53 protein-coding genes, 1 tRNA gene, 1 rRNA gene and 1 riboswitch (1 of these 56 running past the window's edge) are annotated in these 57671 nt (G+C 62.3%); of the genes, 37 read left to right on the forward strand and 18 right to left on the reverse strand.

Annotated features, from left to right (window positions below; all coding sequences use genetic code 11):
- The 19 genes from rrf to AC2ETI_RS00095 form a co-directional block, all read left to right on the forward strand.
- A 5S ribosomal RNA gene (rrf, locus tag AC2ETI_RS00005) occupies nucleotides 1-75 on the forward strand; the annotation flags it as partial.
- 61 nt (nucleotides 76-136) lie between these two features.
- Nucleotides 137-1054, forward strand: a complete 918-nt coding sequence (locus AC2ETI_RS00010) for a hypothetical protein (protein WP_483633426.1) — start codon at nucleotides 137-139, stop codon at nucleotides 1052-1054.
- Nucleotides 1051-2034: an HAD-IIA family hydrolase gene (locus tag AC2ETI_RS00015; RefSeq protein WP_483633427.1), complete on the forward strand. Its 984-nt coding sequence runs from the start codon at nucleotides 1051-1053 to the stop codon at nucleotides 2032-2034. The genes AC2ETI_RS00010 and AC2ETI_RS00015 overlap by 4 nt, the downstream gene beginning before the upstream one ends.
- A 76-nt stretch (nucleotides 2035-2110) precedes the next feature.
- Nucleotides 2111-2353 (forward strand): hypothetical protein, encoded by a 243-nt coding sequence (locus tag AC2ETI_RS00020; protein WP_019748595.1) that lies wholly within the window; start codon nucleotides 2111-2113, stop codon nucleotides 2351-2353.
- Between the two features lies 1 nt (nucleotide 2354).
- Entirely contained in the window at nucleotides 2355-3212 is an 858-nt protein-coding gene (locus tag AC2ETI_RS00025) for a TlyA family RNA methyltransferase (protein ID WP_019748594.1), read from the forward strand.
- Entirely contained in the window at nucleotides 3209-4156 is a 948-nt protein-coding gene (locus AC2ETI_RS00030; protein ID WP_019748593.1) for an NAD kinase, read from the forward strand. The genes AC2ETI_RS00025 and AC2ETI_RS00030 overlap by 4 nt, the downstream gene beginning before the upstream one ends.
- Nucleotides 4157-4158: 2 nt before the next feature.
- Nucleotides 4159-5937: a DNA repair protein RecN gene (gene recN, locus AC2ETI_RS00035; RefSeq protein WP_003946143.1), complete on the forward strand. Its 1779-nt coding sequence runs from the start codon at nucleotides 4159-4161 to the stop codon at nucleotides 5935-5937.
- Between the two features lie 86 nt (nucleotides 5938-6023).
- On the forward strand, nucleotides 6024-7208 hold the full coding sequence (gene steA / locus AC2ETI_RS00040; protein ID WP_019748591.1) for a putative cytokinetic ring protein SteA: 1185 nt from the start codon (nucleotides 6024-6026) through the stop codon (nucleotides 7206-7208).
- Entirely contained in the window at nucleotides 7205-8158 is a 954-nt protein-coding gene (locus AC2ETI_RS00045) for a copper transporter (RefSeq protein ID WP_019748590.1), read from the forward strand. Before steA ends, AC2ETI_RS00045 begins: the two co-directional genes overlap by 4 nt.
- 156 nt (nucleotides 8159-8314) lie before the next feature.
- Entirely contained in the window at nucleotides 8315-10075 is a 1761-nt protein-coding gene (locus tag AC2ETI_RS00050; protein ID WP_483633428.1) for a CTP synthase, read from the forward strand.
- A gap of 6 nt (nucleotides 10076-10081) precedes the next feature.
- The gene (locus tag AC2ETI_RS00055) at nucleotides 10082-10714 is read left to right on the forward strand and encodes an NUDIX domain-containing protein (protein ID WP_483633429.1); all 633 of its coding nucleotides are present in this window, start codon (nucleotides 10082-10084) and stop codon (nucleotides 10712-10714) included.
- A 1-nt stretch (nucleotide 10715) separates the two neighbouring features.
- Complete coding sequence (gene xerD, locus AC2ETI_RS00060) at nucleotides 10716-11639, forward strand: site-specific tyrosine recombinase XerD (RefSeq protein WP_019748588.1); 924 nt, start codon at nucleotides 10716-10718, stop codon at nucleotides 11637-11639.
- A 143-nt stretch (nucleotides 11640-11782) separates the two neighbouring features.
- On the forward strand, nucleotides 11783-12796 hold the full coding sequence (locus AC2ETI_RS00065; RefSeq protein ID WP_020969711.1) for a ParA family protein: 1014 nt from the start codon (nucleotides 11783-11785) through the stop codon (nucleotides 12794-12796).
- Nucleotides 12796-13668, forward strand: a complete 873-nt coding sequence (locus AC2ETI_RS00070) for a segregation and condensation protein A (RefSeq protein WP_483633430.1) — start codon at nucleotides 12796-12798, stop codon at nucleotides 13666-13668. The genes AC2ETI_RS00065 and AC2ETI_RS00070 overlap by 1 nt, the downstream gene beginning before the upstream one ends.
- Nucleotides 13665-14393, forward strand: a complete 729-nt coding sequence (gene scpB / locus AC2ETI_RS00075; protein ID WP_229757153.1) for an SMC-Scp complex subunit ScpB — start codon at nucleotides 13665-13667, stop codon at nucleotides 14391-14393. Before AC2ETI_RS00070 ends, scpB begins: the two co-directional genes overlap by 4 nt.
- Before the next feature lie 77 nt (nucleotides 14394-14470).
- On the forward strand, nucleotides 14471-15892 hold the full coding sequence (locus AC2ETI_RS00080; RefSeq protein ID WP_308370691.1) for a pseudouridine synthase: 1422 nt from the start codon (nucleotides 14471-14473) through the stop codon (nucleotides 15890-15892).
- An 11-nt stretch (nucleotides 15893-15903) separates the two neighbouring features.
- Nucleotides 15904-16584 (forward strand): (d)CMP kinase, encoded by a 681-nt coding sequence (gene cmk, locus AC2ETI_RS00085; RefSeq protein ID WP_029255443.1) that lies wholly within the window; start codon nucleotides 15904-15906, stop codon nucleotides 16582-16584.
- Nucleotides 16581-18008, forward strand: coding sequence for a ribosome biogenesis GTPase Der (gene der / locus AC2ETI_RS00090; RefSeq protein ID WP_019748583.1), 1428 nt, complete (start codon nucleotides 16581-16583; stop codon nucleotides 18006-18008). Before cmk ends, der begins: the two co-directional genes overlap by 4 nt.
- Nucleotides 18009-18110: 102 nt before the next feature.
- A tRNA-Pro gene (locus AC2ETI_RS00095) sits at nucleotides 18111-18184 on the forward strand.
- Between the two features lie 61 nt (nucleotides 18185-18245).
- Here AC2ETI_RS00095 and AC2ETI_RS00100 read toward each other — a convergent pair.
- Complete coding sequence (locus tag AC2ETI_RS00100; RefSeq protein ID WP_020969707.1) at nucleotides 18246-18611, reverse strand: hypothetical protein; 366 nt, start codon at nucleotides 18609-18611, stop codon at nucleotides 18246-18248.
- Between the two features lie 15 nt (nucleotides 18612-18626).
- Entirely contained in the window at nucleotides 18627-19052 is a 426-nt protein-coding gene (locus tag AC2ETI_RS00105; RefSeq protein ID WP_020969706.1) for a hypothetical protein, read from the reverse strand.
- A 466-nt stretch (nucleotides 19053-19518) separates the two neighbouring features.
- On the opposite strand from AC2ETI_RS00105, the gene AC2ETI_RS00110 reads away from it, so the two are divergent.
- Entirely contained in the window at nucleotides 19519-19953 is a 435-nt protein-coding gene (locus AC2ETI_RS00110) for a hypothetical protein (protein WP_020907859.1), read from the forward strand.
- Between the two features lie 265 nt (nucleotides 19954-20218).
- Here AC2ETI_RS00110 and AC2ETI_RS00115 read toward each other — a convergent pair whose 3' ends face one another.
- The 9 genes from AC2ETI_RS00115 to AC2ETI_RS00155 form a co-directional block, all read right to left on the reverse strand.
- Nucleotides 20219-21397, reverse strand: coding sequence for an SHOCT domain-containing protein (locus AC2ETI_RS00115; RefSeq protein WP_483633431.1), 1179 nt, complete (start codon nucleotides 21395-21397; stop codon nucleotides 20219-20221).
- A gap of 551 nt (nucleotides 21398-21948) precedes the next feature.
- The gene (locus tag AC2ETI_RS00120; protein ID WP_020907856.1) at nucleotides 21949-22290 is read right to left on the reverse strand and encodes a hypothetical protein; all 342 of its coding nucleotides are present in this window, start codon (nucleotides 22288-22290) and stop codon (nucleotides 21949-21951) included.
- 35 nt (nucleotides 22291-22325) lie between these two features.
- Nucleotides 22326-23006 carry a hypothetical protein gene (locus AC2ETI_RS00125; protein ID WP_041686197.1) on the reverse strand — a complete coding sequence of 227 codons (681 nt, stop codon included), beginning with the start codon at nucleotides 23004-23006 and terminating at the stop codon, nucleotides 22326-22328.
- A gap of 166 nt (nucleotides 23007-23172) precedes the next feature.
- Nucleotides 23173-24057, reverse strand: a complete 885-nt coding sequence (locus tag AC2ETI_RS00130) for an SCO6745 family protein (protein WP_020907854.1) — start codon at nucleotides 24055-24057, stop codon at nucleotides 23173-23175.
- Between the two features lie 65 nt (nucleotides 24058-24122).
- Nucleotides 24123-24983: an ABC transporter permease gene (locus AC2ETI_RS00135; protein WP_041815005.1), complete on the reverse strand. Its 861-nt coding sequence runs from the start codon at nucleotides 24981-24983 to the stop codon at nucleotides 24123-24125.
- Nucleotides 24980-25942: an ABC transporter permease gene (locus tag AC2ETI_RS00140; RefSeq protein WP_157920617.1), complete on the reverse strand. Its 963-nt coding sequence runs from the start codon at nucleotides 25940-25942 to the stop codon at nucleotides 24980-24982. The genes AC2ETI_RS00135 and AC2ETI_RS00140 overlap by 4 nt, the downstream gene beginning before the upstream one ends.
- Before the next feature lie 80 nt (nucleotides 25943-26022).
- Nucleotides 26023-27549 carry an ABC transporter substrate-binding protein gene (locus AC2ETI_RS00145; RefSeq protein ID WP_041686151.1) on the reverse strand — a complete coding sequence of 509 codons (1527 nt, stop codon included), beginning with the start codon at nucleotides 27547-27549 and terminating at the stop codon, nucleotides 26023-26025.
- Nucleotides 27550-27685: 136 nt separating this feature from the next.
- Nucleotides 27686-28660 carry an oligopeptide/dipeptide ABC transporter ATP-binding protein gene (locus tag AC2ETI_RS00150; RefSeq protein ID WP_020907850.1) on the reverse strand — a complete coding sequence of 325 codons (975 nt, stop codon included), beginning with the start codon at nucleotides 28658-28660 and terminating at the stop codon, nucleotides 27686-27688.
- Nucleotides 28660-29571 carry an ABC transporter ATP-binding protein gene (locus AC2ETI_RS00155; protein ID WP_241841158.1) on the reverse strand — a complete coding sequence of 304 codons (912 nt, stop codon included), beginning with the start codon at nucleotides 29569-29571 and terminating at the stop codon, nucleotides 28660-28662. Before AC2ETI_RS00155 ends, AC2ETI_RS00150 begins: the two co-directional genes overlap by 1 nt.
- 275 nt (nucleotides 29572-29846) lie before the next feature.
- On the opposite strand from AC2ETI_RS00155, the gene AC2ETI_RS00160 reads away from it, so the two are divergent.
- On the forward strand, nucleotides 29847-30404 hold the full coding sequence (locus AC2ETI_RS00160; protein WP_092763941.1) for a QsdR family transcriptional regulator: 558 nt from the start codon (nucleotides 29847-29849) through the stop codon (nucleotides 30402-30404).
- 84 nt (nucleotides 30405-30488) lie between these two features.
- On the opposite strand, the gene AC2ETI_RS00165 is transcribed toward AC2ETI_RS00160, so the two are convergent.
- Nucleotides 30489-31310: a class II glutamine amidotransferase gene (locus tag AC2ETI_RS00165; RefSeq protein WP_483633432.1), complete on the reverse strand. Its 822-nt coding sequence runs from the start codon at nucleotides 31308-31310 to the stop codon at nucleotides 30489-30491.
- 21 nt (nucleotides 31311-31331) lie between these two features.
- On the reverse strand, nucleotides 31332-31775 hold the full coding sequence (locus AC2ETI_RS00170; protein ID WP_020969697.1) for a DUF7144 family membrane protein: 444 nt from the start codon (nucleotides 31773-31775) through the stop codon (nucleotides 31332-31334).
- Nucleotides 31776-32112: 337 nt separating this feature from the next.
- Between AC2ETI_RS00170 and AC2ETI_RS00175 the strand changes: the two genes are divergently transcribed.
- The 5 genes from AC2ETI_RS00175 to AC2ETI_RS00195 all read left to right on the forward strand — a co-directional run bounded on the left by AC2ETI_RS00175 (nucleotide 32113) and on the right by AC2ETI_RS00195 (nucleotide 38233).
- Entirely contained in the window at nucleotides 32113-32841 is a 729-nt protein-coding gene (locus AC2ETI_RS00175) for a hypothetical protein (RefSeq protein WP_092763945.1), read from the forward strand.
- On the forward strand, nucleotides 32838-33452 hold the full coding sequence (locus AC2ETI_RS00180; RefSeq protein WP_258955530.1) for a class F sortase: 615 nt from the start codon (nucleotides 32838-32840) through the stop codon (nucleotides 33450-33452). Before AC2ETI_RS00175 ends, AC2ETI_RS00180 begins: the two co-directional genes overlap by 4 nt.
- A 93-nt stretch (nucleotides 33453-33545) precedes the next feature.
- On the forward strand, nucleotides 33546-34346 hold the full coding sequence (thiD, locus tag AC2ETI_RS00185; RefSeq protein ID WP_020907843.1) for a bifunctional hydroxymethylpyrimidine kinase/phosphomethylpyrimidine kinase: 801 nt from the start codon (nucleotides 33546-33548) through the stop codon (nucleotides 34344-34346).
- Between the two features lie 48 nt (nucleotides 34347-34394).
- On the forward strand, nucleotides 34395-36878 hold the full coding sequence (pepN, locus tag AC2ETI_RS00190) for an aminopeptidase N (protein ID WP_084324768.1): 2484 nt from the start codon (nucleotides 34395-34397) through the stop codon (nucleotides 36876-36878).
- 65 nt (nucleotides 36879-36943) lie between these two features.
- Nucleotides 36944-38233 (forward strand): alpha/beta hydrolase, encoded by a 1290-nt coding sequence (locus AC2ETI_RS00195; RefSeq protein WP_084324767.1) that lies wholly within the window; start codon nucleotides 36944-36946, stop codon nucleotides 38231-38233.
- Here the strand turns inward: AC2ETI_RS00195 and AC2ETI_RS00200 are convergent.
- Both AC2ETI_RS00200 and AC2ETI_RS00205 read right to left on the reverse strand, forming a co-directional pair.
- On the reverse strand, nucleotides 38195-40462 hold the full coding sequence (locus AC2ETI_RS00200) for a DUF2254 family protein (protein ID WP_046378597.1): 2268 nt from the start codon (nucleotides 40460-40462) through the stop codon (nucleotides 38195-38197). The genes AC2ETI_RS00195 and AC2ETI_RS00200 overlap by 39 nt on opposite strands.
- Nucleotides 40463-40466: 4 nt before the next feature.
- Complete coding sequence (locus AC2ETI_RS00205; RefSeq protein WP_483633433.1) at nucleotides 40467-42602, reverse strand: bifunctional lysylphosphatidylglycerol flippase/synthetase MprF; 2136 nt, start codon at nucleotides 42600-42602, stop codon at nucleotides 40467-40469.
- Nucleotides 42603-42741: 139 nt separating this feature from the next.
- On the opposite strand from AC2ETI_RS00205, the gene AC2ETI_RS00210 reads away from it, so the two are divergent.
- The 11 genes from AC2ETI_RS00210 (at nucleotide 42742) to gcvP (ending at nucleotide 52686) form a co-directional block, all read left to right on the forward strand.
- A complete protein-coding gene (locus tag AC2ETI_RS00210) occupies nucleotides 42742-43356 on the forward strand; it encodes an NUDIX hydrolase (protein ID WP_020969692.1) in 615 nt (204 codons plus the stop codon).
- Nucleotides 43357-43465: 109 nt separating this feature from the next.
- A complete protein-coding gene (locus AC2ETI_RS00215; RefSeq protein ID WP_020907837.1) occupies nucleotides 43466-44065 on the forward strand; it encodes a CDP-alcohol phosphatidyltransferase family protein in 600 nt (199 codons plus the stop codon).
- On the forward strand, nucleotides 44062-44928 hold the full coding sequence (locus AC2ETI_RS00220; RefSeq protein WP_020907836.1) for a DUF881 domain-containing protein: 867 nt from the start codon (nucleotides 44062-44064) through the stop codon (nucleotides 44926-44928). The genes AC2ETI_RS00215 and AC2ETI_RS00220 overlap by 4 nt, the downstream gene beginning before the upstream one ends.
- Nucleotides 44929-44941: 13 nt before the next feature.
- Nucleotides 44942-45292, forward strand: a complete 351-nt coding sequence (locus AC2ETI_RS00225) for a small basic family protein (protein WP_003946178.1) — start codon at nucleotides 44942-44944, stop codon at nucleotides 45290-45292.
- A 3-nt stretch (nucleotides 45293-45295) separates the two neighbouring features.
- A complete protein-coding gene (locus AC2ETI_RS00230; protein ID WP_021344355.1) occupies nucleotides 45296-46075 on the forward strand; it encodes a DUF881 domain-containing protein in 780 nt (259 codons plus the stop codon).
- Between the two features lie 44 nt (nucleotides 46076-46119).
- Entirely contained in the window at nucleotides 46120-46524 is a 405-nt protein-coding gene (gene gcvH / locus AC2ETI_RS00235; RefSeq protein WP_019748557.1) for a glycine cleavage system protein GcvH, read from the forward strand.
- A 211-nt stretch (nucleotides 46525-46735) separates the two neighbouring features.
- Entirely contained in the window at nucleotides 46736-47230 is a 495-nt protein-coding gene (gene garA, locus AC2ETI_RS00240) for a glycogen accumulation regulator GarA (RefSeq protein WP_003946166.1), read from the forward strand.
- Nucleotides 47230-47967, forward strand: a complete 738-nt coding sequence (gene ftsR / locus AC2ETI_RS00245) for a transcriptional regulator FtsR (RefSeq protein ID WP_003946161.1) — start codon at nucleotides 47230-47232, stop codon at nucleotides 47965-47967. Before garA ends, ftsR begins: the two co-directional genes overlap by 1 nt.
- A 93-nt stretch (nucleotides 47968-48060) precedes the next feature.
- Nucleotides 48061-48534, forward strand: coding sequence for a bifunctional nuclease family protein (locus AC2ETI_RS00250; RefSeq protein WP_003946194.1), 474 nt, complete (start codon nucleotides 48061-48063; stop codon nucleotides 48532-48534).
- A gap of 335 nt (nucleotides 48535-48869) precedes the next feature.
- Nucleotides 48870-49424 carry a MerR family transcriptional regulator gene (locus tag AC2ETI_RS00255; RefSeq protein ID WP_021344354.1) on the forward strand — a complete coding sequence of 185 codons (555 nt, stop codon included), beginning with the start codon at nucleotides 48870-48872 and terminating at the stop codon, nucleotides 49422-49424.
- 220 nt (nucleotides 49425-49644) lie between these two features.
- A riboswitch (glycine riboswitch) is annotated at nucleotides 49645-49774 on the forward strand.
- A 53-nt stretch (nucleotides 49775-49827) separates the two neighbouring features.
- A complete protein-coding gene (gcvP, locus tag AC2ETI_RS00260) occupies nucleotides 49828-52686 on the forward strand; it encodes an aminomethyl-transferring glycine dehydrogenase (protein ID WP_483633434.1) in 2859 nt (952 codons plus the stop codon).
- Nucleotides 52687-52708: 22 nt separating this feature from the next.
- Here the strand turns inward: gcvP and AC2ETI_RS00265 are convergent, their stop codons facing one another.
- The 3 genes from AC2ETI_RS00265 to AC2ETI_RS00275 all read right to left on the reverse strand — a co-directional run.
- On the reverse strand, nucleotides 52709-53857 hold the full coding sequence (locus AC2ETI_RS00265) for a metallophosphoesterase (RefSeq protein ID WP_046378593.1): 1149 nt from the start codon (nucleotides 53855-53857) through the stop codon (nucleotides 52709-52711).
- A complete protein-coding gene (locus AC2ETI_RS00270) occupies nucleotides 53857-55551 on the reverse strand; it encodes a VWA domain-containing protein (RefSeq protein WP_483633435.1) in 1695 nt (564 codons plus the stop codon). Before AC2ETI_RS00270 ends, AC2ETI_RS00265 begins: the two co-directional genes overlap by 1 nt.
- Before the next feature lie 160 nt (nucleotides 55552-55711).
- Nucleotides 55712-57671 carry the 3' portion of a malate synthase G gene (locus AC2ETI_RS00275; RefSeq protein ID WP_483633436.1) on the reverse strand. The gene runs 224 nt beyond the window's last position, so only the last 1960 of its 2184 coding nucleotides appear in the window; its start codon lies beyond the right edge, outside the window; it ends in the stop codon at nucleotides 55712-55714.

The following is a 57671-nucleotide window of genomic DNA, read 5'->3' on the forward strand; positions in this document are numbered from 1 at the left end:
AACCCGGAAGCTAAGCCCTTCAGCGCCGATGGTACTGCACTCGACAGGGTGTGGGAGAGTAGGACACCGCCGAACACCCGTTAACCGAAAGGGGACCCAACATATTGGGTCCCCTTTCGTGCGTTGTATGAGAGGAATGACTGTGTCGGAGAATGGCGACGAGCGTCGGTCCTTCCGTGGGGGAGGAGCGCCTCGATCAGGTGGCCCCCGTCGTGACAACGACGGGCGTGGATCACGCGGCGCTGCAGGCGGAGACCGCCGCGGTGGTGCCGGAGACAACAACCGTGGCGGCGGATTCAACGGCGGACAGCGTCGCGGCGGCGAGGGTGGGTTCACCCCTCGTGGACGCGACGGCGACCGCAACCGTCAGCAAGCACGACCTGACGAACCGGATTTGCCCGACAACGTAGAGCCCACCGAGTTGGACCCGGCCGTGCGTCGAGATCTGCTCAGCCTCGACAAGGACAACGCCAACACAGTTGCGCGTCACCTCGTCATGGCAGGCAAGCTTGTCGACGAAGACCCGGAACTTGCACTGCTCCACGCGCGCGCTGCTCGTCAGCGCGCCGGCCGAATTGCGGTCGTTCGTGAAGCTGCTGGAATCACCGCGTACCACGCCGGTGAATGGGCTGAAGCTCTCTCCGAGCTTCGCGCTGCCCGTCGAATGGCTGGTGGACCGGGTCTGATCGCTGTCATGGCCGACTGTGAACGCGGTTTGGGTCGACCCGAACGCGCAATCGAGCTCGGTCGTAGCGACGAGGCTGCCCTGCTTTCGGGCGACGAGGCTTCGGAGTTGAGGATCGTGGTCGCCGGCGCCCGCATGGATCTCGGTCAGTTCGATCAGGCAGTTGTCACACTGCAGACCAAGGATCTTGACGCAGCGCGTACCGGTGAAGCGGCGGCTCGGCTTTTCTATGCGTACGCTGATGCCCTCGTTGCAGCAGGTCGTGTCGAAGACGGATTGAAGTGGTTCCTCAATGCTGCAGCTGCAGACCTCGAGGGTGACACGGATGCTGAAGAACGGGTGGCCGAGTTGACCGGAGAAGATCAGTGACCGTGCTTCGTACTCAGTACGACGTACTTTTGCTCGATCTCGACGGCACGCTGTACGCCGGAGCTCATGCGATTCCCGGCACCCAGGCCGCGTTGGGTCAGGGTACGCAGGCTCTGTACTACGTGACCAACAATGCGAGTCGCTCGCCTTCGGCAGTGTCCGCGCATCTGACCGAACTCGGTTTCGATTCCGAAGACGATCGCGTGGTCACCAGTTCTCAGACGGCGGTGCGCCTGTTGGCTGAGCGTCTCGAACCCGGTGCCGCTGTACTCGTCGTCGGTACAGATGCATTGGCCGACGAGGTGACGCGCGTCGGTTTGCTTCCGGTGCGCGAATTCGCGCATTCCCCGGTTGCAGTCGTCCAAGGACATTCGACGGAGACCAACTGGTCGATCCTCGCCGAGGCATGCTTGGCGATCAGGGCCGGGGCGTTGTGGGTGGCTGCGAACCTGGACACCACACTGCCGTCGGAACGGGGTTTGGTGCTCGGCAACGGCTCGATGGTGGCGGCTCTGCGCGCCGCCACGAGGCAGGAACCCTTGGTGGCAGGCAAGCCTGCTGCACCGCTGATGGAGGATGCGCTTGCACGCAGTGGGTGCTCGCGTCCACTGGTCGTCGGTGATCGCTTGGACACTGATATCGAAGGCGCACATGCTGTTTCGATCGACTCACTGTTGGTACTGACCGGTGTGAGCACGCCGGGCGACGTACTGCGGGCGCCGATTGAGCAGCGCCCCACCTACATTGCAGCAACTCTGGATTCGCTCAATCAGCCGGCCGTCGAATCGCTGGTCGGTGCGGACTCCAAGTGGTCTGTCTCCGTGAACGGGTCGGCGCTGGTTGTCGACGGCCCGGTTGTCGGGGACGAGATGTCGCTTCTACGTGCGGTTGCGCCTGTCGCATGGGCTAATCCGTCGTTCCAGACCCTGGAAGCGTCGGATGCCGGCGTGGCGGATCTGTTTGCTTCCTGGCTCGTCTGATTTCTCGCAAATGTGTTCGACTCGCGGGGGTGTGGGTGTATGCGCAACCGAGAGTCATGCACTAACGTTGTGCCCGATGAGCACGCCGACACCGCACCCCGGAAACTCGAGCAACGGATCACCGCTGCCCGGGTCACGCCCTACCGTCGATCCGGAACGAATACGTTCTGACGTCGACGGTTTGCTGGCACGCCTCGGCGGCATCGAACACGATCCGAACGATCATCACGGAGCAGGTGTGATTCCGCAGAAGGCACATATTTTGGAACAGGCACACGAGGTGCTAGTCCAGGCACTCGCCTCTGTGGACAGGGCTTGACGTGGCACGTAGAGCACGGGTGGACGCCGAATTGGTTCGTCGCGGTCTGGCACGATCGAGAGATCATGCGCAAGAACTGATCTCCGCGGGCCGAGTTCTCATTTCCGGAGCCGTTGCGACCAAGCCCGCGACGGCGATCGAAGCCGGAACGCCGCTTCGGGTCGTCGAGGTGGAGCAGGAAGTCTCGTGGGCGTCGCGCGGTGCTCACAAACTGATCGGTGCCCTTGACGCCTTCGGTGCCGAAGGATTGACGGTCGAAGGTCGCCGGTGCCTCGACGCCGGCGCTTCCACCGGCGGGTTCACGGACGTTCTGCTGACACGCGGTGCGAAGGAAGTTGTCGCCGTCGACGTCGGTTACGGCCAATTGGTGTGGCGCCTGCAGTCCGACGACCGAGTGCATGTCATCGACCGAACCAATGTTCGCGCTATCGATGCCGAGACGATCGGCGGAACTGTCGATCTCGTTGTCGCGGACCTGTCGTTCATCTCTCTCAAACTGGTACTCGGGGCGTTTGTCGCCTGTACCGCTGACGGCGCGGACCTGGTTCCGATGGTCAAGCCTCAGTTCGAGGTGGGCAAGGACCGCGTCGGTGCCGGTGGCGTCGTACGAGATCCGGAATTGCGAATCTCCGCTGTGCTCGACGTGTCGGAGGCTGCTGCAAAGGTAGGTCTGCGGACGTTAGGTGTCGTGGCCAGCCCATTGCCCGGTCCGTCGGGAAATGTCGAGTATTTCCTGTGGCTTCGAAAGACGGGTACATCCGGCGACGAAGAGACGGATACCGACGCCGAGACGAACACCGAGGGAATTCCTACGGTGGAGGACATGATTCGCAAGGCTGTAGAGGAAGGGCCCCAGTGAACGCGGTCACGAACGGCGAGTCGCGCGAGATCCTTCTTGTCGCACACCCTGGTCGACGCGACATCACGGAAACTGCCAAGCGGGTCGGGAAGATCTTCGAGCGCGCGGGAATTGGACTGCGAGTCCTCGTCGACGAAGCAGACAGCTCGCGCATCGAAGCAATGACGGAACCAGAGGGTTTCTCTGCGCCGGGTCTCGACGTCACGGTTGTTCATCCCGGCCCTGATGCTGCCGTTGGATGCGAGTTGGTACTTGTTCTCGGTGGCGACGGCACGTTTCTGCGCGCCGCCGAACTCGCTCAAGAAGCGTCCATTCCTGTACTGGGCATCAACCTCGGACGGATCGGATTTCTGGCAGAGACCGAGGCCGAGCATCTCGACGAGGCTCTCGCACAGGTAGTTCGCAAGGAATATCGCGTCGAGTCCCGTATGACACTCGACGTCGTGATTCGGGTGGACGACGAGATCATCGACCGCGGGTGGGCGCTCAACGAGGCCAGTATCGAGAACCGTTCGCGTCTGGGAGTTCTCGAAGTTGTCCTCGAAGTCGATGGCAGACCGGTGTCCGCGTTCGGTTGCGACGGTGTTCTCGTGTCCACTCCCACAGGCTCGACCGCTTATGCATTTTCCGCAGGCGGCCCCGTCGTGTGGCCCGAACTCGAAGCATTGCTCGTCGTACCCAGCAACGCGCACGCGCTGTTCGCGCGGCCGTTGGTCACCAGCCCGAATTCGATTATCGCGGTGGAGACCGTCGCAGGCAGCCACGACGGCCTGGTCTTCTGCGACGGCCGTCGCACGTTGGAACTGCCTGCCGGCGCTCGCGTCGAGATCGTTCGCGGCGCCACTCCCGTCAAGTGGGTCCGGTTGGACTCTGCGCCTTTCGCTGATCGGATGGTTCGCAAGTTCGAGCTTCCGGTTACCGGATGGCGAGGAAGGAAGCCTTAATCGTGCTCGCAGAGATCCGTATCGACAGTCTTGGTGTGATCTCCGAGGCCAGCGCCCAGTTTCACGAGGGCCTGACCGTCCTGACCGGTGAAACCGGCGCAGGTAAAACGATGGTCGTCACCAGCTTGCACCTCCTCAGCGGAGCGCGAGCGGATGCCGGTCGAGTGCGGTTGGGCGCGTCGCGAGCCGTTGTCGAAGGACGATTCATCGCCGACGACGTCTCACCGGCCACCGAGCGTGAGATCGTCCGAATCCTGGAATCGTCCGGCGCCGAGCGCGACGAGGACGGGACCATCATCGCTGTTCGGACAGTCGGCAGCGATGGGCGGTCACGGGCTCATCTCGGCGGACGAAGCGTGCCGGCGGGAGTTCTCTCCGAATTCACGGACCCACTTCTGACTGTCCACGGACAGAACGATCAGCTGCGATTGCTTCGTCCCGACCAGCAACGCAACGCGCTGGACCGCTTCGGGGACAAGGCAATCGGAACGCTGCTGACGAGGTACCGCAAACACCGTCGTGAATGGCTCGATGCTCGTTCGGAGTTGATCGAGCGCACGTCGAAGGCTCGTGAACTGGCACAAGAAGCAGATCAGTTGACCTTCGCGCTCAACGAAATCGACGGCGTGGCACCCGAGCCCGGCGAGGACACGGCGATCGTTGCCGAAGTTCGTCGACTCAGTGAACTCGATTCGCTCCGCTCGGCTGCGGAAGAGGCGCACGCTGCGCTCGCCGGTAGTGACGACATGGCAAGCGGCGACGTCGGTGTCATGCCGGCGCTAGACCTGATGTCCGAAGCGAGGGCGCGCATCGAGTCGGTCACCGACGCCGATCTGGATGGCCTCGGTTCCCGGTTGGCCGACGCTATTGCCGTCGTCACCGACGTTGCCGGTGACCTGAACACCTACCTGTCCGGGCTGCCCGCAGACCCGGGTGCTCTGGACTCTTTGTTGTCGCGGCAATCGGAACTGAAGACTCTGACTCGCAAGTACGCCGCCGATGTCGACGGTGTTCTCGAATGGGCAGATACTGCTCGCGCTCGTCTATCCAAACTCGACGTGTCCTCGGATGCGTTGTCACTGTTGGCCAAGCAGGTCGAGGAGACGGCTGGCCTGACCGCGGAAGCCGCTACCAAGCTGAGCGCCGCGCGAGTCAAGGCGGCGGCAAAGCTCGCCAAAGCCGTCAGCGCGGAACTCGCCGGTCTGGCGATGGGACGTGCGGGCCTCGAGGTGACTGTGCGTTCGCAGCCTGCCGGCCCGCAGGACTCGGCGCCGCTCAGTGTCGGGGGAGTAGACCTTCATGCCGGGTCTGCCGGCGTCGACGAGGTGGAATTTCGCCTGTCCGCGCACAGTGGGGCACCGTCACTTCCGATCAGCAAGAGCGCTTCCGGTGGTGAGCTGTCACGCGTCATGCTGGCGCTCGAGGTTGTTCTCGCTGGTAGCGACACCGGTGCGACGATGGTTTTCGACGAGGTGGACGCGGGGGTCGGTGGCCGCGCTGCTGTCGAGATCGGCCGCCGATTGGCGAAACTTGCTCGCACGCATCAGGTTATCGTCGTCACCCACCTTCCGCAGGTTGCTGCGTTTGCCGACACCCACCTCGTGGTGGACAAGGTCGACGACAAAGGCGGAGTGGTGAGCAGTGGCGTGCGGACCTTGTCGGATTCGGATCGGGTGGTCGAATTGGCCCGTATGTTGGCAGGGCTGGACGACACCGAAACCGGTCGTGCGCACGCCGAAGAACTGCTCGAGATCGCGAATGCGGCCCGCGTCACAGATTGAAGGTTCTGTGGTGTTGGTGTGACTGATGTGGTAGTTGTCGGCGCGCCTCCACCGGTCAACGCGGTTTCAGGTTCATCATCGAAGCCATGAAGATGCCCGGATTGCTCTCACGTAACACCGAATCCTTGCCTGGGATCAGTGGCATCGCCAGGGCCGATCGGAACACGGCGAAGCTTCTACGCCGTGTCGGTCCTGGAGACATCGTGATCCTCGACGAAGTCGACATCGATCGCCGGACCGCCGATGCTCTGGTGAAAGCCGGAGTCATGGCCGTGGTCAACGCGTCGCCGTCGATTTCGGGGCGGTACCCCAACCTCGGACCGGAAGTGATCGTCGCCAACGACATCGTTCTCGTCGATGCTGTCGACGGTGATGTCTTCAAGAACATCAAGGACGGAAGCAAGATCCGCCTGCACGAGGGCGAGATCTTCAACGGCGAGAAGAGCCTCGTCAAGGGTGAAGAGCAGACCGAGGCCGAAATATCCGACCGGATGATCGAGGCCAAGACCGGCCTGGTCGATCACTTGGAAGCGTTCTCGGGTAACACCATCGAGTTCATCCGCACCGAAAGCCCGTTGCTCATCGACGGAATCGGTGTTCCGGACATCGATATCGACTTGAAGGACCGCCATGTCGTGGTCGTCTCCGACGGCCCCGAACGCGAGACCGATCTGAAGAACCTCAAGCCCTTCATCAAGGAGTATTCGCCGATCTTGATCGGTGTCGGCGCAGGTGCGGACGTGTTGAGCAAGGCCGGATACCGCCCCGATCTGATCGTGGGCGACCCGGAGGAAATCACCAGTTCCACGCTCAAGTCCGGCGCGGAAGTTGTTCTGCCTGCAGACCAGGACGGTCATGCGGCGGGGCTTTCCCGAATCCAGGATCTCGGTATCGGGGCGATGACGTTCCCGGCGACCTGCTCACCGACCGACCTTGCCCTGCTGCTTGCCGATCACCACGGAGCTTCACTGATCGTGACGGTCGGCAACGTGGTGTCCTTGGACGAGTTCTTCGACCGTGGGCGTCGTGAAAGCAATCCGTCGGCGTTCATGACACGGCTCAAGGTTGGACCGAAACTGGTCGACGCCAAGGCTGTGGCAACGCTGTATCGAAGTCGAGTGTCCGGCGGCGCGATCGCGCTCCTGGTGCTCGCCGCCCTGGTGGCAGTGATCGTCGCCCTGGTCGTGTCCAATGCCGGTAGTGAAGTTCTCGACTGGGCAATCGCAACGTGGAACAGCTTCGCGCTGTGGGTTCAGGGGCTCTTCAAGTGATTTCGATGCGTCAACATGCAATTTCCATAGCGGCAATCTTTCTGGCACTCGCGATCGGCGTGGTGCTCGGTTCCGGAATGCTGTCGAGTGGATTGCTGTCCGGTCTGCGTGACGACAAGGCGGACCTGCAGAACGAGATCGAAGACCTCAATCAACAGTCCAATCAGCTTCAGCAGCAACTCAATTCCGCGGACGGCTTCGATGCCGCTGTCGGCGGTCGCGTCGTGCGTGACAGTCTCGCTGGTCGCACCGTCGTCGTCATCACGGCACCGGACGCGGATCCCAGTGATCTCGACGGTGTCAACCGACTCGTCACTGCCGCCGGCGGTGCCGTGACCGGACGCGTCTCGCTCACCGATTCGTTTGTCGACGCCACCGGTGGTGACCGCTTGCGGACCGTCGTCACCAATGTCATCCCTGCGGGGATCACTCTCAAGACCGGTGCGGTCGATCAGGGCAGTCTCGCGGGTGATCTGCTCGGTTCGGTTCTGCTTCTCAACGGGCAGAACAGCGAACCGCAGAGCACTCCGGACGAGATGAATCTCGCGCTCGACTCGCTGCGTAGCGCCGGTTTCATCAGCTACGACGACGGAGCGGTCAAGCCGGCTCAGCTCGCGGTGGTTCTCACCGGCGACAACAAGAGTGAATCCGACGCAGCCACGGGTAACCGCGGCGCCGTCATCGCCCGGTTTGCCGGTGCTCTCGACGGACGCGGCGCAGGAACGATTCTCGCGGGCCGGCCTGGCTCGGCCGAGGGCAGTGGTCCGGTTGCCGTCGCGCGTGCGGACGCGGCGCTCTCAGCGGGCTTGACGACCATCGACAACATCGACCGGGAATCGGGCAAGATCACGACGCCGTTGGCACTTCAGGAACAGTTGAACGGCGGCGCCGGCCGCTACGGCACGGGACCGGGAGCGGCGGCGGTTACCGTCGGCGCACCCACCAACTGAACACCCCGGTATTGATACGCCGGTCACATCGGGGGCGGAAAGTCGGCGCGTTGTAGGCACCGACCCCCGATAGGTGTTACCGTGAAATCCCGTGGGTCGGCAGGCCCCAGCATGCTTCATCAGACCAAGCCCTGCACAGTCGTCACGGGAGCCCCTTTGCCACAGTCACGCACTAACACGCGTACCGCCACCAAGCACATCTTCGTCAGCGGAGGTGTAGCTTCCTCGCTCGGCAAAGGTTTGACCGCCTCGAGCCTGGGACAGTTGTTGACCGCGCGGGGAATGCGCGTGACCATGCAGAAGCTCGATCCCTATCTCAATGTGGATCCGGGCACCATGAACCCCTTCCAGCACGGCGAGGTCTTCGTCACCGAAGACGGTGCCGAGACCGACCTCGACGTCGGGCACTACGAGCGGTTCCTCGACCGTGACCTATCCGGTCAGGCGAACGTCACCACCGGCCAGGTGTACTCGACGGTCATCGCCAAGGAACGTCGTGGCGAGTACCTCGGTGACACCGTTCAGGTCATCCCGCACATCACCGATGAGATCAAGCGTCGCATCCTCGAGATGAGCGGCCCGGATCTGCAGGGACACCGCCCGGATGTCGTGATCACCGAAATCGGTGGAACCGTCGGCGACATCGAATCGCAGCCCTTCCTCGAAGCCGCTCGCCAGGTCCGCCACGACGTCGGCCGCGACAACGTCTTCTTCCTGCACGTCTCCCTCGTGCCGTACCTCGGCCCCTCCGGAGAACTCAAGACCAAGCCCACGCAGCACTCGGTTGCGTCCTTGCGCAGCATCGGCATTCAGCCCGACGCGCTGATCCTTCGTTGCGATCGTGACGTTCCGCAGGGCCTCAAGAACAAGATCGCCCTGATGTGCGACGTGGACGTCGACGCCTGCATCTCGACGCCCGACGCTCCCTCGATCTACGACATCCCGAAGGTTCTGCACCGTGAGGGCCTCGACGCCTACGTCGTTCGCCAGCTCGGTCTCCCGTTCCGCGACGTCGACTGGACCGTGTGGGGCAACCTCCTCGATCGTGTTCACCAGCCGCGTGAGACCGTGCGGGTCGCGTTGGTCGGCAAGTACGTCGACCTGCCCGACGCATACCTCTCCGTCACCGAGGCTCTGCGCGCCGGTGGATTCGCGAACCGGTCCAAGGTCGAGATCTCCTGGGTTCCGTCGGACGCCTGTGAGACCGAAGCCGGAGCGCAGGCCGCTCTCGGTGACGTCGACGGTGTTCTGATCCCGGGCGGCTTCGGCATCCGCGGCATCGAGGGCAAGCTCGGCGCGATCCGTTTCGCACGTTCACGCAAGCTGCCGCTGCTGGGTCTGTGCCTGGGTCTGCAGTGCGTCGTCATCGAAGCTGCTCGCAGCGTCGGCCTCGACGATGCCAACTCGGCCGAGTTCGAGCCGGACACCAAGCACCCGGTCATCTCCACGATGGCTGATCAGGAAGACGTCATCGCCGGTGACGCCGACCTCGGTGGCACAATGCGTCTGGGTGCTTACCCGGCCGTGCTGACCAAGGGTTCCGTCGTCGCTCAGGCCTACGGAACCGAGGACGTCTCCGAGCGTCACCGTCACCGCTACGAGGTCAACAACACGTACCGCGACCGGATTACCAAGTCCGGCTTGCAGTTCAGCGGAACCTCGCCGGACGGTCACCTGGTCGAGTTCGTCGAGTACCCGCGTGAGCAGCATCCGTTCTTCGTTGCCACCCAGGCACACCCGGAGCTCAAGAGCCGCCCGACGCGCCCGCACCCGCTGTTCGCCGCCTTCGTCGAAGCAGCGTTGACGTACAAGCTCGAAGAGCGCCTGCCCGTCGACGTCCACGGTGACGAGAAGATCGACACCGCTGCCACCGAGACGGCGCTCGACGCTGCAGTCGAGAACGTGGAAAAGGTCTAGCCACACATGAGCGATCCCGGTCGGCACGAATTCGACACCCTCGGCTCCAAGACGGTCTACACCGGCGCGATCATCGCGTTGCGCGTCGACACCGTTACGATGCCTGGTGGTCAGCGTGCCGATCGGGAAGTCGTCGAACACCACGGCGCCGTTGCCGTCGTGGCACTGGACGAGCACGACAACCTGGTGCTGATTCACCAGTACCGTCACCCGCTCGGGCACCGGTTGTGGGAAATCCCTGCCGGTCTGCTCGACGCTGCGGGGGAGAGCCCGGTCGAGGCGGCGGCGCGTGAGCTGGGCGAAGAAACCGGACTCGGCGCCGATCGATGGTCGGTGCTGGTCGATGTAGCTCTCTCACCCGGGTTCACGGACGAGGCGGTTCGCGTCTTCCTCGCCGAGGGGCTGCACGAGGTGGAGCGCGACGATCCCGAACACGAAGAAGCCGATCTCGAGATTTCGCGAGTTCCGCTCGCCGACGCCGTCGACATGGCGCTGCGCGGTGACATCGTCAATGCCACCGCGGTATCGGGCATTCTCGCGATCGCTACCGCACGCTCGACGGGAAAGCCGCTACGCCCCGCCGACGCACCGTGGCCCGATCGTCCTCGCGCATTCGGAGAACGCAAGTCGCGAGCCTGAAGTGCTTGCCCGACAGGTGGACTCGTATCTCGACCATCTAGCGGTCGAGCGAGGATCTGCGCGCAACACTCTGCTTTCGTATCGCCGCGACCTGAATCGGTATGCGGAGTACCTGAACGGGCGCGGCATCGACGACGTCGCGGGCGTGACGGAGAACGACGTCACCGAATTCGTGACACATCTGCGCCTGGGTGACAAAGATGCCGGAGTCGTACCGTTGGCAGCCAGTTCGGCAGCGAGGACCCTGATCGCGGTCCGCGGATTCCACAAGTTTTCCGCCGCCGAGGGCCTGGTCGGTGTCGATGTGGCTCGGACGGTCAAGCCGCCGACGCCCGGACGCAAGTTGCCCAAAGCTCTGCCGCTCGACGACGTGATCGCCCTACTCGACGCTTCGGGTGGCGGTGCGGCCGGTGACGGGCCCCGCGACCTGAGGGATCGCGCTCTCTTAGAGCTTCTGTACTCGACCGGAGCACGCATCACCGAGGCGATCGATCTGGACGTCGACGACATCGACACCGAAACCCGTTCCGTGCTGCTCAAGGGCAAGGGCGGCAAGCAGCGGATCGTCCCCGTCGGCAGGCCGGCGATCGCCGCCGTCGACGCGTATCTCGTCCGCGGGCGCCCCAGCCTCGCGACGCGTGGTGTTCCTGCCCTCTTTCTCAACGCTCGCGGGGGACGCCTCTCGCGTCAGAGTGCATGGCAGATTCTTCAGGACGCCGCCGCGTCGGCCGGGATCAAGGCGGACGTCTCACCCCATACGCTCAGGCACTCGTTTGCCACACACCTGCTCGACGGTGGCGCGGACGTACGCGTCGTGCAGGAACTTCTCGGTCACGCTTCGGTAACCACGACGCAGATCTACACACTGGTCACCGTCACAGCGCTGCGCGAAGTGTGGGCTCAGGCACACCCACGCGCCCGTTAGGCGTTGGTTGGCTCATGCGTGTCTGCGAGACCATTCGGTGATGTAAGCGGTAGCGTTCAAGGAGCGCGAGCGGCCTCCACCGCAGTTTCGGAGGTTTGCCGGCGCCGAGAGCAACCGCCGAAAGAGTAGGGGAGCATCGGACCGTGTCGACATCGCAGCCACCAGCGGCGGAGTCCGCGCCGCCGCATGTCAATGCCCAACTCTTCGAGCGCGTGAACGAATCAGCACCAGCTGTACCCTCCGAACCAGAGGCGATGTTCGAAATAGATACGACGCCAGTAGCCTCTCCACCTGCGGAAACCCCTGCTGTTTCCACGGAAGAACTCGGTCCGACGGGCCGGCCGGTCCGCGAGGTACCCCAACCGACACCGTTGGCGCATCACGGACCCGCGATGATCATCGCGATGTGCAACCAGAAGGGCGGCGTCGGCAAGACGACGTCGACCATCAACCTGGGTGCGTCGTTGGCCGAATACGGTCGCCGAGTGCTCCTGGTGGATCTCGATCCCCAAGGAGCGTTGTCTGCTGGTCTGGGCGTTCAGCATCACGACCTGGAACTGACCGTCCACAATCTCCTGGTCGAACCGCGTGTGTCCATTGACGACGTGTTGATGCGCACTCGGGTGGACGGTCTGGACCTGCTCCCCAGCAACATCGACCTTTCGGCCGCCGAGATTCAATTGGTCACCGAGGTCGGGCGTGAGCAGACTTTGGGACGCGTGTTGCACCCGGTTCTCGATCGGTACGACTACGTGCTCATCGACTGCCAGCCGTCGCTTGGCCTGCTCACGGTGAATGCGCTGGCGTGCGCCGATTCGGTCATCATTCCGATGGAATGCGAGTACTTCAGCCTGCGCGGCCTGGCACTTCTCAACGACACCGTCGAAAAGGTGCACGACCGTCTCAATCCGAAGCTCGAGTTGGCCGGCATCGTCGTCACGATGTTCGACGCCCGGACCCTGCACGCTCGTGAGGTGATGGCGCGAGTGGTCGAGGTGTTCGGCGACGTCGTCTACGACACGGTGATCAACCGCACCGTTCGATTCCCCGAAACCAGCGTCGCCGGTGAGCCGATCACGACGTGGGCGCCGAAATCGGCTGGCGCCGAGGCATATCGAGCCTTGGCCCGCGAGGTCATTCACCGGTCTGGTCGTTAGTGGAACTGATTGCATCGCAAGAAGATCCGGTCGAAGTCGAGCCGGATTCGATCGATCCGAACGTGCCGACCGACGCTCAGACCGCAGCCAAGGCTGCCGGTTTCCGAGTCACTCTCCGAAACTTCGAAGGCCCGTTCGATCTGCTGTTGAACCTGATCAATCAACGGCAGCTCGACGTCACCGAAGTCGCCCTTCACACCGTCACGGACGATTTCATCGCGTACACCAAGGAACTCGGCAGTGCGATGGGCCTTGATCAGACGACGGAATTCCTGGTCGTCGCAGCTACGCTTCTGGATCTGAAAGCGGCCAGGTTGTTGCCCGCCGGTCAGGTCGAGGACGCGGAGGATCTGGCGCTTCTCGAAGCACGTGATCTTCTCTTCGCGAGACTGCTGCAGTACCGGGCGTACAAACAGGTTGCGGCGCTGTTCGGTGAGTTGGAGGAAGCAGCGATGCGGCGCTATCCGCGCTCGGTTGCCGTCGAGGATCAGTTCACCGAACTCCTGCCCGAGGTGTTGTTGGGCGTCGACCCTCAGCGTTTTGCGGAGATCGCGGCGACGGTGTTCACACCGCGTCCAGTGCCGACAGTGGGCCTCGATCACCTCCATGTGTCCAATATCTCGATACCCGAACAGGCCGAGCGAATTCTCGAGTTGCTGCGCGAGCGAGGCATCGGGGAGTGGACACCATTCGGGGACCTCGTTGCCGAGTGCGAAATCACCGTCGAGATAGTGGCAAGGTTTCTCGCATTGCTCGAGCTGTATCGCCGGCAGGTCATCGTATTCGAGCAACCCGAGGCCCTCGGACCGCTGATGGTGAGTTGGACCGGAGACGACCCGGCCGCGCCGGTCACAGAGGAGGACTACGGATGAACGCCGAACCGACGGAATCAGAGTCTTCGCAGCTAGACGAGATTATCGAGCCTACCGACGACGCCTCGGAGTCCGAAGAGTCTGCACCCGATTTCGACCTCGACGACGATCAACTCGACGCAGTGCTGGAGTCGCTTCTGCTTGTCGTGGATTCGCCGGCGGAAGTGAACCAACTCGCATCTGTCACCGGAACCGCGCCGGAGCGCGTCGAAGAACGCCTGACGTCGATGTCGGCCGCATTGACCGCTCGCGGCAGCGGAATGGACCTTCGCTACGCGGGCGACGGATGGCGTCTGTACACGCGACAAGAGTTTGCCCCGTACGTGGAAAAGCTGCTATTGGACGGCGCACGCACCAAATTGACCAGGGCGGCATTGGAAACTTTGGCCGTAGTCGCATACCGTCAACCGTTGACTCGTGCGCGGATCAGTGCGGTACGAGGCGTCAACGTGGACGGGGTGGTACGCACCCTCCTTGCCCGCGGACTGATCGCGGAAGCCGGGCCTGACCCGGACACCAACGCGACACGGTACTCCACGACCGAACTGTTCCTCGAACGGCTCGGCCTGGCCTCGCTCAGCGAGCTCCCGGAGTTGGCCCCGCTCTTGCCTGATGTCGATCTCATCGACGACATCAGCGAAAGCCTGGAATCCGATCCGCGATTTGCGAGAATGAACAAGGCAGACGTGCCCGCTGACGTAGTGGACACCGAAGTCGACGACTGACCGGAATACCGGCCGTCGTCAGCACCGAGAAAGACCCGACCACGCTCGGGAAACAGTAGAAAACTGACAGGAAAAAAGTGAACAATCCCGCTCGCCGAGATGGCACACCGGACCGTAACAACTCCCGCGACAACCGCGGCGCACGCAGCGATGCACCCCGTGGTGGTCGCAGCGACGCCCCCCGCGGCGCACGTAGCGAAGCGCCCCGTGGTGGACGCAGCAACACTTCCCGCAGTACCTCCGGATACGACCGCAACGCCGGATCCGACCGTCCCCGCACGGACGACCGTCGCGGTGGATTCAATGATGACCGTCGCCCGCCGCGCAGCGATGACCGTCGCCCTCCGCGCAGCGACGACCGTCGCCCTCCGCGCAGCGACGACCGTCGCCCCGCACGTACGGATGACCGTCGCGGCGGTTACAACGACGATCGCCGCGGACCGCGCAGCGACGACCGCCGTACCCCCCACGTCGACGCCCGTCGCGCACCACGCGGTGGCGCCGACCGTCGTAGTGACGATCAGCGCGGCGCACGCCCCGACGCTCCTCGCGGCGGCGCATGGTCGAACGCACCTCGTGGATCCAAGTTCGACGGACCTCCGCGCAAGCGCCCGGCAGCTCCCACACCGCCGGCGACCAACAAGCGTGGCAAGCCGAAGACCGAGAAGCCGCAGCGCGTGGTCTCTCAGAACCCGTTGGTGTCCAACGCCAAGCCGGCACGTCATCAGCACGCCGAGATCACCAAGCACGACGGCCCGCCGAAGGGCGACGGCGTCCGCTTGCAGAAGGTACTGGCTCAGGCCGGCGTCGCATCACGCCGTGCAGCTGAAGAACTGATCGACCAGGGTCGCGTCGAGGTCGACGGCCGCATCGTGGTCGAGCAGGGTCTGCGTGTCGACCCCGAGAACGCAGTGGTTCGTGTCGACGGCGTCCGCGTCGTCGTGCAGAAGGACCTCGTCTACCTTGCGATGAACAAGCCGCGTGGCTGGCAGTGCACCATGTCCGACGATCTCGGTCGTCCGTGCGTCGGTGACATCGTCTCCGAGCGCGTTCAGTCGGGTCAGCGGCTCTTCCACGTCGGCCGTCTCGACGCCGACACTGAAGGCTTGCTTCTCTTCACCAACGACGGCGACTTGGCTCACCGCCTGATGCACCCGTCGTTCGAGGTTCCGAAGACGTACCTCGCCACGGTTCACGGCGTTGTCGAGCGCAGCACCGGCAAGCAGCTTCGTGACGGTGTCACTCTCGATGACGGTCCGGCCAAGGTGGACGCGTTCACCGTGCTCGAGATCAACGAGGGCAAGACGCTCGTCAAGCTCGTTCTGCACGAGGGTCGCAAGCACATCGTGCGTCGTCTCCTCGATGCCGTCGGTCACCCCGTTGTCCGTCTGGTTCGCACCAACGTCGGAGTTGTCGCTCTCGGCGATCAGCGTCCGGGAACGCAGCGCGTCCTCGGACGTAGCGAGGTCGGTGGACTGTACGAGGCGGTCGGCCTGTGACCGATTCGTCCATGCCGCTGGTAGTCGCTATGGACGGACCGTCCGGAACCGGCAAGTCCAGCGTCTCTCGCGCGTTGGCGCAGCGTTTGGGTGCTCGCTACCTCGACACCGGAGCCATTTACCGGATCGCGACCCTGCACGTGCTTCGTCAGGGAATCGATCTGGCTGATTCCGCCGCGATCACCGCTGCCGTTGCGGCATTGCCGTGGTCCATCGGTACCGATCCAAGCAGTGAGCAGGTGCATCTCGACGGCGCGGACGTCAGTGAGGAGATCCGCGGCGACGCGGTCACCAAGGCTGTCTCCGCGGTCTCGGCTGTGCCCGAGGTTCGCGACCTGCTGGTCGCCACTCAGCGTGAGTTGGCGGCCGGTGCGGAGCGGATCGTAGTGGAAGGTCGCGACATCGGAACCGTCGTACTCCCCGATGCAGATGTCAAGATCTTCTTGACCGCATCGGCGGAAACCCGTGCAGCACGGCGCAATACGCAGAACGTCGGCCAAGGCCGTGAAGACAATTACGAAGCGGTGCTGGCTGATGTGCAGCGCCGTGACCATCTCGATTCGACTCGGGCAGTGTCGCCGTTGCGCCCTGCCGAGGATTCCATCCTGGTGGATACGAGCGAATTGGGAATTGAAGATGTGATCGCCAAGTTGCTGTTGGTGGTCAGCGACAGAACTGGAGCAGTGCAGTGAGCGACGATCTGGTAACCGAATATGCCGGTGACGGAACTTGGTCCGAGGAATCGGAGTGGGATTACGCCGATCTCGAAGCGGACGGCGAAGGCGAAGCGCACATTGCCGTCCCGACCTTGGCTGTTGTCGGTCGACCGAACGTCGGCAAGTCGACGCTCGTCAACCGCATCATCGGCCGTCGTGAAGCGGTAGTCGAGGATATCCCCGGCGTTACCCGTGACCGCGTCTCGTACGAGGCGAACTGGGCCGGACGGCGCTTCCTCGTCCAGGACACCGGCGGATGGGAACCCGACGCAAAGGGTCTTCAGCAGGCCGTTGCCCGCCAGGCCGAATTGGCCATGGGAACGGCTGACGCCATTCTCCTGGTCGTCGACGCCGTTGTCGGCGCTACGACGACGGACGAAGCTGTCGCTCGAGTGCTTCGCCGCTCGAAGACTCCGGTCATCCTCGTTGCCAACAAGGTGGACGACGGACGCACCGAGTCCGAGGTTGCAGCGCTGTGGTCCTTGGGCCTCGGTCAGCCGTACTCCGTGAGTGCGACGCACGGACGCGGTACCGGCGACCTGCTCGACGAGGTTCTCGAGAAGCTACCGGAAACCCCGCGTGAAGGTATCCCCGGCGGCGGCCCGCGTCGTGTTGCTCTCGTCGGAAAGCCGAACGTCGGAAAGTCCAGCTTGCTCAACAAGCTGTCCGGTGACGAGCGGTCCGTCGTGCACAATGTTGCCGGCACCACCGTCGACCCCGTCGACTCCATCGTCGAACTCGGCGGGCGCCCTTGGCGTTTCGTCGACACGGCTGGTCTGCGCAAGCGTGTCAGCCATGCCAGCGGCGCGGAGTTCTATGCGTCGCTGCGTACGAAGAGTGCGATCGAGGCCGCTGAGGTCGCGATCCTGCTCATCGACGCACACGAGCCGATCACCGAGCAGGACCTCCGTGTTCTGAGCATGGTGGCCGACACGGGTCGTGCATTGGTGATCGCATTCAACAAGTGGGACCTCGTGGACGAGGACCGTCGACTCATGCTGGACAAGGAAGTGGACCGCGATCTGGTCCGCGTTCCGTGGGCTCAGCGAGTCAACATCTCCGCCCACACCGGTCGCGCTGTGGCGAAGCTCGTGCCGGCTCTCGACACGGCTCTGGAGTCCTGGGACAAGCGCATCCCCACGGGTCGCCTGAACACCTGGCTCAAGGAAGTTGTGGCGGCCACGCCGCCTCCGATGCGTGGTGGTCGCCTGCCTCGCATCATGTTCGCGACTCAGGCAAGCACGCGCCCGCCGACATTCGTTCTCTTCACCACGGGCTTCCTCGAGGCCGGCTACCGCCGCTTCATCGAGCGGCGTCTGCGTGAAGAGTTCAACTTCGACGGCAGCCCGATCCGCGTATCCGTCCGAGTGCGCGAGAAGCGTGACCGTAAGGGCCGCTGATTCTGCGTCCAAATCGGTACGGAAAAGGCTCTGACCAGCCGATTGGTACTTCGGCCCGTCCCTGATGTAATCTTTTCAAGCGCCCGAAACAAGGGCGTGGGACGGGCTGTGGCGCAGCTTGGTAGCGCACTTGACTGGGGGTCAAGTGGTCGCAGGTTCAAATCCTGTCAGCCCGACCGAAGTTAGATCAAAAAGGCAGTTTCTCAGAAATGAGAAACTGCCTTTTTTGTATGTGCCTCACAGGTTCGGCAACGGATCTCGTGGGAAGTCCTGCGGTGACGTGAGCTCCGCGTCGGCAGCATTCACGACTGCAACATATTCTTCGTCGATCTCGTACGTAATGCCCGCCGCAGTGAAGTGCGGTGTGGATGCAGTATCGACCGGGCTGAGAACGGTCATTCTCGGAAACTGGGTGAGGATCGACCTCGGCACTTTTCTGGACCGAAAGCTCGTCGACAACACGGTGATCGCCTTTCGGCTCACCACGACAAACACACTCGGTTTCGCGCTCATCAGAACGTCTGCTGGAAATACGTACCGGATCTCGTTCTCTGGATCCAGGTAAGACCGAAGGCGCTCGCGAGCATCCGCAGAAACCGGCATGCGCGGAAGGCTAGCTCAGTTTCGCTGACTGAGGCGAATATTGTGGACGGCAACGGTTGCTCCGAAGAGCGCGATCAGAATGGCGGTAAAGATTGCTGCCAACCACCACGGCGCCGAACCTGCTGTATTCAGCCAAATGATCAATGCACCGAAAATTGTAGTCGGAATGCCGACAGCACGAGACAGGTCGACGTTCCTCGGATTGACCGGCGGTGTTCTCCACCAATGAAGGCGATGTCCTCGATTCTCACGCAGCATTCGCAGGAAGGACCAGACAGTAAGCGGCAGGCCAATCGCGAGGATGACCATCCCGCCAATGATCGCCAAAGTGGACCCGTCTCGGAAGTACGTCACGGCAGCGCCCACAACACCTGCAAAACCGATGGCCGTGAATACTTTCCACGCCGGGGTTATGGACTGGCCATGCGGTTGTGTTGCCATGCAAGCACCCTTCCACAAAACATGCGCGAAAACTTGAAGCCTGTTGCGGCCGTCGATTGTGCATCAGAGTGACAGTCAAACTCGGCAGGCAGTTAACTATTCCGAGTACAGCGACTGCGATACCCGCCCTCAAAAGAGGTGCTGTCTCCCAATAGTTGTCAACGACGCGGAATGTCCCGATCAGGCTCAAAACCTAACCTGCGAGTTGAGCACGCCGAACCCGCTGTGCCGCTCGCGATGAGGACGGTCCCACCGCGAGAGGTATTCTCCACCCGTAGTTTCCGTGAGCTGCGAGGCGAGCGCCGTAGACATGGGCAGCAGTAGCAAGAATCAGTGCGCCCAATGCGATCAACGTCGTTGGTCCCTTCTTCGATTACCGTCGACGTTATCGCTCCTTCGTGCATTTTGGGTTGCAACCGCTTTCTGCGCCGGCGCACAATTTTCCCTACTGGCATGATCTCTTCGTATGACGGGGATTCGGATCGCGTGGGTTGTATTGGCGGTTGCCACCGGGATTCTAGGATCCGCGACGGCACAGTGGCCGCTGTACGAGATCACCGATTGTGAAATAGGCCTCGGCCCGCTCAGTTCTGCCGATTGTTACCGCTCGATTCACGACTATTTCGGGCGGGAGCTCTTCTTGGTGCTGGCGTTGCCGGTGGCTCTGTGCGTCATTCCAGCCGTGATTCCGCGACCATTAGTTTCCTGGATCGTCTCGGCGACAATGCTCTGCGCTGCAGTAGTGGGTTTCTTTACCGCTTTCAGCTCGGATATGCCTTCTCTGCTCTCGATGGTGGGGAGCCTCCCTGCGGCAGTGCTGGCATTGGTACTTGCCGCAGTGCATCAGGGGATCGCATTGCGCAACAAGGGCGGGCTTCGGTGCGGGCTAGGCGCGGAGTGACGCAATAGGTCGGAACTCGGGATTCAATGTCCGCGGGCCAGGAATTTTGCGTTGCTCGAGCGAGATCTTTGATATTGGAAGGTCTTGGCGAAGACATGTGGCCGCGCCTCCATCTCCCGTTAAGCTCGAGCGCTACTACCCGTCGCCACTCAACTCCGCATTGGTAGATCTATGCGCGGTGGGGTTCAGTCGGCGGAGGTGCCCTTCAAGTGCAATTGATTCTGACACGAGGCTGTGGTGCTGAGTCCACATGCGCAATACGTTGTTAGGTAGAGTGGCGCGAAATTGTTGCTTGTTTCGCTGCGGCGAATTCCGCTTCGTCGAGTATTCCCTGATGGTGGAGGTTGGCGAGGTTTTGGAGTTCTCCCGCTAGACCTATTGGCGGTGCGGTGGTGATCGAACTCGGAGTGTGCTGCACATTGATCGTAGGACGCTTGTAGTCGATGATCTTCTTCTGCAGGTCGGTTAGGCGCGGAAGGGCTATTCTGTGTTGCGCTTTGGGGAGGGGGAGGCAGTTTGAAAGAGTGAATGGACTGGCACCGGCCTTGTTTGGGCCCGCGCCAGCAGACCTCCAGTAGTCGTGGTTCGAAGTTCCCTGATAGCTCGGCGTCAGTACTTCGAGAACGCCAGTCATCATCCCGCTGTTGTATTCGATGTTGGTGATGTCGGAGTATGGGAAGGACGTAACTCGACCACCACCCATCGACCCCGTCATAAAGCCGGCCATACCACCGACTTTCGCGACGATGAGACGGTCTTCGAACGCAGCAAGGAATCCAGCGGAACCAGCGTTGATTACGAACCAGGGCAATTCGTCTGGGGTTGTGTGTTCGTCGATGGTTCGCCACGCGACTTCCTTGAGCGGTGCTCCAATGATTTCCACTTCGGATCGGCCGACGTCACGTGCGCGCGCAGATTCGGTTGTGGCCATGCTTCGCGTTATGAGGATCTCACGCATTCCGGGAGGAAAACCCGCTGACGCGAGATGATGGACATAGTGACAGACGAAGTCGACGTCCGCGTCATTGATTGCGCCAAACTGAAGCGTTTGCTGTCCGAGATCTGTGACGTGAAGGTGTTTGCCGGTCATCTTCTTGACGATTTCGAAGCGGGCGATGTTGTCTGCCTCCACGGACACTCGAGGTCCGGCCGTGGCGACATCGATGCTGCTGAAAGCCATGACGCGGGCATTCGTAATTGCCAATCCCTCCAGCGTAGGCCTGACTTGATTCGTCTTGGCCAAGGCCCAAATCTCTTCGCCTGGAAAGAGTTGTCCTCGAATGCTTGTCGCCCACTTCTCGGCAACTTTTTCCTTCAGCTTGGGGCGTGTTGGGGTGCCAAAGTATGTTCCTTCGTCAAGGGCTGAATGCCGTTGAGTGGCTGATGCTTCAGTTGAGTACTTTATCGCCGCAACGGTCGGTAATGTTTCTCGCTCAGAAACCACTCAGGCTAAAGCCGTCGATCTCCGAACTCGGACTGCGACGCTTTGAAGTACTTTGGACGTGCACTCGCGGATGTTGGTCAACTGTCGGTGAGCGGTGATGAACGCGTGTTTCGAATGCGGCGCAGTGTGATCAATTTATGATCGGTCGCTTATCAAGTCAATGCTTGGTCGCTTCGAGTGTCGCCTCGTAGTACATGCGTCATGACAGACCAAAGCACTTCCAACTCCGAGTCTGTGGGATGCTGGTGACACTAACGAAGCGCAGCAGATTTCCGAATCGGACTTCCCAGAAGTCTAACCACTTCGGAATCGCGCTCGGCGACCCAGTTGTCAGCACAGCTCAGGTACACCTCACGCTTCGTTTGCTCCCGTTCGCCCCTTGTGCTCGCCGGAAAGTAATGGGTGAGCTCCGCGGGCTGCGGGCGACCACCGTCGACAACTTCGTCCTCGTCTTTGGAGTTGTGGCAGCGAAGGATCAGGTAGTGAATGACCGGTGTGACGTGTCGTTCGAGTCCGAACATCCCACTGGCGCATGCCTCGTTGCGGCTTTTTCAGTCGGGGCTGAAGAACAGTTCCATCGAGATCCAGAACCACGCCACCATTGCAGCGACCGGAAGGAACGCAAACACCAATGGCATCGCGAATTGCCGGCCGGTGCGACTGGGAATAGTCATAAGTCCGAGCAAGACGAACACGGCGGCAGGCGCCGCCCAACTTATCCAGTAGGTGAGCGGTGGTGGGTTGGGCCCGAACGACGTGAACGAACGGTTCGGATACAGCTGCGGCTGCGGGACATCCGCGAAGTGTTGCCACAGGAGTACCAATGGCAGGTAGCCGAACAGCCCCAGTAGGAGGCCGACGACGAGTCCCGCGAAGATTCGTTCGCCCCTCATCTCAACGCACCCGTCCGAATCAATCGTCCCACTGCCTATGCGACTTCTGGTAAGTCACGAGGCTGAATCCGTAGAGCCCACGCCCGGGCCGCAACGAACGTCATGGCCAATACGAGAACCACCAGCAGTACGACCGCGATCCAGGTGGGAGCGGCGGTGGAAAAGCCCAGCCTCCACGCAGTACCGACACCTACAGTCGTCGCCGCCAACGCCCCGACCGGAAGCATCGCCGCCACCGCCTGCGCCGTGCGCGTAGTAAGTCGATCCCCGGCAGCGCGAAGAACTCCGAACACGGCGGCGACCGCCAGACCGTAGGCCAGGAAACCGCTGACGGCATAAACCAGGAGCGGGGACCATCCGATGTCAACCGACCTGGTGAATGCCATGCTGATCAAGACCAACAGGGGCGTCAACCCAAGCGTGACTCCCACGAGGCCTGCCACCACAGTTCGAAGCATTCGATTGTCCTGACCTCCGGAGATTCGCACACCCGCGAGGTGGAGTACGAGCCCGGTCAGCGCGCCCAGAACGGCGCCGATCACCGCAGCCTCGATGGGCCAGGCCCATTGCGATTCACCCGCGAAGCCCGAGATTGTCGTGCCACCCGAAAAGAGGGTGATCGTGGCCGACGCCTGTGACGATCCTTGTGTCAGCGCCGCCGTGACGATGGCAACGGTCGCACCGAACAAAGCAAACCCGAGTGCCTGTTTCCACATCAAGCCATCTTGACCCATCCTGCGCGAGGATTCGGCACAACGGCAGTCTCATTCGGATGACGACCCGCTGCGCAGGTTCGGGGCTCAGTCGAATTTCGGTGAACGGGCTGGTGGTGATGCCCTCGTCGTATCACCACCAGCCACGTTCGACACTCACCTCTTGCTGTCACGCACGCAATCGGCGACGCGCTGCCAGAGCTGCCGGGAATCCGAGATCTGCATCGATCACTTCACCGGAGAGACGTTCCGAGATTTCGAGGAGTCGACTGCATCCGGTTTCACCGATCGCTTCGTACGGGTACGACCCCAGCACATCAGTCTGATGCTCAACCCTCTGCCGGCGATCACGACCCACCTCGTTCAGGTGAAGCTCGGGACCGTCTTCGAGCCATCCACGCGCCCGCACACTGGCGACGCCTTCCGCCCACTGATCGTTGTCCCATGCCCGGCTCATTTGCAGAGCAGCAGCAGGAACATCACCGGTTGCGGCGTGGACTACCAACGCTTCGACACCGTTGAGTCCTTCGGTGTGAAGAAGTGCGACATGAGAATCTCCGCGAAACTCCCGGAGCAAGGATTGGGCATGCCACAACACGAGATGAGGCTCATCAGGCCACGGCAATGATGCGTGCCCACCGAACAGGGGTCGCCCTTGTGGTCTGTTGCAGGCGCGTTCCGCGGCTCGACGTGCGAGTTCGGCAGCTTCGCGAACTTCGGTGCCGTCGACATGTTCTCCCCAGGCCTTGCGCAGCGAACGGTCGACAGCGTCGAGTCGAGCGGTGAGGATCTGTTCGGGGGTGGCGATTGTCCAGGCTTCCGGCAGCACCGCGTATACCAGTGCTGGGTTGAAGTTGAAGAACGTAGCGATGGTGACTTCAGCCGCTACTGCGCCCATGGGCGCAGACCGCGAAGCGAAGTAACCCATTCGAGGGTGTGTAAAGCCCAGTGCGGCATATGCTTCCGCGCCGAAAGGGGTGAAGTAGATCATGCCGTGTATCGGTTCGGCTCCACGGAAGACGCGGCGCGCGGTTTCTGGTGCGATCGAGGTCATCGATATTCCTTCATGCTGGTGGTGTGGTCTTCGAACAGTCGAGTCGGATGGTTGTTCTACGCCAGCTATCTCCCTCTGACATACATGCGGTCCCGGACGGCATCACCCACTCGGTAGACGGCCAGGACGACCAATGAAATCAGAATGCCGGAGGGGAGAATCTGTTGTGGTGCACTCAAGATGTGCAGGTACGCATCGGATAAGTCACCGCCCCAACTCGGAGTGGGGGGCTGTATTCCCAACCCCAGGAATGAGAGTGCCGCCTGCGCGAGAAAAGTCAGGCCGGTGAGCACGGTCACCTGAACGACAACCGGCCCGATTGCGTGCGGAAGAAGATGACGCAGGAGCACTACGTGCGGAGGGCATCCTGAGAGTCGCGCGCTCAGAACGAAGTCTCGGTTCCTCGTTTCGCTGACCCCGGCAGCCAGAATTCTTGCAATTGTGGGTGCATAGACGACTCCGAGCGCGGACATCGACGTGATCAGGCTCGGCCCCAGAACACCGGTAATAGCCACTGCGAGAACCAAACCTGGGAATGCCAGCAATGCATCCGCCACCCGGAGGAGTGACGCGCCGATCCAGCGTGGCCAATATCCGGCGATCAACCCCCACGGAATTCCCAACAGCAGACTGACGGCGACAGCGATCGCGACGCCGAAGAAGGCGGAGCGTCCTCCCCAGATCAATCGACTGAGCACGTCACGACCGAAGCCGTCAGTGCCAAGCAGGTGCTGTGCACTCGGACCGGCGAACGTGTTGGTCAGGTTCTGATCGGTCGGACTGTGCGGAGCCACGAACGAGGCCAAGACGGACGCCGCTATCAGCGTTCCGAGAAAGCAGTAGCTGAGCCATAATCCGGGGTGCAGTCGAGGGAGAGCCCACTTGGCGCGGGTCTCGCCTGCGGTGGTCAGCGCGAGTTGGCTCACGAGATCGTTCCCTTCCTTAATTGTGGGCTGATCATGTTGTTGGCGACGTCGACCAGGATGTTCACGAGAAGCACGATCACGACGAACAACAACACAATGCCTTGAAGCATCGGATAATCTCGCGTGTCGATCGCAATGACGAGAGCGCTCCCGAGGCCCGGCAGCACGAAGATCTGCTCGAGAATGACCGTCGCACCCAGCATCGCCACGGCGAGCAATCCATAGACAGTGACAATCGTGGGAACGATGTTTCGTAGCGCGTAGCGCCACACGATCTTCCGCTCGTCGATGCCCATCGCACGCGCAGTTCGTACGTAGTCACTTGACAGTGTCTCGATCATCGCAGCCCTGGTCTGCCGAACCGCAATCGATGCTGCGCCGGCAGCGAGCGCCGTTGCTGGTAGGACCAAATGGCTCAGGTTGTCGATCACACTGTTCTCGAGAGGAACCCAGCCGAGCACCGGTAGAACTCCCAAACCGAGGGCGAAGACATCGACCAGCACGATAGCGAGGAAGAAGTCCGGTACCGCGAGTCCGATCCCCGAAACCGTGCGAGTCAGACCATCGCTGCGTCGTCCCTGCCGCGTCGCGGTCCACACACCGAGCGGTATGGCGACGACGGCGGACAGTAACAGTGCGAGTACAACGAGCTCGGCGCTCGCCGGCAGGCGCGCAAGGATCTGTGGGCCGACGGGGGCGCTGTTCTGTAGCGACGTTCCCAGATCTCCGTGCAGAGCCGACACCACCCAGTTCCAGTACTGGACCAGCAGAGGTTGATTCAATCCGAGGCGCTCGTTGAGTGCCGCGATCGCTTCATCGCTGCCGTTCGGACCGAGAAGTGCCTCGGCTGGTCCACCGGGGATTATCCGGATAAGGGCAAAGGTTATGAAACTAGCGATAATCGCGGTAGGAATTATCTGTGCGAACCGGACGCCGATCATCCGTATGTAAGGATTCACCGGCGATCGGTGAGGGTTTCGGGTCGGAACGCTCTCAGGCTCGGGGGCCAACGAATTCTCTTGCGATACAACGGTCGTCGTCATGACTTCGAGAGGTACGTCAGATTGGGGGAGCCGTTCAGTGCGGGAACGGCCCCGTGGACGTTCTTCGTGTAAGCGACCACGTCGGGAGTGAAGTACAACGGTACGTACTCAGCGGACTTGATCACGACTTGATTGATCTGTTTGACGATGTCGAGCTGAGCGCTTTCGTCATACGTGTTGTTCAACAGTGCGATCAACTTCTCCAACTCCTCGTTGGGAACGGAATTCTGCCGGAAGTACGACCGCGAACCCAGCGAGGCTTCGAAATTGAGCGGTGCGGATGCTCGCGTGGGCCATCCCACGCTGAAGACGTCCGCGCTGTTGTGTGCGACGAACTCCGTAATCGCCTGAGGTCCACTCATTTCGACGAAGTCGACCTTGATGCCGACCTTCTCCCACTGTTCTCCGACAAGGACCGCGTTGGTCGAGTACGGCGGTAGATTGCCTGCTAATCCGCGCACGGTGACCCCGTTCGGATACCCAGCCTCCGCTAGCAGCGATTTGGCCTTCTCCGGGTCGTACGGCCATGCATCTTCGGTTTCCTCGTCGTAGAACTGCGAACCGGGAGGATATTGACCGAAGGCCGCAGTACCTTCCGCGCTGTCCAGTGCGGCTCGCGCAATTGCTTTGCGGTCGAGCGCATACTGCATCGCCAGACGAACCCGGACGTCGTTAACCACGGGGTTCTTGTTGTTGATCACTACGAGCGCAACTCCGAGTCTCGGGTCGTGACTGACGTTCAGGTTGGGATTCCGTTCGAGGATCGGAGCACTCGACGGTGTGAGCCCGTATGCAAAATCCGCGGCGTTCGATGTAAGGGCATTTGTCAGCGCTGTGGGGTTGGAGATCACCTGGATCTGGATCTTGGCGAGCTGGGGGTTTGGAGGACCTGCCGGTTTGTAGTCGTCGAATCGACTGAATGTGTACGAACTGTTCGGGACTGCGCTGGTGAACGTGTACGGCCCGGCGCCTACAGGCTTGTTGGCGAAGTCCGTCCCGGCCGCTGTCAGTGCAGTGGGGGAGACAATCATTCCCAGTCTGCCGTTGAGCCACCCTGGTAAGCCGGAGGTAGGTGCGCTCAACGAGATCTTTATCTGATCCGGGGACGTTGCTTCGACGCTCTTGATCGTCGGGACGGAAACGATTCCGAGACTCAAGCAGTGTTCCATGCTTGCCTTGACTGCTGCTGCATCGAGAGTTGTTCCGTCGTGGAAGGTCAAGCCGTTCTGCAACGTCATCTCGAACGTGAGGTTGTCCGGTCCGGAGAAACCCCACTCGCTGGCGATTCCGGGCCGCAGTTTCTGGGTGGCAGGTTCAGCATCGATCAGTGGTGCATACATCAACTGTAGGTAGTCGATGTCGTATCCGATGTTTCCCGCACACGGGTCGAGCGAAGCTGGGACGTGTGAAGTCGCGACCTTCAGTTCGGCGTTCGGATCAGCAGGTCCGGTACCGCCGGCGGTACCGGTGGCGCTGCTCGAACAGCCGCTGAGCACGAGGGCAGAAAGTGCGAACGCAGCCACGAGGATATGGGGTCCACGCTTCCCATGATTCTGGAAGCGTGTGATCGGATATCGGGATCGCAAAGACAGACGTGGATTCATATGGTGGACTTTCGCTTTGGTCTTCTCGGAATGGGGAGACTGACGCGGCACGCATTTACTGCGGCAGGTTCGAGATGCCGGTCGATGTGGCCGGGGACGATAGATGGCACGCGGAGCTGTGTGCGGAATTCGAGGCCGCGCGAAGTGCCGGCGATTCCGACGCGCAGCGATCCATCGCAAACGGACAGCGGGTGCGGAATCGACAGCCCGAGGGTGGATTACGCGGGTCGGGTAACTCCCCGCGCACCAATGCTTTTCGACGACTGCGGCGCTCGAGTTCGATGTGCGGGGCCGCGGCGAGAAGTGCCTGCGTGTAGGGGTGCGACGGAGTCCTCAGGACCGTGGCAACCGGTCCGATCTCGACGATTCGCCCGAGGTACATCACCGCGACGCGATCGGCGATCCGTGCCACCGAACCCAAATCGTGCGAAATGAAGATGTACGTGAGGTCGTGCTCATCCCGGAGCTCGGCAAGAAGTTGCAACACCTCTTCCTGCAGTGAAACATCGAGGGAAGCAACAGGTTCGTCGCAGAGAATCAAGGGTGCCTTGGAGGCAAGTGCGCGAGCGATGGTCACGCGTTGGCGTTGGCCGCCGGAGAGCTGGGTCGGGAGACGGTCGGCAAGCTCGGCGCCGAGACCGACTCGACGCAACAGCTCGACGGCTTTCGGCCGCAACGACTGCGGGATGCGTACGCGTCCTGGCGCCATCGGCTCGGCCACGCAAGCCCAAGAGGCCATCCGTGTGTTCAATGCAGACGTGGGATTTTGAAAGATGAGATGGGACGATCCGCCCTTGCCGAAAGCCGGGCTGTCGAGGTTCGTCGTGATGGAGCCTGCGGCTGTACCGACCAGGCCGGCCAGAGCGTGGGCCGTCGAAGATTTTCCCGACCCTGATTCACCGATGATCGCCAGGGTTTCACCTCTGTGCACGGAGAAGCTGACGTCGTCGACCGCTCGAAGAGTTTTGCGCCCTCGTCCGTACTCGACGGCCAGATTCCGAACATCGACGATGATGTCGGTGTTACGCATCAGCTCACCAGTCCGAGCAACTGGAGTTCGGAACTGCGATGACATCTCGTTGCCGATTCCGGTGATCCGATCAGAAGTGGATGATCGGATGCGCAACGCTCCTCGGAGTAGTTGCACCGGGCGACGTATCGGCAACCCACGCCGTCAGCACGGGCGCTGGTGGTGAAATCGCCTCGAAACTTGGGTGATCGGTAGGAGATGTCTTCGAAGGTCGATCGTGCCGCCTCGAGAAGGCTGAACGTGTACGGATGCGCGGGCCGGCGAAGCAGCGCGTCCCGCGGCGCGACGTCGACGATCTCGCCGCGAAACATCGTGACTACTCGATCCGCGACCTCGGCGACAACCGCTAGGTCGTGACTGATCAACAACACGGCAAGATCGCGTTGTTCGGCCAGTTCTCGAAGGAGATCGACAATCTGAGCTTGGATCGTCACGTCGAGCGCTGTTGTCGGTTCGTCTGCGATCAGCAACTTCGGACCGCACGCCAGGGCCATCGCGATCATCACCCGCTGACACATCCCACCGGAAAGCTCGTATCCGTACGACTTCAAGGTTCTGTTCGGGTCGGCCAGACCGACCTGGTGGAGAAGATCTGTAGCTACGTCCTCCGCGTCGGCCTTCGTGATGTCGCGGTGGGCCTTCAACACATCGACGATCTGGCGACCGATGCTGACGGAGGGATTGAGCGCCGAACTCGGGTCCTGGAACACCATACTGACGTCGCGACCGCGTATTTTCCTCAACTCGGCGGCGGGCAGGCCGACAAGTTCCCGTTCCTCGAAGCGGATACTTCCGTTGACTGTCGCCGTGCGTGGCAAGAGCCCGAGCAGAGCGAGTCCGGTCAGTGTCTTTCCGCTCCCACTCTCGCCCACGAGGCCGGTGACCTCGCCGGCTCCCAACTCGAAGCTCACTCCGTCGAGGAGCCTGTTCGAAATCGTTTCTGTCCCAATGTCAACCGTGAGATCTCGGACTTGCAGAAGTGGGCTCATCGTCGAGTCGTCCACTGGTGATCGTTCATCGCATTCCTCCGTAAACAACTGAATTGTTGTGACTGGAATCACGTACCGGGGAACCATAAACACTCACCTGCAACAAAGTCAATGAATGTTGCAACGATTGTCGTTGATGGCTCTCGTTCGCTGTCTCCGGCTACCGACCAGCACGTCGTCAGGGATACATTCACTGCATGGCCGAGACACGTGACGTTCGCGCGGAGGCGTTGAGTGCTGCCCGCCGACAGTTCGCAGCCGGAAAACCGCTCGATGTGAATGCTTTGGCTGCCGAGTTGGGCGTGGATCGGACTACGTTGTTCCGGCGCGCAGGGAATCGCGACACGATTACCGGGGACGTGCTCGATTCTCTGGCGCGTCGAACGTGGCGAATGGGCCTCGCGGAGTGCGGCGGAAGCGGAGCGTCAAGGGTTGTCGACGTCCTCACTTACCATGCGCGGGCGACGATCGAGACCGAATTCTTCCGGGCATATTTGACTCGCGAGCCGCAAAAGGCGCTATGCATACTCACTACTGGACTCGGGCCGATTCAGGGGACGATGGTCGAATCCGTGCGGAGGCTGATCGAAGCCGAAATACCGGAGCAGATTCGGCCCGACCTGCCCGTCGAGGACATGGCATATCTGCTGGTTCGCGTGGGTGAGTCGTTCATCTACAACGATTTGCTCACCGGTGGCACTCCGGACGCAGAGAAGGCTCGCCTGGCGTTCCGGCTCATCCTCTCGCGTGACTAGCGCGCCGAGTTTTCGTTTTCTAAATTTTCGTGAAAGCGCTTCGAATGCAAGCTATTTCACAGCTATGCTGGTTGTGTGACAAACTCAGGCGGGTGGGATCGGCGCGAAGTTCCGCATCTCGTCCCGTCCGGGCCGGATGACGCCTGCGGCGGATTCGGGAACCTCGTTCCAGGCGCCGGGAAGGTCGCGCAGAGGCTCGGATACAACGATTCGGGTCTCCTCGCTCAGATGGTGCAGGGCTTCCACCTCTGGATGGAGCTTGCGCAGCGTGGAAATCTCGGTGGAGAAGTACAACGATCTCGACTGGTGCTCGCTCGAATAGCGAAAGATCCAGGTGGAGACGCCATCCGACGTAGCAACGGTCATCTGGACCGGATCGTCGATACCCTGCGAGCGAGCCGTGTGCTCGACAAATCCAACGGCCCTCGCGACACCTTCGAACGGATCGTCGGTCAGGCCGAACGTCAGCGCGAGGAAGAACAAGGTTTCCGAGTCCGTCGATCCTTCGAGATCCGGAAAGAGCGACGGATCAATGGCAGTCACCAATTCCCTTTTCATGTCGTGGAATCCGCGTAGTGAACCGTTGTGCATCCACAACCAATTGCCGTGCCGAAATGGGTGGCAGTTGCTGCGCTGCACCGCAGTTCCCGTCGAAGCGCGCACGTGGGCGAACATGAGAGGGGTGCGCAGTTGAGAGGTGACCTCGCGCAGGTTCGAGTCGTTCCACGCGGGTTCGATGCTCTTGAACACTGCTGGTTGGGGCCCCTCCCCGTACCAACCGATTCCGAAGCCGTCGCCATTCGTCGTCGTTGCCCCGAGTTGAGAATGCAGGCTCTGGTCGATCAGCGAGTGCTGTGGTCGGAACAGCAAGTCATGGGCGAGTATCGGTTCTCCCGAATACGCCATCCACCTACACATGCTTTCAACTCAAACAGATTGAGTCGGCGTTGTCGGTGCATGCGCAGCGGCGTGCGTCGTCTGGGTGGGCTTCCATGTCGACACAGCCCAGATCACGACGATGTTCAGCGCGATGATGAGAGTCGACCACCAGGGGTAATACGGCAGCCACAAGAAGTTCGCGATGATCGAGATCGCACAGATCACGACTGCCGATACCCGCGCCCACGCCGTTCCGGTGAACAGTGCGAGACCGACGAGAGCGACGAGCGCGCCCAGCACGAGATGGATCCAACCCCACGTCGTCAGGTCGAATTGATAGACGTAGTCGATCCCGACTACGAACACTTCGTTTTCGGCGACGGCAGCGAGTCCTTGAAAGAACTGCACGATGCCGACCGTCACCAAGATGACGGCTGCCCCGATCGATGTTCCTACCGCGAAACCCTGCTTGACTGACGTTGTATCCGACATGGCGGTTTCCCTTGATTCGGAGGGGTGACCGGACACGTGCCCGGCACGTTGTACCGATCGTTGTTCCACCGGCCGACTGTCGTGAAACGGAAATGCCGGTCCGGTTCGGTGAGAAATCAGTGCGTTCTGCTCCGATGTGCGGGCGAAATGTAACTTCTGGCCCCTGTTGATGCGATGTACCCCTTGCCGGAACGCGTGTGCGGAGGAATTGCTCGTAACCGAAGTTCACAGAAAACAAGAAGAATTCGGCACGGAATTCGACCTATTTGTCCAGCTGTACTGGTATTTTGACTGAATTGACCGGAAGCTACGGTCCGCGGAAAAGAGTAGCGAGAGAATGACGATCTTCGGCAGGCGTTCCGCGGGCATCTCCGCGACGGCCTTCGTCTTGGCAGCTGTTGTATCGACGGCACTTCCCGCGGTGGGATCGGCAGCACCAGTCGCACTCACCCACGCGTGCACTCCCGAGATCAACGACAATTCGATGTCACTTGATCCGGCAGTGATCGACGGTTGGTACGACATCTCGACTGGTTCGCCGGGAACGAAGATCAACTCGATCGAGGCTTGGCGGACAGTGCCGGGAGACATTCTCGAGTTTCGCGCAGCGGTGACGATCAGAGCCCACGGAAGTCCCGTCCGAGGGACCCTTCGGATCGACGGCGCCGGCTTGACCGGAGATCAGGATCTGATCTCCAGAATGACGTTGACCCAAGATCTCGGTCGCTCAGGATCAACGGTCACCGATGCCGACGACGGCTCGGTCATTCCGGTTCGTGCCAAGCTTGCATTCGACGTCACAACTCCTGGACAAGTGGCACAGAACCAGACGGTCAACCTCTCGGCAGTCAAGATTGTCTTGGCAGGCGACACCACCGATCCGGGAGGTGAATGCCCCGGCCCCGGCCCGGGCCCCGGCGGTGGGAATGGGAGCGGCGGCGGGAATGGCGGTGGTGACGGTTCCGGTGGGAACGGTGGGGATTCCGGTGACGCACTTCCCGGTCGTGACGTCGGAAGCCGAGTACCAATTTCCCAGATTCCGTCCGGCCCGACTTCTCGCCCGTGACAGCGGCACCTGGATTCACGGTCCGTCGAACATGGGCCGCTGTAGTAGTGGCGACAATGCTCTTGATCGGCGGATGTTCCGACGACGGTGACTCGCCGACTCGCGTCCTCGCGACCGGCCAACAAGATTTGCCGCCAGAGATTCGCGCTGTGGTCGACGGTCCGGATGTCCCGACCACGCTTCGCATAGTCGACAGCACCGCTGACGTTCTGTCGATCAAGACGACGACAGACGGCTCGCTCATTCCGCCCGAGGACGTCAGTGAGATCGGATGGTGGGCAGATTCGGCATTCCCGGGCTCGGGCGCGGGCACCGTGGTGATCACCGGACACATCAACGACATCTATCAGGGTGACGGTTTCGGAAAGAAGTTCTCGACACTGGAAATCGGCTCGATCGTGACCGTGGCGGGCGCCGGGGGACAGACCTGGAACTACCGTATCGACGCGGTCGATCACTACGGCAAGGACGGCGAGCTGCCGGTCGAGCGATTGAACAGCCTCGACGGACCGGAAACCCTCGCGCTGATCACCTGCGGCGGCGTGTTCGTCGGTCCACCCTTCGGTTACGAGGACAACGACGTCGCGTGGGGAACTCCGGTGCCCGCATAGCCGAAAACCAGACGTCGGATCGGTTGATAAACTGGGCCCCGCGTTCGTGGCCATCCACGCACGTTTCGAAAGTCCGAAGAAGGAGATTGTGCTGTGGTTGACCTCGCCTATGTCATCGCTGGGTCCGAAGCGACTGGCGGTGCCGGCCTGCAGGTCGACCTGAAGACGTTCCAGGCATTGGACGTCTACGGCGTAGCGACCACCACGTGCATCGTCTCGTTCGATCCCAAGAACAACTGGGGTCATCGCTTCGTGCCGATCGCTCCTGACGTGATCGCTGATCAGATCGAGGCTGCCACTGCGGCTCACGATCTGGACGTCGTCAAGATCGGCATGTTGGGCACTCCCGCCACGATCGAGGTTGTGGCAGAGGGTCTGCGTCGGCAGTCCTGGCGCCACGTCGTCCTCGACCCGGTCCTGATCTGCAAAGGCCAGGAGCCCGGCGCGGCTCTCGATACCGATACAGCACTTCGTGATTCGATCCTCCCGCTCGCCACCGTCATCACACCCAACCTGTTCGAGGCACGCACCCTCGCCGGAATGGACAGCATCGAAAGCGTGGACGACCTCATCGAGGCCGCACGTCGTATCCACGACCTCGGACCCAAGTACGTGCTCGCAAAGGGTGGTGTCGAACTCGCCGGTGGCGACGCCGTCGACGTGTTGTTCGACGGCACCGACGTGACGGTTCTCTCCGCCCCCAAGGTCGGCGAAGAACGCGTCTCGGGTGCTGGTTGCACGCTGGCCGCCGCAGTGACCGCGGAACTGGCAAAGGGCGCCGACGTGGGAGAAGCCGTCGCTCTGGCCAAGAAGTTCGTCACGGCGGGCATCGAAGGCCGCGTCTCGGCACACACGCCGTTCGACACCGTCTGGCAGGGCGCTTTCAAGGGATAGGCGCACTGCGGCTCACATCGCCGCGCGCGGCCTGGCAGGATCGAGTGCGTGAGTACTGCGAACCTGAATCGAAGCGAAGTCGCCGAACGATCTCGAACCATCGACGTCACCGGGTACCGGGTGGAGTTGGATCTGCGATCGGCGGCGGACTCGGCCTCGAAGACCTTTTCGACCGTCACGACAATTGATCTGACGTCGTCGGCGGAGTCCACGTGGCTCGACTTCATCGGTGCTGCAGTCGATTCCGTAGAGGTCGACGGTGCGTCCATTCCGGTGGAGTACGACGGGTCCCGGATTGTGCTGCGCGGACTCGGCGGATCGAACGTCGTTCGGGTGGCAGCTCACGGCAACTACAGCCGTTCCGGTGAAGGGCTGCACCGATTTGTCGACGACGCTGACGATCAGACGTATCTGTACACGCAATACGAGCCTGCCGATGCCAGGCGTGTTTTCGCCTGCTTCGAGCAGCCGGACCTCAAGGCGCCCTTCACATTCGAGGTGACAGCACCTGACGGCTGGGAAGTCCTGTCGAATCAGCCCGCGACCCAGACTCGCTCCGTGGACGGTGCACAACGCGTCACTTTCGCCCCGACCCTGCCGATCTCGACCTACATCACCGCGATCGCGGCCGGGCCGTATCACCGCGTGGCCTCGTCGTGGAGTCGCGGCGAACTCACGGTCGAGTTGGGCGCTTTGTGCCGGGCGTCGTTGGCTCCTCATCTCGATGCGGACAACGTTTTCGACATCACCCGTCAGGGGTTGGACTTCTACGCCGAGCACTTCGACTATCCGTATCCGTTCGGCAAGTACGACCAGATCTTCGTCCCCGAGTACAACCTCGGCGCCATGGAGAACCCGGGACTGGTGACCTTCACCGAGGCGTATGTGTTCCGCGGCACCGCAACCGACGAGCAGCATCAGCGTCGCGCCAACACGATCCTGCACGAAATGGCGCACATGTGGTTCGGCGATCTCGTGACCATGGTCTGGTGGGATGACTTGTGGCTCAAGGAATCCTTCGCCGACTTCATGGGATCGCTGGTCAGCGCCGAAGCCACTCGCTTCACCGATGCCTGGGTAGCATTTGCCATCAAGCGGAAGGCGTGGGCGTACCTCCAAGATCAGCTGCCGACCACGCATCCCATCGTCGCCGACATCGTCGATCTCGAAGCTGCAAAGCTGAACTTCGACGGAATCACCTACGCCAAGGGCGCCAGTGTCCTCAAGCAACTCGTGGCGTTCGTCGGCCGTGACGCGTTCTTCGAAGCGGCACGACGGTACTTCAAGGCCCACGCATTCGGGAACACCACGCTTGTTGATCTGCTCGACGTGCTCGCGGAGACTTCCGGACGTGATGTGCGCGAATGGGCCCGAATCTGGTTGCAGACCACCGGAGTGTCCACGCTGTCGCTCGACGGAACAGACCTGGTCCAGACGGACCCGAGGCCGCATCGGCTCGCAGTCGGAATCTACGACTACAACGAGTCCGGAGATCTTGTTCGCACCGAACGCGTCGAACTCGACATCACCGAATCCCGCACGCCGGTCGACCTTCCGCCCGGAGCGCTCACACTGCTCAACGACGAAGACCTCACCTACGCGAAGGTGCGACTGGACGCGGAATCTCTGTCCACGGTCGAGGCATCCCTGGACCGCGTGAGCGATCCGCTTGCGCGCGGTGTGATCTGGTCGTCGCTGTGGAACTCGGTGCGCGATGCGCAGCTCTCGGTGTTCCGATACCTCGACATGGTGGAACGATTCGCTCCCGCAGAGACAGATCTTGCGATTCTCAGCGCGATCCTGACCGATGCCCAATACGCGGTTCTTCACTACGTTCCGAAAAGCTTGCGGCCCAATGTCAGTGCGGGCTGGTTGGAAACGACCTGGAAGGCGTTGTTCGAAGCCGAACCGGAGTCCGGAAGACAGCTGGCATGGGCACGGGCTCTGTCGGCCGCCGCAGCGGTCAACGATGCTCGCGCCGGCGAGTTGCGGTCGATACTCGACGGCACGTGCCCGGGACCGGTCGGACTGGCTCTCGATCCTGATCTGCGGTGGGCATTGTGGATCGCCCTGTCCGCGACCGGGCATGCGAGTGTGAGCGACTTCGACGGTGAGCTGAGCAAGGACAGCACGTCAGCGGGTCGATCGGCGTACGTCCGCGCCGCGGCGTCGATTCCCGATGCCGAGACCAAGGCGGCTGCCTGGGCGTCGGCGACCACCGATGCCTCACTCTCGAACGACCGCCTGGATGCGACGATCGCCGGATTCCGTTCGGGCACGGACCCGTCGTTGATCGAGGGATATGCGGTCGAGTACTTCTCGTCACTGGGGAAGTGGTGGTCCGAACGCAGCATCGAGATCGCGCGACGGTTGGTGAACGGACTCTTCCCGGCAGCTGAAGACACCTCTGCTGTCGATTCCTGGATCCAGGCCAATGCGGAGGCTCCCGCGTCGCTGCGGAGGCTTGTTCTCGAGCGTCGGGATCACCTGGCCCGAGACCTACGTGCCCAGGCGTCGAACGCAGTGATCTGACGCCATCAGCTCCGAAATGTCCTGTTCTTGGATATTGTCTAAACAGGGCTGCGACGGGAGACGACGTGCACACGATCACGGATCTGTCGCTGGTCACGGGCCCGGTTCCGCCCGTGGTGACGGTGCTCGGAATTCTGGCACTTCTGTGGCTGATCTTCTCGAGATCGAGGCGTCACGTGCTGATCTCGATTCCGGTCTGCATCGTCGCGGCAATTGCGATCACTCTCGTGCTGTACTGGCTGATCGAGAAGGTGTGGCACCCGTTCCCCGATCCGATTGCCCGTCCGGTCTACGTGTGGATCGGGTTGGGCATTCTCGGCGTGCTGCTGGGCGTTTCGCGGGTATTTGCGGCGACGCGGATCGACGGCCGCGTGCTCACCGTGGTCTCCGTGCTCCTGGTGGTCGTGTCGAGCGCGGCTCACGTGAATCTGCAGTTCCAGTCGTATCCGACGTTGGGAACAGCGCTGGGACTCTCGGACGCGGAGAAGGTTTCACTCGCCGACCTGGACGACGGCAAGGACGGCGCGGTACCGGTTTCGCAATGGAAGGCTCCAGCGGACATGCCGTCGACCGGCAAGGTCAGCACGGTCACGATTGCGGGGACGGTCTCCGGATTCAGCGCCCGCGACGCCGAGATCTACCTACCGCCCGCGTATTTCACCAACCCACGACCGGAGTTGCCGGTGTTGGTACTGCTTGCCGGCCAACCAGGCGCGCCCGAGGACTGGCTACAGGGCGGACGTCTCGTCCAGACCATGGACGCCTACGCCGCTGCGCATTCGGGCTTGGCTCCCGTTGTCGTCGTTGCTGACGGGACCGGGTCGGAACTGGCGAATCCGCTCTGCGTCGATTCCCAACTCGGGAACGTCGCAACGTACCTTTCGCGCGATGTTCCCGACTGGGTGCGCGGGAACCTCCAGGTGGATCCCGACCCGAGGAAGTGGGCGATCGGGGGACTTTCCTACGGCGGTACCTGCGCGTTCCAGATGGCAACGAACTTCCCCGCGGTATATCCGACGTTCCTGGATCTGTCCGGTCAGATCGAACCCACCCTCGGCGATCGGAAGCAGACGGTCGATGCAGCGTTCGGCGGCAATGAAGCCGCGTTCGTGGCAGTGAATCCGCAGGATCTGCTCCGGGAGAAGAAGTTCCCCGACAGCGCCGGAGTGTTCGTGGTCGGCAAGCAGGACAACGACTACCGCCCAGGTCTTCAAACGCTCTACGAAGCCGCAAAAGCCGCAGGAATGGACGTCCAGTACGCCGAGGTCGACGGAGGACACAGCTTCCAGGTGTGGTCGGCTGGATTGGCGAGTCAATTAGGTTGGCTGGGAACGCGACTCGGTCTGCCCGGATGAACGATCGTCTGGAAGTTCCGAAGACCCGATGATCAGCGGGTGAATCCGTCCGGTCGCCCCGGCTTCGGAGCCCAATCCCTGCGGATCTGCCACACTCGCGAGCCGAAGGTCGAGTGCGCCGGTCCATTCTCGGGTCAATTGCGCATCGAGTGCGTCGACGCGCTCGAGAAGCGGAGGGTGCTGGTCCGGCGGGCAGGCTTCGAGCAAGGTCGCGAATACCGCGCGTAGACGACGCTGGACCTGCGCGGAATTGGTACTGAAGTGCCGGATCTCGTCGGTGGCGACGGACACGTAATCGGTCCAGGTGCGTTGCTGCCCTCGGATCAGCGTGAGATCCGAGGTTGACGTGTCGAAGCGGACCCGCGGGGCGAGAAGTACCAGAAGATCTTCGATGTGGTCGAGAGCCTGCACCGCTCGGCCAGGGTCGTTGATGGCGGGTGACAGTGCCTTGAGTGCGATGTCCACGATCGACTGAAGCGCTGCACCGGGGCTGACGACCGGGCTGTGCGTGTCACCGAAGATCAAGCACGACATCAAGGTGTCAGGACGTACCTTCAGCGACGGTCCGCGTACCTCGAAGAGGGGCGCGTTCTGGGCGACGAACTCGCCGATGCTGGGGACGACCTCGACTGAGACGTCCCAGCGGCTCGCCAACCGCTGCAGTCGTGCGAGATCGATCGCCAGCAGAATCCGGCCGTCGGGTGAGAGGTGGCGCAGGCGAATCACCAGTGCGTCGGCGCTCTCGGAGGTTTCGGACTCGCGCGGTTGTGGGAGGGGGAGCGGCTGACTGGGTTTCGGTGCGCCGGAAGGTAAGTCCTCGTACAGCGGATAGGCACGAATCGTCGCGCTGCGACCCTGGGCCGCTATCCAACGCAGCAACCGACTGGAATTGAGGATCGACCCGACCTTCGCCACCAACGCGATGAACAGGATCGCACTGGCCAATGCCAGAAGGAGTGCGATCGCCGTGGAGATGGTCGGTGAGGAATTCTCCGAATCGAGCGCCAGATCGAGCGCAATGATCAAGGAGAAGACGAACGTGGCCAGAAACATGCCGATCGACCACCGCATCACTCGCTGTTGCGCAAGCATCGGGACCACCCGCACCGAAATCTGCGAGGCGCCGAACTGCATTGCGAGGGTGATGGCGGTGAACACCAGACCGGTGAGAGTGATCATCCCGCCGGCGATGACGCTGAGCAGCGTTGCGGTGGCCCCGGCGTCCACGCCCTCGGAAATGGTACCGACGTCGCCGTCGCTCACCAGGTCTCCGTCGATCCCGACGAGGATGTTCGCGGTGACGACGGACAGCACGACGAGGATCACGGGGAGGCGCCAGACCGGGACTGTTCGTAATCGTCGGCGAGTTCGGCGCCAGCGAATTCTGTCCGAAAGCCGCCGTGATAGTCCGACTTTCGTCGTAGGCGTCGTGGTGTCGACGACTGGGAGTGGTGGTGGGGTCGGAGGAGTGGAACCGAAACTTCCTGACACCGTTTCCTGAACGTAGATCTTCGCGTGGATCATCGGCTCGCGATACCGCTGCTCACGGGCGACTGCCCGGCTCATCTTCGCGGGCTTGTCGCGGTAACGCGAACGCGCCCACGGCGCACCCGGGCGACTCAACCGAATTGCTCCGACCAACAGAAGCGGGGTGAAGAACAGTCCGATCAAGCCGGTCCAGAGTTTGCCCTTCATCAACGTGATCACGGCGAGTCCGAGTTGGATCACGATCGCGACGACAACGCCGATCAACGTCGCCAGGCTACGGTCCTGCTCATACGGGTCGAACTCTCCCGCGAACCCGATCGGGTGGACTCCGAGAAGGAAAAGGAACGAGATCGCGATGGCAACGAACACCGCGTCGATGGACGAGCGACCCTCTTCGGCCCAGTAGACGTCGCGCAGATGTAGCACGAGTGCGTACTCGTCGAGGACCAGCGCGCTGCCGATACCGAACACCGACGCAAGAACACAGTTGGCGATCGGGGTGTGATAGTCGGCCAGAGCGATGAAGGCAAAGCCGGACACGAGCATCATCATCAAACCGAAAACCATGTGGTGGATGTGCATTCCACCGGGCGTGACATTGCCTGGCCACCACGAGACCTCAGCTCGGATCATTCGAACGCTGAACCGAATGAACAGGAACGTCAGGACAAAGGCGAGCAGAAGGAAGAACAGTGGGAGTCTGCCGGTGTCGACGACCGTGTGCTCGAACCAGGACCGCACGGCGTCAGCTCTTGCTGGTGGCGAGCTTGATCAGCTGAGGAGCTGTCGCGTCCGGAAGGTAAGCACGCGTGAGCGCGATTCCGATTCGAGGCAGGTCGGCCTCGTCGCGGAAACACAGGAAAACGGGTTCGTATCTCGGCTTGAACTTCTTCTTGAATGCGTGAAGAGACCGGAAGCCGTAGAGCGGTTCCATCGCGGCTCCGAGCATGTCGAGCAGGCGGTCCATCGATGCGGCGTCGGCGCCGTCGTCGCTGCGGGCCAGCGGCGCGCCGGACAGTGAGACGAATTGGGCACCTTGTTCTTTGAATTCGAGGGCCGACGATGCGATGAGGAACTCGACCACCGGCCGGAAGCCGTCCGGGCGTCGACGCATGACGTCGAGCGTCCAACCCCGGACCACGCCGCCTTCGCCGTACACCGGCAACCACGAGGTGACGCCGTGAATACTTCCCGTCGGGTCGACGGCCAAACCGACCCGGACGTCGCGATCGAGCGCCTCCTCGACGCTGCCGAGGGTGAACCCCATCTCGGGGAGTCCCTTGTCGCCCACCCATTCCTCGGATATAGCGCGCACTTGAGCCAAGACGGAAAACGGCTCGTCTGCCAGTGTTGTCATCCGGAAGGTGATGTCGTCCTTCTTGGCCTTGTTGAGCGCCGAGCGGATGTCCTGCCAGGACTTTCCGGTGAACTGCAATTCCGGCAGGTCGACGATCGTGTCCTCGGCGACCTGAACGGTGCGCCACCCGCGCCGTGTGGCGGCATCGGCTGTTTCCTTCCCTACGGAGAACAAGCAGGGAGTGAGGCCGTTGGCTTCGGACATCGTCGTGAATTCGTCGACCGCCGCGGCAAGTCGGTCGGGGCTCGCTATCGGATCGGCCAGCACTACGACGACACCGACATGCCGTTGGAATGCAACGACGCTCTCACCCGACTCGCCGAAGTAGTAACTGTTGCCGTCCCACGTCGTCATCCACGACATGGTTCCGCCGCCGTGCTGTTTGAGCAGTTCCCGAGCAGTGGCGCGAGGATCGTTCCCGGACAGCGGTCCGCCTCGAATCTTGCGCCGCATCGGCACGTGAAAAGCGTGACGGCCCTTGATCAGCAAGATGAGTTCGAGAAGCCAGAGCAGCGCGGTACCGACCGTGACGGCTCCGGCGCTTTCGTAGTCGAAGAAGATGACCGAACCGAGGACGAGGGCGGTGGCCAAGACCGTCAGAGAGCCGAACACCACGGCAACCCACAAGGCCCAGCGGCGACCTCGTCGCAACTGATCCGCGATCAGTGCAACGATGATCACGTCGACCAATGCGGTCCAGCCCGAACCGGTTTCGGCTTCCGTCGGCCCGAAGGGTCCACTGCCGGGGAACAACCACACGGCGATCTCGACCACTCCGATCAGGAGCAGGCCGATGAATCCGAGCAGACGGATCTCGCGTCGCGTTCGGGGGATGAACCCGCGCTCTCCGTCGCCGAAGAACTTTTCGCCGACCGGAAGGAAGATCGCAACCGCGATGAGGTGCTGTACGTCGGCGAGGCGACCTTCGAAGAGAAAGGCGATCGCGATGTACGCGCACAGGATGGCGCGCACTCGCATTCGCCAGGGCGAGCGCAGAGTTGCGGTGGTCGCGGCGAGTGCGGCGATGATGGCGGTGGTGACACCGACGTCGCGGTGGGTGGCGAGGTTGCGAGCCCAATCCCAATCGGTGTGGCTGCCCGCCCAGAGGAGGAGCGATGCACCCAGTTCGCCCGCCAACTGACCGCTGATCGTGACGATGGCCGCGTTCTTGGTTCCCAGGCGCCACTCGCACCAGCCGACCGCGAAGGCAAAAACGACGATGATCGAAACATACTGACCCGGCGTCAAGCCGAAGAACCAACCCGTGACGAGAGTCCACCACTTACCTTCCTGCAAGGCAGGGACTCCGTAGGCGATGTCGTCGAACCACGAGTAGGTACGGACGTGATTCCACAAGGCGCCGGTCGCGATCCCGACGACGGTGATGGTGAGCACGACGATCGAGGTGAACGGCACGCGCCGCAGGACGCTCAGCGCGTCGGAGGCAAAGCGAGAGGCCCGATTCGGCGCGCCTGGCGCGCTCTGGTCGGTCTGCGGGGTGGGGGTCTGGGACTGCTCAGCCATCGAGGTTCTCTTCTCGCCATGCCGCACGGTGGATTCTGCCTGTTCAGCATGACAGGAATACAGACCGATAATCAGGCGAAGCGGTCAAAATGGACGAGACTGGCTGGGGGTCTCAGTCTCGTGGCGCTACTGTCGAGCCATGGTGAACGGAGATTTACTGAATCGGGACCACCTGGTCGCCTCACTTGCCGCTTTCGAACCTCGGTCGGTCGAATTGGACGGAAGGCGCTCGGCGTCGGTGGTCATCGTCGTCATGCGGACTGCGGACGGAACACCCGTGTTCCCGGTGACGAAGCGGCCGAGCAAGATGCGCGCTCACCCCGGTCAGTTCGCGTTGCCAGGCGGAAGCGTCGACCCGGGTGAGTCTTCCGAACAAGCAGCGGTTCGGGAGCTGTCCGAAGAGTTGGGCGTCGACGTCCCTGAGTCGAACATCATCGGCCGGCTCGACGACTACGTCACCCGTTCGGGATTTGTGATCCGACCGTTCGTCGTCTGGTCCGGTGAGGACATCGGGGGACTGGTACCCAATCCCGACGAGGTGGCCCAGGTGTATGCCGTGACGTCGGAGGAACTCGACGTGGACTCGCGATTCGTCACCATCGAGGAATCACCGAACCCGGTGATCCAATGGCCTTTCCGAACGAGCCTGATCCATGCGCCGACCGGAGCCGTCATCTATCAGTTCCGCGAAGTGCTGAACGGACGGAACACGCGCATCGACAACCTCGAGCAGCCGGTGTTCGCCTGGCGATAAGGTCGGCTCGACACGCTCGGGACAGTTCGGGCTACGGCGCCTCGGCGAATAGTCCGTCGTGCTGTGGAAAGCTGGCCGCACGGCAATCGAAAGACGCGAGGTGTGTGCAGTGAACTCTGGCGAACAAGAACTGGTCCCCACGGATCGGATTCTCACTGTTCCCAACGTGCTCAGTATCGTGCGTCTACTCGCTCTGCCGCTGTTCGCCTACCTGCTGCTCGTCACGCACTCGGACGGCTGGGCATTGGCGCTGCTGATGCTCAGCGGGTTCACCGACTGGCTCGACGGCAAGTTGGCCAGGGTGCTCGGGCAGACCTCGCGTCTGGGAGCGCTTCTCGACCCGTTGGTCGATCGCCTGTACGTCGTGACGACACTGGTCACCTTCGTTGCCCGCGATTTCATTCCCTGGTGGGTCGCGGCGATTTTGATCGGCCGTGATCTTCTACTCGCGTTGACGTTGCCGATCTACCGCCGGCGTGGACTGCCGCCGCCCGAGGTCATCTACCTCGGCAAGGCCGCGACCTTCCTGCTGATGTTCGCTCTGCCGTTGATTCTTGCCGGGCATGGAGACTGGGCCATCGGACCGTTCACCCATGCCTTCGGTTTCGCTTTCCTGATCTGGGGAACCGTCCTGTACGTGTGGACTGCCGCGATCTACGTGCTCAAGGCCGTTGACGTTGCGCGAACGCACGAGGTCGTGCGCCGATGAAGTCGACCGGGGAGGACGTCCGTCGTAACCCGGTACCGTCGCTGCTTCGGTCGCTCATGACCGAACATCTCGATCCGGGCTACGAAGCGACGGCATTCGAACGCCAACACGAGCACACGACGAACAGATCCTCGAAGACGGGGCCGTGGCTGGCCCTCGGTGCACTGTTGATCGGGTTCATCGTCACGGTCTCTGCAGTTCAGGCCACCAAGCAGGTGACCGGCACCGAGGAGGTTCGAAGCGAGTTGGTCGCCAAGGTCCGTGACGCGGAGGATCGAATCGATTCGCTGGCCGCGTCCCGCGATTCACTCGGCGGCGACGTCGACGCCGCCCGTGGCGTGGCGCTCGAAGGCGATGCCAGAGGCAGCGCGGTCCTCGATCAATTGCGAGCGGTCGAATCCGGCGCAGGAGCCGAAGCCGTTCACGGGGAGGGGCTGGTGGTGACGTTGACTGACCCGGCCGGGCGCCCGAACCTCTCGGATGCGTCCCAGCGCAGCGTCGGCGGTAAGACAGTTGTCCTCGATCGTGATCTGCAGACCGTCGTCAACGCCCTGTGGGCTGGGGGAGCGGAGGCAATCGCCGTCGGCGGCGTGCGAATCGGGCCGACGGTGACCATCCGTCAGGCGGGCGGCGCGATGCTCGTCGACAACCAACCTGTCTTCTCGCCGTACCGCGTCGAGGCGATCGGCGACACGCGCGCGCTGCAGCGAGAGTTCGTCGTCAGCGACGCCTACGTGAGAATGTCGAGCGTCTCGCAACTGTACGGAGTCGGTTTCGCAGTGGCCGAGGACGACTCGTTGACACTGCCACCCGCGACGCCTCGTGCGGTCCGGGTGGCAACAGAACCCACAGAACCCAAGTGACAGAAGGAGTTCGATGAAGGCCGGTTCCGCCCTGTACGGACTCGCAGCACTGGTCGTCGGCATCGTCTTGGGCGTCGTTTTCAGCCCGCAGGTCCCCGACGTCATCCAGCCCTATCTTCCGATCGCTGTCGTTGCGGCACTCGACGCCGTCTTCGGCGGACTACGCGCGTATCTGGACGAGATCTTCGACGCAAAGGTGTTCGTGGTCTCCTTCGTCTTCAACGTGCTCGTCGCGTCGTTGATCGTCTGGCTCGGCGATCAGTTGGGTGTGGGTACTCAACTCTCGACGGCAATCGTCGTCGTGTTGGGTATCCGGATCTTCGGCAACGCAGCGGCATTGCGACGACGACTGTTCGGAGCGTGAGCCATGTCCGACCACGCCACGACTGACCCCGAAGAACCACCGGTGACGACTACGGGTGAAGGTCGTCACGAGTTGCGTTCGCCGTCGAAACATCGCACGAACGTCGTGTTCGCGATCCTCGCCGCCGTGCTCCTGGGTGTGCTCGGTGTCGCGATTGCCACACAGGTACGCAGCACCGTGGCCGGAGATTCACTCGACGCCGCGCGCCCTGCCGACCTCCTGGTGGTTCTCGACAACTTGAATCGGCGTGAAGCCGCGCTGAGGCAGGAAGTCGCGAATCTTCAGGAATCGCTTGCCACTTTGGAAGCCGGCGGCAACACGGGAGCAGCGCTCGACGAGGCGCGGGCGCGGCTGACCTCGCTTTCCATTCAGGTGGGGACCGCTCCTGCTACCGGACCGGGTGTGACGATGACCCTGACGGATCCAGCAGGGGGCGTCGGCTCCGAAGTGATTCTCGATCTCATCCAGGAACTACGCGCTGCCGGTGCCGAAGCCATCTCGATCGCAGGTGCGAACGGCGAACCCATTCGTATCGGCGTGAACTCGTGGGTGAGCGGGCGCGGCGGCGAGATCGAATTGGACGGAACCCGGATCGAGCAGCCGTACACTGTGACCGCGATCGGGGATCCACCGACGTTGGCAGCAGCGTTGAACATTCCCGGAGGCGTTTTCGACAACGTCGCACGCAACGGCGGAACTTCCTCAGTCGACCAATCGCAGCAGGTCACGATCTCCGTCTTGCGACAATTGAATCCGCGCCAATACGCTCAACCCGGAAATTGATCTTTTGCGTCCGACTTTCGGACGGCCTGTGAAAGGAAGCCACTGTGAGTGAGCTCGATACACCTACCGATCTGCGCTACACCGCGGAGCACGAGTGGGTGAAGCGGACCGGCCCGACCTCAGTTCGAGTCGGTATCACCGACTTTGCTCAGTCGCAGCTCGGTGACGTCGTGTTCGTCCAGCTTCCCGCTGTCGACGAAGACGTGACCGCCGGTGAATCGCTCGGTGAGGTCGAGTCGACCAAGAGCGTCTCCGACATCTTTGCTCCGTTCACTGCGAAAGTTCTTGCAGCCAACGGTGAATTGGACGGACAGCCTGACCTCGTCAACACCGATCCGTACAACACGGGTTGGTTGGTCGAGCTCGAGGTCGCCGACGAGGCCACACTCGACGCCGCACTCGCGGCAACGCTGGACGCGGAGGCATACAAGGGACTCACGTCCGAGTAGAAAACCTGCGCGTGGACCGGCCAACTCGTGTTGTGTCGCGGCCTGTCTCGCTGCACGCGGCGGTCTGCGCAGGGTACGGTCGTTAGGTACGCATGTGCCGAGTCGGGGCGCAGGGCCGTATCGAACGTGACTGTGAAAGATGCTCGTGAAGAAAGTGCACTGCGTAGTCCAGTGATTCATGATCTGGATGATTGACCCAGGAGGAGAAACAGTGAGCGAGAACGGTAACGACGCGGGCTATGGGGAGTCGCCGGCGGAGACCACTTCGGTTTTCCGTGCGGACTTCCTCAATGAGCTCGACAACACCTCCTCTGCAGCGCCGGCCGCCGAGCAGCCGGTTTCGGGCGTGGAAGGCCTTCCCGCCGGAGCCGCCCTTCTGGTGGTCAAGCGGGGACCGAATGCAGGATCCCGCTTCTTGCTCGATCAGCCGACGACGTCGGCAGGTCGACACCCGGACAGCGACATCTTCCTCGACGACGTGACCGTCAGCCGTCGTCACGCCGAGTTCCGTCAGGAAGATGCAGATTTCCACGTCGTCGACGTCGGAAGCCTCAACGGCACCTACGTCAACCGTGAGCCTGTCGATTCGGCAGTTCTCGCGAACGGTGACGAGGTTCAGATCGGCAAGTTCCGTCTGGTGTTCCTCACCGGCCCTCGTGCCGGCGGTTCGCAGGTCGGCGAGTCGTCAGCAGGTGCGGGTAGCTAATGACGGCAGTGCGGCAGCAGAGCCAGCCCGGAATGTCGATTGGTTCCGTGCTGGATCGGTTGCGTCCAGATTTTCCCGACGTGACGATTTCGAAGATCCGTTTCCTCGAGTCCGAGGGCTTGATCAGCCCACAACGGACACCGTCGGGATACCGCAGGTTCTCTGTCGAGGACTGCGAGCGTCTTCGCTTCGTGCTGACCGCTCAACGCGATCAGTACCTGCCGCTCAAAGTGATCAAAGAACAACTCGAAGCGATCGACAGCGGCGCAGCGACGGTGAGTGCAGAAGTTCCTGCGCCTCGTCGTGCTCGCGTCCTGTCGATCGCTACGGGCGATGTCTCACCCGAGGCGTTCCGGGTCGATCGCGAAGTTCGAGTCGGTCGTCAGGACCTTCTCGCTCGCGCCGACATCGACGATCGGTTTCTGACCGATCTGATCCGCACCGGTTTGGTCGTTCCCGGCGCAGCGGGCTTCTTCGACGAGGACGCCGTGACGCTGGCGCGCACCGCGAAGGCGATGTCCGAGTACGGCTTGGAGGTTCGTCATCTGCGGGCGTTCAAGTTGGCTGCTGATCGTGAAGCGGGACTCGTGACCCAGATCGCCGGACCGGTTGCCAAGGGTCGTGACGCCGGAGCACGTGATCGTGCCGAGGAAATGGTCCGGGAACTGGCTGCGCTGTCGCTGACTTTGCACACATGTCTGGTCAAGTCGGCGGTTCGGGGAAGTCTCGATCGCTGAGTTCCTCGATCAGCGGGGCACACTCGAATAGAATTTCAGTACGACCGCATCGGAGTCGGTCGGCTGGATCACGTCAGGTTGGAGGCAAGCTCGATGGGCGAAATGCGTGTGATCGGAGTTCGTGTCGAGCAGCCTCAGAATCAGCCGGTCCTGTTGCTGCGAGAGTCCGACGGTGATCGGTACCTGCCGATCTGGATCGGGCAAACCGAAGCTACCGCGATTGTTCTCGAACAACAGGGAGTCGAGCCGGCGCGGCCGCTGACTCACGACCTGATCAAGATCTTGATCGAATCATTCGGTCGGAGCCTCAAGGAAGTGCGGATCGTGGACCTGCAAGAGGGCACCTTCTACGCGGATCTCGTCTTCGACGAGCAGACCACCGTCTCGGCACGTCCGTCGGACTCGATTGCATTGGCCCTGCGCATCGGCGTTCCGATCTTCGCGTCGGAGGCTGTTCTCGCCGAGGCCGGTCTGGTCATTCCCGACGAGCGTGAAGACGAGGTCGAGAAGTTCAAGGAATTCCTTGACACCATCTCGCCGGACGACTTCAAAGCCACTGACGGTTAGTCCTGGTTGTCCGTAATCAGGCTTTAGTCTTCAACTCTCAAGTAGAGGTTGAGTCTCGGTCGGCGTGTTGCGTTGACCGAGCACCCTCGTGGTCTTACCGTTGCGTGCGGTGGAGATCTTCTCGCCTTGTCGATCGAGGCGTACTCTGGGTAAGTCCACTCATGGAATTACCTGCCTTGGATTCACATCTGAAAGTTCGGTCGGCACGGGATTCTCGTGACTGCTGATAGCACAGGTTGGTTACATGATGGCGAAGCGAGAGGGAGACGGCAGTGGAAGAACAGTCGAATGAGGGCGGAACGGGCATAGCCGATAGTGCCGAGCCGACTGCAGAAATGTCTTCCGAAGAGCTGCAGCCAGGCCTGTTCCCGGACGATTCCATCCCCGACGACCTCGTCGGATATCGAGTACCCAGTGCGTGCCAGATCGCCGGGATCACGTACCGCCAACTCGACTACTGGGCACGGACGTCGTTGGTTGTTCCGTCAATCCGTGGCGCTGCCGGATCCGGTAGCCAACGTCTGTACTCCTTCAAGGACATCCTCGTTCTGAAGATCGTGAAGCGTCTGCTCGACACCGGCATCTCACTGCAGAACATTCGCGTTGCCGTCGATCACCTCCGTAAGCGCGGCGTCCGCGATCTTGCCAACATCACCCTGTTCTCCGACGGCACCACCGTGTACGAATGCACGTCTCCCGAAGAGGTCGTCGACCTCCTCCAGGGTGGGCAGGGTGTATTCGGCATCGCAGTCAGTGGAGCGATGCGTGAGCTCACCGGAACGATCGCCGACTTCCCAGCCGAGCGGGCTGACGGCGGCGAGAGCGATCCCAACCCGGAAGACGAGTTGGCTTCGCGACGCAAGAATCGCGCCAGCCGCAAAACCGGATAACGTACGTCACATCTCTTTGGAGGATGCCACGGTGCAGGTAGGCGTTTCGGTCAACTAGACTGGGCCTGCGTCGCCGGCGTACGGGAGAGCCTCGGATACCGATTCACCGAACTTGTCTTTGTTTCAGTCTTTGTCTCAAAGGCCAGTCGTGAGCGGGATCAGGGCGCCGAAGGAGCAATACCTCCCCGTCAATCTCTCAGGCACCAAGGACCGTACGGGCTCCGACGCCTCTGGAAAGCGGTGGGACAACCCACCCGCCGACGGGGAAAGGCTGTGGCTTCCGTCTATCGTCGGATCACTACCGAATCTCTCAGGCGCTCGGGAATCGAGCATGCGACAGAGGGGGAGGAACGCACCGCAGTTCGGTGTGTGTCCTGATCCTCCGATCTGTCTGGGAGTTGTCGTGATCGACGCTGCAAGCCGTATATTTGCCGACCGCCATGTCGGTCCGAACGCCGCGGAACTCGCGCGCATCCTCGAACTCGTCGGGGTCGATTCACTCGACGAACTGGCAACCAAGGCCGTTCCCTCCGTCATCCTCGACGCTGCCCCGAACGGCATCGCGGCCGGACTCGACGCTCTGCCGCTTCCGGTCGGAGAGCACGAGGCACTTGCCGAACTGACTGCACTCGCAGCCCAGAACACTGTCGCGACGTCGATGATCGGCCTCGGCTACTTCGACACGTTGACGCCGCCGGTGTTGTTGCGCAACATCATCGAGAACCCGGCCTGGTACACCGCGTACACCCCGTATCAGCCGGAGATCAGCCAGGGCCGCCTCGAAGCCCTCCTCAACTTCCAGACCATGGTCGCCGATCTCTCCGGCATGGAACTGGCCAACTCGTCGATGCTCGACGAGGCCACCGCCGCTGCCGAAGCCATGACGCTCCTGCGCCGCGCGAACCGCAGCAAGTCCCCACGCTTTGTCGTCGACACGGACCTGTATCCGCAGACCCTCGCCGTCATCGAGACACGCGCCGAGCCGCTCGGCATCGAGATCGTCTCCGCAGATCTCACTGCCGGACTGCCCGAGGGTGATTTCTTCGGTGTCATCGCCCAGATCCCGGGCGCTTCGGGACGCGTCGTGGACTACACCTCGATCATCGCGCAGGCTCACGAGCGCGGCGCACTGGTTGCCGTCGGCGCCGACCTTCTTGCGATGACGCTCATCACCTCGCCGGGTGAACTGGGTGCGGACGCGTGCTTCGGCACCACCCAGCGCTTCGGTGTTCCCATGGGGTACGGCGGACCGCACGCCGGTTACCTGGCCGTGCACTCCAAGCACGCGCGTCAGCTGCCCGGCCGTTTGGTCGGCGTCTCCATCGACGCCGACGGAGACAAGGCATACCGCCTCGCGCTGCAGACACGTGAGCAGCACATTCGCCGTGAGAAGGCGACGTCCAACATCTGTACCGCGCAGGTGCTCCTCGCGATCCTCGCTGCGATGTACGCGAGTTACCACGGCGCCGAGGGGCTCAAGGCGATTGCGTTGCGCGTCGCTGCCCGCGCACACGCGTTGGCAAACGGCCTGCGCGAGGGCGGCGTGACCGTAGTCCACGATTCGTTCTTCGACACCGTGCTGGCTCAGGTTCCGGGTAAGGCGGCCAGCGTTGTCGCTGCGGCCAAGGAATCCGGGATCAACCTGCGTCTGGTCGATGCCGATCATGTCGGTATCTCCTGCGACGAGGCCACCACCGCCGACCACGTCCTTGCCGTGCTCGACGCGTTCGGGATCGAGGATGCTGTTGTTGCCATCGAAGCCGAGGGCAACTCGGTTCCGGCTGCTCAGGAGCGCACGTCCGACTACCTGCAGCACGAAGCCTTCACCCGTTACCGTACGGAAACGGCAATGCTTCGCTACCTGCGCGCGCTCTCCGACAAGGACATCGCCCTCGATCGCAGCATGATCCCGCTGGGTTCGTGCACCATGAAGCTCAATGCGACCGCCGAGATGGAATCCATCACCTGGCCGGCGTTCAACGCGATCCATCCGTTCGCGCCCACGTCGGATGCACCCGGTCTGCTGAAGATCATCAAGGATCTCGAAGACTGGCTGGTCGCGGTCACCGGCTATGCCAACGTCAGCCTGCAACCCAACGCCGGCAGCCAGGGGGAGTACGCGGGCCTGCTCGCGATCCGCAACTACCACCTCAGCCGGGGCGACGACCATCGCGACACCTGCCTCATCCCGTCGAGCGCTCACGGCACCAACGCGGCGTCTGCCGTCATGGCCGGGATGCGCGTCGAGGTTGTCGCCTGCCGTCCCAACGGTGACGTCGACGTGGACGATCTGCGCGCGAAGATCGCCGATCACGCCGAGCGTCTCGCCGCGATCATGATCACCTATCCTTCAACGCACGGTGTTTACGAGCACGAGATCTCCGACATCTGCGCAGCGGTACACGACGCCGGTGGCCAGGTGTACGTCGACGGGGCCAACCTCAATGCGCTTGTCGGCCTTGCCCGTCCGGGCCGATTCGGCGGCGACGTCAGCCACCTGAATCTGCACAAGACCTTCTGCATCCCGCACGGCGGCGGCGGACCCGGCGTCGGCCCGATCGGTGTGCGCTCACACTTGACGCCGTTCTTGCCCGGACATCCGATGGCCCCCGAACTCGGTGGTAGAGGCACGATCTCGGCAGCGCCGTACGGCAGTGCGTCCATCCTCCCCATCACCTGGACCTACATCCGGATGATGGGTGCTCAGGGCCTGCGCCGCGCCAGCCTGACCGCCATCGCGTCGGCCAACTACATCGCGCGTCGACTCGACGAGTACTTCCCGGTTCTCTACACCGGCGAGAACGGCATGGTCGCGCACGAGTGCATCCTCGACCTCCGTGGGTTGACCAAGGACACTGGCGTCACCGTCGACGACGTGGCAAAGCGTCTGGCCGACTACGGTTTCCATGCACCGACCATGAGCTTCCCCGTGGTCGGCACACTGATGGTCGAGCCCACCGAGAGCGAAAACCTCGAAGAGATCGACGAGTTCTGCGAGGCGATGATCGCTATTCGCGGCGAAATCGATCGCGTCGGCGCCGGCGAGTGGACGGTGGAGGACAACCCGCTACGCGGTGCTCCCCACACTGCCGGAAGCATTGCAGCGCAGTGGGATCACCCGTACTCGCGTGAGATCGCCGTCTTCCCGCGAGGCAAGGCTCGCCCGAAGGTGTGGCCGTCCGTGCGTCGTATCGACGGTGCACATGGCGACCGCAACCTGGTCTGCTCGTGCCCGCCGATCGAAGCGTTCGCAGGCAACTAAGGCGTGTGCCCGCCGGAGATCATCACCTCTCGCGTACGAGTTCGAGAACGGTGATCTCCGGCGGTGCGCCGACGCGTACCGGCGGGCCCCAAGCCCCGGCGCCACGCGTCGTGTAGAGCACTGTGTTTCCGACCTTGTCCAAGCCTTGCACCGAGGGCTGCTGCAGCGGAACGAGATACCTCAGCGGCCACATCTGACCGCCGTGAGTGTGCCCGGACAGTTGCAGATCGATACCCATCTCGGACGCCTCGATCGCTTGACGCGGTTCGTGCGCGAGAAGCAAGGCGAAAGTATTTGGATCGCGACCTGCGAGCGCGGCAGTAAGGTTCGGCTCGTACGGGGCCGGCGACGTGTAGTCGTGGATGCCCACGATGTCGATGGTGTCGCCGTCATGCTGGATCGAGGCGCGGCTGTTGCGAAGTGTGGTGATCCCCAATGTTTCCCACACGTCGAGCCATTTGCCACCGTCGTCCGCGTAGAACTCGTGGTTTCCGCTGACTCCGAAGATTCCGTCCGGCGCCTGAAGATCGGCGAGCGGAGCAAGATCGGGAGCAACTTTTGCGACGGTGCCGTCCACGAGATCGCCGCCGATCGCGATCAGATCGACATTCTGCGAGTTCACGATCTCGACCACCTTGCGGGTGAAGTCGACCCCGCGGGCCGGTCCAACGTGCAGGTCGGTGATCAAGGCGATCCGGTATCCGTTGAAGCCCTCGGGCAGGCGAGCGAGCGGCACGCGGACGCGTGAAATCTTGGGGCCCGACGCCTCGTAGACGCCGTAGCCGGCGGTGCCGATCGCCGCGAGAGTGACTGCTGCTGTAGCCAACTGCAACGTACGACGCTTGGCCGGGTCGACTTCGGTCGTGGTATCCGTCCGGCGTGCACGTAGTCGACTGATCCCGGCAAACAGGCCGATCACGAGCAGTCCGGGAATCAGGTACAGCCACGAAGCCAGCCAGACCCATCCGAGAAATCCGATCGGTCGCGCCCAGGACGTCGGGAAGATTTCGCCGCTGCCGACCCCGATGAGCGTCGAGACCGCCAAGACGACAAGCGCAGTGTCGGCAAGACGAGCCCATCGCCTCGGGATGCCGGTGGCGCGAACGAGTCGGCGGTGCAGGAACCAGGTCAGAAGGGCGAGAAGGACTGCAAAAACCGCGACGCGCCCCATCAGGACAGCATCTTGGTCACTGTGGCCGCGAGAGCGGGGTCGGACGTCGAATCGACGCGAACCAAGGTTCCGCCGGTCCGATCCGAGACGTCTTGGAGTGTGGAGACGTCGTCGCCCGCACCGACGACGATCACGTCGACCTGTACCGGACGCGACGGATTGCCCGCAGCGGCGATCGCGCTGAGCAGTTCGGCTCGCGTCGTGGTGGATTCGTCAGGTGTACTCGAGGTGATCAGCAGCACCGAGTTGACTCGTCCCGCGTCGAAACCGTCAACCGCGGCTTTGTACGAACTGGCAAGCGCCGGGTACTTGGAGGTCTTTCCGCCGGCTCGAAGCCCGTTGAGGAAATCGGTGATGGTGGCGCGCCGATTCGGCTCGGACAGTGAACCGCCCGGAACCAGGATGCGCTCGGACGGTTTTCCGTCGGTGCCCGTGCTGAACTCGCGAAGGCCGATGTCCGAAGCGTCAGGGCTGCGACCCAATTGGGTGTTCACTGCCGCGGCAATGTTCGCCAAGCGGGTAGTGCCACCGTCGTCGGTCCCCATCGACGCTGACGTGTCCATCAGGATGGTGGCACTACGCGGAGAGACCGGATTGGCGACGATGTCACCGAGCGCAGCTGCGGTTTCGGCCGAAGCCGGTTTCAACGTGGTCGATATCTTGGCCGGAGACACCGCACCGAGATCGGGAAGATCTTGACCCTCGACCCGGAAACCGGCGCCGACGAACAACTGTGACTGATTCGGCTCACGCATGAAATCGGCAAACTGCGCCGCTGCGCGCGAGGCGGTTTCGTCGATCCCGCTGCCCGAGACGATGACCGCCGGATAGTCCGCGACTGGCGTTGCGCCGGCGGGGGAGTACGTCGTCATCGCCGCGTTCGCGCTCTGCGCTATCGACTGTTCCGTGGCCGGAACGGCTTTCACCGAATCCGGTGTTCCGGCGCTCAGTGCTCCGAGGGCTTCGGCGGTGGACGTCGGGGGAGTCGGCAAGGATTGGAACTGCAATGCCCGCGCACTGAGCGCAGCGTTGACCTGCGCGGACTTCGCCTGATCCGTCGTGACCGGACCGGCACCCGCATCGGCGACGTCGGCAGCGATTGCCTGTGCGGCCATCGAGGTTTCGGTACTTCCGACCGGCAGGGCGACCGTCAGATCGGAAGGCAATGACTTCCAACTCGATGCTGCGCCGGCCAATGCTGCCGCGGTCTCGGGGCCGGTTGCCAGAACGATCGGGGAACTCGCGAGCGAGCGAGGATCACCGTTGATCACGGCCTTGCCCGCCAGCGGCGCGAGTTCGAACGAGCTCGTCGGGATCCACAGGGAGGGACGCGGTCCCAATGCTGCGTCGTCCCAGGATGCCGCCGGACCGGCTTCGAGTGCCGTCGAGACCGACGCGGACGGCGCACCGTGCACCACGACGGTGATGCAGTGATCGCGCACGACCGGAGAGGTCTGGGTGTACCGCTTGGCCAGTTCCTCGATCTGTGGGGCGATGGACGGATCCGCGGTGACGTCGAGTGTCTTGTTGCCTTCGACGCACGTACCTGCTGCCTGCTGGCCCTGATCGTCGATCCGGTTGCTGAGGGCCTTCCACCCGAAGAAGCCTGCAACGATCAAGACGATCAGCACGACGACGAGAATCGGCCCCTTGCTGATACCTCTGGCGCCTGACCCGCCGCGATGTTCGCCCACGTACCTTGCCCTACCTTGGTCACTCGAAGAATGTCTGCTGAACGGACTGTGTCCTCAGCCAGTCTAGTGACGAATCTTCGGGGCCTACGCGAACAGCCTCGACACCGGTTAGCGGTGCCGAGGCTGTTCGGGTTCAGCTTCGAGTTCGAAGAGGGTGAAATCAGGCGTTGGCAGCCTTGTACTCGCGGCGGCGGCGATGCAGGATCGGCTCCGTGTATCCGCTGGGCTGCTTCGCGCCTTCGAGGATGAGTTCCTTGGCAGCCTGGAACGCGATGTTGGAATCGAAATCAGGTGCCATGTTGCGGTACTCGGCGTCGCCCTCGTTCTGACGGTCGACAACCGGGGCCATGCGCTCGAGTGCACTGACAACGTCGCGCTCGCTGACGATGCCGTGACGCAGCCAGTTGGCGAGCAGCTGGCTCGAGATGCGCAGGGTGGCGCGGTCCTCCATGAGCGCGACATCGTGGATGTCGGGAACCTTGGAGCAGCCGACACCCGCGTCGATCCAGCGGACGACGTAGCCGAGGATGGACTGGCAGTTGTTGTCGAGCTCTTCCTTCTTCTCCGCGTCCGTCCAGTCGGTGCTGGGAGCGAGCGGGATGGTCAGGATGTCGTCGACGCTCGCACGCGGCTTGCCCTTCAGGCTGTCCTGAACAGCGAACACGTCGACGCGGTGGTAGTGCGTCGCGTGCAGCGTTGCGCCGGTCGGCGAAGGAACCCACGCGGTGTTGGCGCCGGCCTTGGGGTGGCCGATCTTCTGCTCGAGCATGTCTGCCATCAGCTCGGTCATGGCCCACATGCCCTTGCCGATCTGCGCCTTGCCCTGCAGGCCGCAGGCCAGTCCGGTGTCGACGTTCCAGTCCTCGTACGCACCGATCCACTTCTGCTTCTTCATCTCGGCCTTGCGCACCATCGCGCCGGCTTCCATGGAGGTGTGGATCTCGTCGCCGGTGCGGTCGAGGAAGCCGGTGTTGATGAACACGACGCGGTCGACGGCTTCCTTGATGCAGGCAGCGAGGTTGACTGTCGTGCGACGCTCCTCGTCCATGATGCCGACCTTGAGCGTGTTCTCGGGAAGCCCGAGGACCTGCTCGACGCGGCCGAACAGTTCGGTGGTGAAGGCAACTTCCTCGGGGCCGTGCTGCTTGGGCTTGACGATGTAGATCGAGCCGGTGCGGCTGTTGTCGAGCGGGCCGTTGGCGTCACTGATCGAGAGGCCGTGCACTGCACAGGTGCTCGTGATCAAAGCGTCGAGAATGCCCTCGGGGACCTCGTTGCCGTCGGCATCGAGGATCGCGGGGTTGGTCATGAGGTGACCGACGTTGCGGACGAACAGGAGCGAACGACCGTGCAGGCTGAGTTCGCTGCCGTCGACGGCGGTGTACTTACGGTCGCCGTTGAGCGTACGAGTGAAGGACTTGGCGCCCTTCTTGATCTCCTCGGACAGATCACCGCGATTGAGGCCCAACCAGTTCCGGTAACCGACAACCTTGTCGTCGGCGTCGACAGCGGCGACCGAGTCCTCGAAGTCCATGATCGTGGTGACGGCCGATTCGAGAACGACGTCCTTGACACCGGCGGCGTCGGTGCTGCCGATCGGGGAGGACGCGTCGATCTGGATCTCGGCGTGCAATCCGTTGTTGAGCAGCAGGATGCTCGTCGGTGCGTCCTTCTCGCCGAGGTAGCCGACGAACTTCTCCGGCTGGGCGAGGGTGGTGACCGTACCGTCTGCCAACGTGATCTTCAGTTCGCTGCCGTCGATCACGTACTTGGTCGAATCTGCATGCGACCCCGACGCGAGAGGTGCTGCCGCGTCGAGGAATTCACGCGCCCAGGCGATGACCTTGTCGCCGCGGACCTTGTTGTAGCCGGAACCCTTCTCGGCGCCGTTCTCCTCCGAGATGGCGTTGGTGCCGTACAGCGCGTCGTACAACGAACCCCAGCGGGCGTTGGACGCGTTGAGAGCGAAGCGCGCGTTGAGGATCGGCACGACCAACTGCGGGCCGGCCGTCGAGGTGATCTCAGTGTCGACGTTTGCGGTGGTGACCGAGAACTCGGCAGGCGTCGGCAAGAGGTAGCCGATCTCCTGCAGGAACGCCTTGTATGCGGCAGCGTCGATG

The sequence above is a fragment of the Rhodococcus sp. MurmanLake-1 genome, assembly GCF_056945715.1.

What these genes read in the sequence shown, in the direction of transcription:
- ftsR (WP_003946161.1), top strand. Translation starts at nt 47,230, where the DNA reads ATGACGGCAGTGCGGCAGCAGAGCCAGCCCGGAATGTCGATTGGTTCC.
- steA (WP_019748591.1), top strand. Translation starts at nt 6,024, where the DNA reads ATGAAGATGCCCGGATTGCTCTCACGTAACACCGAATCCTTGCCTGGG.
- AC2ETI_RS00220 (WP_020907836.1), top strand. Translation starts at nt 44,062, where the DNA reads ATGAAGTCGACCGGGGAGGACGTCCGTCGTAACCCGGTACCGTCGCTG.
- AC2ETI_RS00150 (WP_020907850.1), bottom strand. Translation starts at nt 28,660, where the DNA reads ATGCGTAACACCGACATCATCGTCGATGTTCGGAATCTGGCCGTCGAG.
- AC2ETI_RS00250 (WP_003946194.1), top strand. Translation starts at nt 48,061, where the DNA reads ATGGGCGAAATGCGTGTGATCGGAGTTCGTGTCGAGCAGCCTCAGAAT.
- AC2ETI_RS00105 (WP_020969706.1), bottom strand. Translation starts at nt 19,052, where the DNA reads ATGGCAACACAACCGCATGGCCAGTCCATAACCCCGGCGTGGAAAGTA.
- AC2ETI_RS00110 (WP_020907859.1), top strand. Translation starts at nt 19,519, where the DNA reads ATGACGGGGATTCGGATCGCGTGGGTTGTATTGGCGGTTGCCACCGGG.
- AC2ETI_RS00175 (WP_092763945.1), top strand. Translation starts at nt 32,113, where the DNA reads ATGACGATCTTCGGCAGGCGTTCCGCGGGCATCTCCGCGACGGCCTTC.
- cmk (WP_029255443.1), top strand. Translation starts at nt 15,904, where the DNA reads ATGCCGCTGGTAGTCGCTATGGACGGACCGTCCGGAACCGGCAAGTCC.
- AC2ETI_RS00130 (WP_020907854.1), bottom strand. Translation starts at nt 24,057, where the DNA reads ATGACCTCGATCGCACCAGAAACCGCGCGCCGCGTCTTCCGTGGAGCC.
- AC2ETI_RS00055 (WP_483633429.1), top strand. Translation starts at nt 10,082, where the DNA reads ATGAGCGATCCCGGTCGGCACGAATTCGACACCCTCGGCTCCAAGACG.
- AC2ETI_RS00020 (WP_019748595.1), top strand. Translation starts at nt 2,111, where the DNA reads ATGAGCACGCCGACACCGCACCCCGGAAACTCGAGCAACGGATCACCG.
- AC2ETI_RS00165 (WP_483633432.1), bottom strand. Translation starts at nt 31,310, where the DNA reads ATGGCGTATTCGGGAGAACCGATACTCGCCCATGACTTGCTGTTCCGA.
- AC2ETI_RS00160 (WP_092763941.1), top strand. Translation starts at nt 29,847, where the DNA reads ATGGCCGAGACACGTGACGTTCGCGCGGAGGCGTTGAGTGCTGCCCGC.
- AC2ETI_RS00120 (WP_020907856.1), bottom strand. Translation starts at nt 22,290, where the DNA reads ATGAGGGGCGAACGAATCTTCGCGGGACTCGTCGTCGGCCTCCTACTG.
- AC2ETI_RS00010 (WP_483633426.1), top strand. Translation starts at nt 137, where the DNA reads ATGACTGTGTCGGAGAATGGCGACGAGCGTCGGTCCTTCCGTGGGGGA.
- AC2ETI_RS00100 (WP_020969707.1), bottom strand. Translation starts at nt 18,611, where the DNA reads ATGCCGGTTTCTGCGGATGCTCGCGAGCGCCTTCGGTCTTACCTGGAT.
- AC2ETI_RS00205 (WP_483633433.1), bottom strand. Translation starts at nt 42,602, where the DNA reads ATGGCTGAGCAGTCCCAGACCCCCACCCCGCAGACCGACCAGAGCGCG.
- AC2ETI_RS00125 (WP_041686197.1), bottom strand. Translation starts at nt 23,006, where the DNA reads ATGTGGAAACAGGCACTCGGGTTTGCTTTGTTCGGTGCGACCGTTGCC.
- AC2ETI_RS00265 (WP_046378593.1), bottom strand. Translation starts at nt 53,857, where the DNA reads ATGGGGCGCGTCGCGGTTTTTGCAGTCCTTCTCGCCCTTCTGACCTGG.
- AC2ETI_RS00170 (WP_020969697.1), bottom strand. Translation starts at nt 31,775, where the DNA reads ATGTCGGATACAACGTCAGTCAAGCAGGGTTTCGCGGTAGGAACATCG.
- AC2ETI_RS00210 (WP_020969692.1), top strand. Translation starts at nt 42,742, where the DNA reads ATGGTGAACGGAGATTTACTGAATCGGGACCACCTGGTCGCCTCACTT.
- AC2ETI_RS00225 (WP_003946178.1), top strand. Translation starts at nt 44,942, where the DNA reads ATGAAGGCCGGTTCCGCCCTGTACGGACTCGCAGCACTGGTCGTCGGC.
- AC2ETI_RS00230 (WP_021344355.1), top strand. Translation starts at nt 45,296, where the DNA reads ATGTCCGACCACGCCACGACTGACCCCGAAGAACCACCGGTGACGACT.
- AC2ETI_RS00255 (WP_021344354.1), top strand. Translation starts at nt 48,870, where the DNA reads ATGTCTTCCGAAGAGCTGCAGCCAGGCCTGTTCCCGGACGATTCCATC.
- scpB (WP_229757153.1), top strand. Translation starts at nt 13,665, where the DNA reads ATGAACGCCGAACCGACGGAATCAGAGTCTTCGCAGCTAGACGAGATT.